The organism is Prauserella salsuginis, from assembly GCF_024648885.1.
Lineage (GTDB): Bacteria > Actinomycetota > Actinomycetes > Mycobacteriales > Pseudonocardiaceae > Prauserella > Prauserella salsuginis.
This window is the reverse complement of sequence record NZ_JANBBF010000013.1, coordinates 402,287-459,957: the sequence shown is the minus strand read 5'-3', so window position 1 is coordinate 459,957 and position 57,671 is coordinate 402,287. Positions and strand designations below refer to the sequence as shown.

Annotated in this window: 47 protein-coding genes and 2 pseudogenes (2 of these 49 running past the window's edge); 15 read left to right on the top strand and 34 right to left on the bottom strand. The window is 70.4% G+C overall.

From position 1 onward, the window contains the following. On the bottom strand, nucleotides 1-2,349 hold the 5' portion of the coding sequence (locus LY40_RS22480) for a DEAD/DEAH box helicase (protein ID WP_258938046.1). The gene continues 171 nt to the left of window position 1, outside the view; 2,349 of the gene's 2,520 nt are visible here — the first part of the coding sequence; it begins with the start codon at nucleotides 2,347-2,349; the stop codon falls past the left edge of the window. Nucleotides 2,350-2,493: 144 nt separating this feature from the next. On the opposite strand from LY40_RS22480, the gene LY40_RS22475 reads away from it, so the two are divergent. Next, nucleotides 2,494-3,756, top strand: coding sequence for a SatS C-terminal domain-containing protein (locus tag LY40_RS22475; RefSeq protein WP_183779401.1), 1,263 nt, complete (start codon nucleotides 2,494-2,496; stop codon nucleotides 3,754-3,756). A gap of 130 nt (nucleotides 3,757-3,886) precedes the next feature. On the opposite strand, the gene LY40_RS22470 is transcribed toward LY40_RS22475, so the two are convergent. The 3 genes from LY40_RS22470 to LY40_RS22460 form a co-directional block, all read right to left on the bottom strand. After that, the gene (locus LY40_RS22470; RefSeq protein ID WP_183779403.1) at nucleotides 3,887-5,167 is read right to left on the bottom strand and encodes an MFS transporter; all 1,281 of its coding nucleotides are present in this window, start codon (nucleotides 5,165-5,167) and stop codon (nucleotides 3,887-3,889) included. A 54-nt stretch (nucleotides 5,168-5,221) separates the two neighbouring features. Next, complete coding sequence (locus LY40_RS22465; protein WP_183779405.1) at nucleotides 5,222-5,851, bottom strand: HAD family hydrolase; 630 nt, start codon at nucleotides 5,849-5,851, stop codon at nucleotides 5,222-5,224. A gap of 189 nt (nucleotides 5,852-6,040) precedes the next feature. Continuing rightward, nucleotides 6,041-7,135 carry an adenosine deaminase gene (locus LY40_RS22460; protein ID WP_183779407.1) on the bottom strand — a complete coding sequence of 365 codons (1,095 nt, stop codon included), beginning with the start codon at nucleotides 7,133-7,135 and terminating at the stop codon, nucleotides 6,041-6,043. A 475-nt stretch (nucleotides 7,136-7,610) separates the two neighbouring features. Here LY40_RS22460 and LY40_RS22455 point away from each other — a divergent pair, with 475 nt between their 5' ends. After that, nucleotides 7,611-8,666, top strand: coding sequence for a PA containing protein (locus tag LY40_RS22455; protein WP_183779409.1), 1,056 nt, complete (start codon nucleotides 7,611-7,613; stop codon nucleotides 8,664-8,666). A 373-nt stretch (nucleotides 8,667-9,039) separates the two neighbouring features. Here the strand turns inward: LY40_RS22455 and LY40_RS22450 are convergent, their stop codons facing one another. The 7 genes from LY40_RS22450 to LY40_RS22420 form a co-directional block, all read right to left on the bottom strand. Beyond that, nucleotides 9,040-10,335, bottom strand: a complete 1,296-nt coding sequence (locus LY40_RS22450; protein ID WP_258938045.1) for a thymidine phosphorylase — start codon at nucleotides 10,333-10,335, stop codon at nucleotides 9,040-9,042. 20 nt (nucleotides 10,336-10,355) lie between these two features. Then, the gene (locus LY40_RS22445) at nucleotides 10,356-11,072 is read right to left on the bottom strand and encodes a VOC family protein (protein WP_258938044.1); all 717 of its coding nucleotides are present in this window, start codon (nucleotides 11,070-11,072) and stop codon (nucleotides 10,356-10,358) included. A 42-nt stretch (nucleotides 11,073-11,114) separates the two neighbouring features. After that, nucleotides 11,115-11,507 carry a cytidine deaminase gene (locus LY40_RS22440; protein ID WP_258938043.1) on the bottom strand — a complete coding sequence of 131 codons (393 nt, stop codon included), beginning with the start codon at nucleotides 11,505-11,507 and terminating at the stop codon, nucleotides 11,115-11,117. After that, entirely contained in the window at nucleotides 11,504-12,763 is a 1,260-nt protein-coding gene (locus LY40_RS22435; RefSeq protein ID WP_372497709.1) for an ABC transporter permease, read from the bottom strand. The genes LY40_RS22440 and LY40_RS22435 overlap by 4 nt, the downstream gene beginning before the upstream one ends. After that, nucleotides 12,760-13,854: an ABC transporter permease gene (locus LY40_RS22430; protein ID WP_183779417.1), complete on the bottom strand. Its 1,095-nt coding sequence runs from the start codon at nucleotides 13,852-13,854 to the stop codon at nucleotides 12,760-12,762. The genes LY40_RS22435 and LY40_RS22430 overlap by 4 nt, the downstream gene beginning before the upstream one ends. Nucleotides 13,855-13,975: 121 nt before the next feature. After that, nucleotides 13,976-15,511, bottom strand: coding sequence for an ABC transporter ATP-binding protein (locus tag LY40_RS22425; protein WP_183779419.1), 1,536 nt, complete (start codon nucleotides 15,509-15,511; stop codon nucleotides 13,976-13,978). A gap of 223 nt (nucleotides 15,512-15,734) precedes the next feature. Next, the gene (locus LY40_RS22420; protein ID WP_183784967.1) at nucleotides 15,735-16,853 is read right to left on the bottom strand and encodes a BMP family lipoprotein; all 1,119 of its coding nucleotides are present in this window, start codon (nucleotides 16,851-16,853) and stop codon (nucleotides 15,735-15,737) included. Between the two features lie 620 nt (nucleotides 16,854-17,473). Here LY40_RS22420 and sdhC point away from each other — a divergent pair. From sdhC to LY40_RS22400, 4 genes are read left to right on the top strand one after another with little or no spacing between them, the layout of a single operon-like run. Beyond that, the gene (gene sdhC / locus LY40_RS22415) at nucleotides 17,474-17,920 is read left to right on the top strand and encodes a succinate dehydrogenase, cytochrome b556 subunit (RefSeq protein WP_183779421.1); all 447 of its coding nucleotides are present in this window, start codon (nucleotides 17,474-17,476) and stop codon (nucleotides 17,918-17,920) included. Then, nucleotides 17,920-18,333: a succinate dehydrogenase hydrophobic membrane anchor subunit gene (locus LY40_RS22410; protein ID WP_183779423.1), complete on the top strand. Its 414-nt coding sequence runs from the start codon at nucleotides 17,920-17,922 to the stop codon at nucleotides 18,331-18,333. Before sdhC ends, LY40_RS22410 begins: the two co-directional genes overlap by 1 nt. Nucleotides 18,334-18,356: 23 nt before the next feature. After that, nucleotides 18,357-20,147: a succinate dehydrogenase flavoprotein subunit gene (gene sdhA, locus LY40_RS22405; protein WP_183779425.1), complete on the top strand. Its 1,791-nt coding sequence runs from the start codon at nucleotides 18,357-18,359 to the stop codon at nucleotides 20,145-20,147. Nucleotides 20,148-20,181: 34 nt separating this feature from the next. Further along, nucleotides 20,182-20,958 (top strand): succinate dehydrogenase iron-sulfur subunit, encoded by a 777-nt coding sequence (locus LY40_RS22400; RefSeq protein WP_183779427.1) that lies wholly within the window; start codon nucleotides 20,182-20,184, stop codon nucleotides 20,956-20,958. A gap of 151 nt (nucleotides 20,959-21,109) precedes the next feature. Here the strand turns inward: LY40_RS22400 and LY40_RS22395 are convergent, their stop codons facing one another. After that, nucleotides 21,110-21,820 carry a hypothetical protein gene (locus LY40_RS22395; RefSeq protein WP_183779429.1) on the bottom strand — a complete coding sequence of 237 codons (711 nt, stop codon included), beginning with the start codon at nucleotides 21,818-21,820 and terminating at the stop codon, nucleotides 21,110-21,112. Nucleotides 21,821-22,109: 289 nt separating this feature from the next. After that, on the bottom strand, nucleotides 22,110-22,364 hold the full coding sequence (locus tag LY40_RS22390) for an SCO4848 family membrane protein (RefSeq protein WP_183779430.1): 255 nt from the start codon (nucleotides 22,362-22,364) through the stop codon (nucleotides 22,110-22,112). Between the two features lie 88 nt (nucleotides 22,365-22,452). Between LY40_RS22390 and LY40_RS22385 the strand changes: the two genes are divergently transcribed. Further along, on the top strand, nucleotides 22,453-23,706 hold the full coding sequence (locus LY40_RS22385) for a D-alanyl-D-alanine carboxypeptidase family protein (RefSeq protein ID WP_258938042.1): 1,254 nt from the start codon (nucleotides 22,453-22,455) through the stop codon (nucleotides 23,704-23,706). 140 nt (nucleotides 23,707-23,846) lie between these two features. Here the strand turns inward: LY40_RS22385 and LY40_RS22380 are convergent, their stop codons facing one another. The 8 genes from LY40_RS22380 to LY40_RS22345 form a co-directional block, all read right to left on the bottom strand. After that, entirely contained in the window at nucleotides 23,847-25,091 is a 1,245-nt protein-coding gene (locus LY40_RS22380) for an MFS transporter (protein ID WP_183784971.1), read from the bottom strand. Between the two features lie 313 nt (nucleotides 25,092-25,404). Beyond that, nucleotides 25,405-26,376, bottom strand: a complete 972-nt coding sequence (gene yhjD, locus LY40_RS22375; RefSeq protein WP_258938063.1) for an inner membrane protein YhjD — start codon at nucleotides 26,374-26,376, stop codon at nucleotides 25,405-25,407. 278 nt (nucleotides 26,377-26,654) lie between these two features. Continuing rightward, the gene (locus LY40_RS22370; protein ID WP_258938041.1) at nucleotides 26,655-29,186 is read right to left on the bottom strand and encodes a bifunctional FO biosynthesis protein CofGH; all 2,532 of its coding nucleotides are present in this window, start codon (nucleotides 29,184-29,186) and stop codon (nucleotides 26,655-26,657) included. Between the two features lie 95 nt (nucleotides 29,187-29,281). Beyond that, nucleotides 29,282-29,728 (bottom strand): hypothetical protein, encoded by a 447-nt coding sequence (locus tag LY40_RS22365; RefSeq protein WP_183785749.1) that lies wholly within the window; start codon nucleotides 29,726-29,728, stop codon nucleotides 29,282-29,284. A gap of 316 nt (nucleotides 29,729-30,044) precedes the next feature. After that, a complete protein-coding gene (locus LY40_RS22360) occupies nucleotides 30,045-30,989 on the bottom strand; it encodes a peptidoglycan-binding protein (RefSeq protein WP_183779434.1) in 945 nt (314 codons plus the stop codon). A 554-nt stretch (nucleotides 30,990-31,543) separates the two neighbouring features. Further along, the gene (locus LY40_RS22355) at nucleotides 31,544-32,353 is read right to left on the bottom strand and encodes an exodeoxyribonuclease III (RefSeq protein ID WP_183779440.1); all 810 of its coding nucleotides are present in this window, start codon (nucleotides 32,351-32,353) and stop codon (nucleotides 31,544-31,546) included. Between the two features lie 225 nt (nucleotides 32,354-32,578). After that, complete coding sequence (locus LY40_RS22350; RefSeq protein WP_258938040.1) at nucleotides 32,579-32,899, bottom strand: SH3 domain-containing protein; 321 nt, start codon at nucleotides 32,897-32,899, stop codon at nucleotides 32,579-32,581. 176 nt (nucleotides 32,900-33,075) lie between these two features. Further along, on the bottom strand, nucleotides 33,076-34,299 hold the full coding sequence (locus LY40_RS22345) for an NADP-dependent isocitrate dehydrogenase (RefSeq protein ID WP_183779442.1): 1,224 nt from the start codon (nucleotides 34,297-34,299) through the stop codon (nucleotides 33,076-33,078). A 318-nt stretch (nucleotides 34,300-34,617) separates the two neighbouring features. On the opposite strand from LY40_RS22345, the gene LY40_RS22340 reads away from it, so the two are divergent. The 3 genes from LY40_RS22340 (at nucleotide 34,618) to LY40_RS22330 (ending at nucleotide 37,420) form a co-directional block, all read left to right on the top strand. Beyond that, nucleotides 34,618-35,481, top strand: a complete 864-nt coding sequence (locus LY40_RS22340; protein WP_258938039.1) for a TIGR03560 family F420-dependent LLM class oxidoreductase — start codon at nucleotides 34,618-34,620, stop codon at nucleotides 35,479-35,481. Between the two features lie 73 nt (nucleotides 35,482-35,554). Beyond that, nucleotides 35,555-35,755 (top strand): DUF1918 domain-containing protein, encoded by a 201-nt coding sequence (locus LY40_RS22335; RefSeq protein WP_183779446.1) that lies wholly within the window; start codon nucleotides 35,555-35,557, stop codon nucleotides 35,753-35,755. Between the two features lie 474 nt (nucleotides 35,756-36,229). Further along, nucleotides 36,230-37,420, top strand: coding sequence for an MFS transporter (locus LY40_RS22330; protein ID WP_258938038.1), 1,191 nt, complete (start codon nucleotides 36,230-36,232; stop codon nucleotides 37,418-37,420). A 46-nt stretch (nucleotides 37,421-37,466) separates the two neighbouring features. Here the strand turns inward: LY40_RS22330 and LY40_RS22325 are convergent, their stop codons facing one another. From LY40_RS22325 to LY40_RS22315, 3 genes are read right to left on the bottom strand one after another with little or no spacing between them, the layout of a single operon-like run. Beyond that, on the bottom strand, nucleotides 37,467-37,724 hold the full coding sequence (locus LY40_RS22325) for a DUF3017 domain-containing protein (RefSeq protein WP_258938061.1): 258 nt from the start codon (nucleotides 37,722-37,724) through the stop codon (nucleotides 37,467-37,469). Nucleotides 37,725-37,784: 60 nt separating this feature from the next. Next, on the bottom strand, nucleotides 37,785-38,636 hold the full coding sequence (locus LY40_RS22320) for a bifunctional methylenetetrahydrofolate dehydrogenase/methenyltetrahydrofolate cyclohydrolase (protein ID WP_258938037.1): 852 nt from the start codon (nucleotides 38,634-38,636) through the stop codon (nucleotides 37,785-37,787). A gap of 22 nt (nucleotides 38,637-38,658) precedes the next feature. Continuing rightward, on the bottom strand, nucleotides 38,659-39,681 hold the full coding sequence (locus tag LY40_RS22315) for a DMT family transporter (protein ID WP_183779454.1): 1,023 nt from the start codon (nucleotides 39,679-39,681) through the stop codon (nucleotides 38,659-38,661). Between the two features lie 173 nt (nucleotides 39,682-39,854). Here LY40_RS22315 and LY40_RS22310 point away from each other — a divergent pair, with 173 nt between their 5' ends. Beyond that, nucleotides 39,855-43,244: a glycohydrolase toxin TNT-related protein gene (locus tag LY40_RS22310; protein ID WP_258938036.1), complete on the top strand. Its 3,390-nt coding sequence runs from the start codon at nucleotides 39,855-39,857 to the stop codon at nucleotides 43,242-43,244. Nucleotides 43,245-43,678: 434 nt separating this feature from the next. Here the strand turns inward: LY40_RS22310 and LY40_RS22305 are convergent, their stop codons facing one another. From LY40_RS22305 to imuA', 5 genes are all read right to left on the bottom strand, one after another. After that, a complete protein-coding gene (locus LY40_RS22305; RefSeq protein ID WP_258938060.1) occupies nucleotides 43,679-44,266 on the bottom strand; it encodes a pentapeptide repeat-containing protein in 588 nt (195 codons plus the stop codon). A gap of 99 nt (nucleotides 44,267-44,365) precedes the next feature. Further along, complete coding sequence (locus LY40_RS22300; protein ID WP_258938035.1) at nucleotides 44,366-47,941, bottom strand: error-prone DNA polymerase; 3,576 nt, start codon at nucleotides 47,939-47,941, stop codon at nucleotides 44,366-44,368. Between the two features lie 21 nt (nucleotides 47,942-47,962). After that, complete coding sequence (locus LY40_RS22295) at nucleotides 47,963-48,100, bottom strand: hypothetical protein (protein ID WP_183779458.1); 138 nt, start codon at nucleotides 48,098-48,100, stop codon at nucleotides 47,963-47,965. Next, entirely contained in the window at nucleotides 48,100-49,779 is a 1,680-nt protein-coding gene (locus LY40_RS22290; RefSeq protein ID WP_443687891.1) for a DNA polymerase Y family protein, read from the bottom strand. Before LY40_RS22290 ends, LY40_RS22295 begins: the two co-directional genes overlap by 1 nt. Then, nucleotides 49,776-50,375: a DnaE2-dependent mutagenesis accessory factor ImuA' gene (gene imuA' / locus LY40_RS22285; RefSeq protein WP_372497710.1), complete on the bottom strand. Its 600-nt coding sequence runs from the start codon at nucleotides 50,373-50,375 to the stop codon at nucleotides 49,776-49,778. Before imuA' ends, LY40_RS22290 begins: the two co-directional genes overlap by 4 nt. Before the next feature lie 223 nt (nucleotides 50,376-50,598). Here imuA' and LY40_RS22280 point away from each other — a divergent pair, with 223 nt between their 5' ends. The 4 genes from LY40_RS22280 to LY40_RS26600 all read left to right on the top strand — a co-directional run bounded on the left by LY40_RS22280 (nucleotide 50,599) and on the right by LY40_RS26600 (nucleotide 53,353). Further along, complete coding sequence (locus tag LY40_RS22280) at nucleotides 50,599-50,904, top strand: hypothetical protein (protein WP_258938033.1); 306 nt, start codon at nucleotides 50,599-50,601, stop codon at nucleotides 50,902-50,904. 171 nt (nucleotides 50,905-51,075) lie between these two features. Next, nucleotides 51,076-51,807 (top strand): GAF and ANTAR domain-containing protein, encoded by a 732-nt coding sequence (locus LY40_RS22275; RefSeq protein WP_183779466.1) that lies wholly within the window; start codon nucleotides 51,076-51,078, stop codon nucleotides 51,805-51,807. A gap of 60 nt (nucleotides 51,808-51,867) precedes the next feature. Next, nucleotides 51,868-52,620 (top strand): GAF and ANTAR domain-containing protein, encoded by a 753-nt coding sequence (locus LY40_RS22270; protein ID WP_258938032.1) that lies wholly within the window; start codon nucleotides 51,868-51,870, stop codon nucleotides 52,618-52,620. After that, a complete protein-coding gene (locus LY40_RS26600) occupies nucleotides 52,577-53,353 on the top strand; it encodes an STAS domain-containing protein (RefSeq protein ID WP_372508611.1) in 777 nt (258 codons plus the stop codon). Before LY40_RS22270 ends, LY40_RS26600 begins: the two co-directional genes overlap by 44 nt. 564 nt (nucleotides 53,354-53,917) lie before the next feature. Here LY40_RS26600 and LY40_RS26595 read toward each other — a convergent pair. The 5 genes and pseudogenes from LY40_RS26595 to LY40_RS22245 form a co-directional block, all read right to left on the bottom strand. After that, nucleotides 53,918-54,394: pseudogene (locus LY40_RS26595) on the bottom strand (heparan-alpha-glucosaminide N-acetyltransferase domain-containing protein); the annotation flags it as partial. Between the two features lie 101 nt (nucleotides 54,395-54,495). Next, nucleotides 54,496-54,852 (bottom strand): annotated as a pseudogene (locus tag LY40_RS22260) (amidinotransferase); the annotation flags it as partial. A gap of 102 nt (nucleotides 54,853-54,954) precedes the next feature. Beyond that, nucleotides 54,955-56,526, bottom strand: a complete 1,572-nt coding sequence (gene purH / locus LY40_RS22255) for a bifunctional phosphoribosylaminoimidazolecarboxamide formyltransferase/IMP cyclohydrolase (protein WP_183779475.1) — start codon at nucleotides 56,524-56,526, stop codon at nucleotides 54,955-54,957. After that, nucleotides 56,523-57,140, bottom strand: coding sequence for a phosphoribosylglycinamide formyltransferase (gene purN, locus LY40_RS22250; RefSeq protein ID WP_183779477.1), 618 nt, complete (start codon nucleotides 57,138-57,140; stop codon nucleotides 56,523-56,525). The genes purH and purN overlap by 4 nt, the downstream gene beginning before the upstream one ends. A 293-nt stretch (nucleotides 57,141-57,433) precedes the next feature. Further along, nucleotides 57,434-57,671, bottom strand: partial view of a cell division protein PerM gene (locus tag LY40_RS22245; protein ID WP_258938029.1) — the 3' portion only. Its footprint extends 1,640 nt past the window's final position; only the last 238 of its 1,878 coding nucleotides appear in the window; the start codon falls outside the window, past its right edge; it ends in the stop codon at nucleotides 57,434-57,436.

Here is a 57,671-nt window from a genome sequence, read left to right as displayed (position 1 = left end):
GGGGCCGCGCGCGTCGGGGCCGGTGCGGAGCTCGTCGTACTCCTCGAAGTACTCGTCGAGCGCGTCGGCCCAGTCGTCGGCGTCCCAGCCGTCGTCCAGTTCGCCGAGTGCGTCGTAGGCCTCGCGCGCGGCGAGTTCGACCCGGCGGAACATCTCGTTGCGCACGAGCACGCGGAAGGCCCGTTCGTTGCGGGTGACCGGCGGCGGTCCCTCGGGCAACGACCGTTCCGGATGGCTCGCGGCGACCTCCTCGTCCGGGTGCCGCAGCGCCTCCCACTCGTCCAGCAGGCTCGAGTCGACCTGGCGCACGAGTTCGCCGAGCCATTCGATGAGGTCGCTCAGCGGTTCGGTCTTCGCATCGTCGGGAACCGTGCGGCGCAGCGTGTCGTAGGCGTCGGCGAGGTAGCGCAGCAGGACGCCTTCGGAGCGGGCGAGGTTGTAGTGCCCGATGTACTCGACGAAGTTCATCGCGCGCTCGTACATGTCGCGCACGACCGACTTCGGCGACAACGCGTAGTCGGCGACCCACGGATGGCCCTGCCGGTACGTGGCGTACGCCGCCTCGAGCAGTTCGGTCAGCGGCTTCGGATAATCGACCTCTTCGAGCAGGTCCATCCGCTCGTCGTACTCGATCCCCTGGGCCTTCATCTCGGCGACGGCCTCACCGCGCGCCTTGAACCGCTGCTGCGACAGGATCTGCTTCGGATCGTCCACCGTGGACTCGATGATGGACACGACGTCGAGCGCGTAGCTGGGCGACTCCTCGTCGAGCAGTTCGATCGCGGCGAGCGCCAGCGGCGACAGCGGCTGGTTGAGCGCGAAGTCGAACTGCAGATCCACGGTCAGCCGCACGCGGCGGCCGTCGGCGTCGGGGGTGTCGAGCCGTTCGACGACCCCCGCGGCCAGCAGTGCGCGGAAGATCGCGATCGCCCGCAGGATGTGCCTGCGCTGCGCGGCCCTGTCCTCGTGATTGTCCTCGAGCAGGTGCCGCATGTGGGCCAGTGCGTCGCCGGGCCTCGAGATGACGTTGAGCAGCATCGAGTGCGTCACCGTGAAGCTCGACGTCAGCGGCTCCGGCTCGGCGGCGATGAGTTTCTCGAACGTCGTCTCCGTCCAGTTGACGAAGCCCTCCGGCGCCTTCTTGCGCGTGATCTTGCGCTTCTTCTTGGCGTCGTCACCCGCCTTCTCCAGGGCCTTGGCGTTCTCGATGACGTGATCGGGGGCCTGTGCGACGACGTAGCCGTCGGTGTCGTAGCCGGCGCGGCCCGCTCTGCCCGCGATCTGGTGGAACTCGCGTGCCTTCAGGTGCCGCTGGCGGGTGCCGTCGAACTTGGTCAGCGCCGACAGCACGACGGTGCGGATGGGCACGTTGATGCCGACGCCGAGGGTGTCCGTGCCGCAGATCAGCTTCAGCAGGCCGGCCTGCGCGAGCTGTTCGACCAGGCGCCGGTACTTGGGCAGCATCCCCGCGTGGTGCACGCCGATGCCCGCACGCACGAGCCGGGACAGCGTCTTGCCGAACCCGGCCGAGAACCGGAAATCGCCGATCGCCTCGGCGATGGCGTCCTTCTCCCCGCGGGTCGTGACGTTGATGCTCACCAGGGCCTGCGCGCTCTCCACGGCCGCGGCCTGCGAGAAGTGCACGATGTAGATCGGCGCCTGCCCGCCGGACAGCAGCTCGGTGACCGTCTCGTGCATCGGCGTCATCGCGTAACGGAACGTCAGCGGCACGGGCCGCTGCGCCGACGTGACCACGGCGGTCGACCGGCCGGTGCGCCGCGTCAGGTCCTTCTCGAAGAACGAGACGTCGCCCAGCGTGGCCGACATGAGCACGAACTGTGCCTGCGGCAGTTCGATCAGCGGCACCTGCCAGGCCCAGCCGCGGTCCGGTTCGGCGTAGAAGTGGAACTCGTCGGCGACGACCTGGCCCACATCGGCGTCGGATCCGTCGCGCAGTGCGATGTTGGCGAGGATCTCCGCGGTGCAGCAGATGATCGGCGCGTCCGGGTTCACCGAGGAGTCACCGGTCACCATGCCGACGTTGTCCGCACCGAAGGTCTCGACGAGCGAGAAGAACTTCTCCGACACCAACGCCTTGATCGGCGCCGTGTAGTAGCTCCGGCGGCCATCTGCCAGCGCCGCGAAGTGCGACCCCACCGCGACCAGGCTCTTACCCGACCCCGTCGGCGTCGAGAGGATGACGTTCGAGCCCGAAACCGCCTCGATGAGCGCTTCCTCCTGCGCCGGATACAGCTCGATACCGCGCTCGAGTGTCCAGTCGGTGAAGGCCTCGAACAGCGTGTCCGGGTCGGAGTCGCCGGGTAGGCGGTCGGCAAGGGAGTCAGTCATCGTGACCTAGATGGTGTCATCGCGACTTTCGGCCGGTGAGGGGTGATCGCGGGAACCGGGCGGAACCCGTACGCTTCGAGGCGCGCCCCGGCGGAGTGAATCCCCCGCCGAGCTGGGCGCATCAGGTGTGTGGCGGAGGAAGTAATGGCACAGGACATCATCCCGATCGAACTCGGGCTGCCGCAGGGCGACCTGGTCACCCTGTGGGCCCCGCGCTGGCGGGAGGACGGCGAGGAGTGGGAAGCCTTCCTCGGCGATGAGGAGGACCTGTACGCCTTCCCCGACGCCGCGCACCTCGCCGCCTACGTGCGCACGGCCGAGCAGCACGACCTGATCGACCACCCGGCATGGCGCACCGTGCCCGCGCTGAACGCGCCCGAGCTGATCCCGGACGACGACCACTCGTACGACCTGGTCGGCGTGCCGGAGATGGTGGCCGAGACGCCCGATTCGTGGACGCTGTCCGAACTCGCGGAGATCGTGGGCATCGTGCGCTCGCTCGCCGACGTGTGCGAGCTCGACGAGGTGCACGAGGTCCTCGACAGCTGCGAGGGCTTCTCGCTGCTCGACCAGGGCACGCTGCCGTTCAGCGGCCGTGAGGGCGGCAAGCTGTGGACCGACCTGTCGGAGACGGTGTCCGAGAAGTGGGACACGATCCTCGACGCGGTCGACGATCTCGTGACCGTGCCGGAGGTCGACGCCGCGACGCTCGAGACCACGGCCGAGGAACTCGCCGCGTTCCACGAGGAGTCCGCCGAGTCCGAGGCGGGAGTGGACTCCGAGGCCGAGGAGATCGACCCGGTGAGCGGTTCCGACACCGACGACGAGGACGGCGACGACGAGGAGGAGCTCGGCTTCTGGGGCGAGGTCGGCATCGACCCGATCAAGATCGTCACCTCGAGCCGTGAGTACTACACGCTGCGGTGCTACCTCGACGACGATCCGGTCTTCCTCGGTTCGAACGGCACCATCGAGGTCTTCACCTCGTCGAAGGCGCTGGCCCGCAAACTCGCCGAGCCGGGCGAGCTCGCCGACAGCGAACTGGCCGACGTGTCCACGTGGGACGACGTGCTGACCGCGGCCACGGGCGGCGAGCTGGAGGTCGAGGTCGAGGCGGCCAACACCTATGTGCTGGCCTCGCTGGACTCCGACCTCGGCGAAGGCCCCGACGCGGTCGACCCCAACCAGCTCGAACTGGCCGTCGAACTGCTCACCGACGCCGCCGACTGGTCCGGTGACGACAGCGTCGGCGAAGCGCTCGCGACGTCGGAGCGACTCGGCTGGCTCGTGTCGTACATCCTCAAGCCCGACCCCACGCGGCTCGCGCCGAGCGGCCCGTTCGACGACGAGCAGAAGACCTGGCGCGGTCTGGTCGACGACTTCGAGGACCGCCTCCACGTGAACTGACCCCGCGGCGCCGTAGTAGCAGCGATGCCCCGAAGGGCACCTTGGGGCACCGAATGCAGCCACACGCAAGAGTGCCCTTCAAGGGCGGTGGTCGCACCAACGACCTCCCGCGGTCACCTCCGGGATGACGTCACCGTTCGCTGCGCACCGGGGTGAGCCAGATCGCCAGCACGGGGAAGATCGCCGCGACGCAGAAGCCCAGCGCGTAGCTGCCGTCGCCGATCACGAGGCCGAGCAGCGGGGGCGTCAGCACGGCGGCGAGGTTCTGCGTCGTGTTCTGGACGCCCATCGCGCGGCCCGCCCAGCTGAGTCCTGCGAGTTCGGCCGACGCGGTGAAGCCGAGGCCGTTGTCGCTCACGGTGACGACGGCTGCCAGCGTGAGCGCGCCGACCGCGAGCCACGACCACGTGGCGTCCCCACCCGCCAGTAGCAGCATCACCATCGCGCTGGCCAGCGCCAGTGTCCGCATCGGACGGAGGCGGCTGTGCACCCGGTCCGACCAGTACCCGGCGACGAGTCTGCCCAGCGCACCGAGGCCCTGGCCGACGGCGAGGAACGCTCCGGCGGCGAGCGCGCTCCAGTCGTGCATCGTCACGAGGTAGACGGGCGCGAACGCCGACACGGCGAACTGCGGTACGACCAGCAGCGCACTGGCGCCGTGCACCCGCCACAGCGTCGGGCCTCGGTACGGCGATCGCGGGCGGTCGGGACGCGTGGGGTCGGATTCTGGCCGCGGCGGGTCGACCACGAGCCATGCGACGAGCATCGCGACGACCAGGGCGAGCACCGCAGGCAGCAACATGGCTCCGCGGTACCCGCCCTGCTCGGCCAGCGCCGGCAGCGACAGCGCGGCGATGCCGACGCCGATCGGCTGCGCGGTCTGCCGGATGCCCATCGCGACGCCGCGCTCGTCGGCGGAGAACCAGCCCATGACGACCCGGCCGCTGGCGGCGTTGACGGAGGCGGTGCAGGCGCCCGCAGCGACCAGTAGCGCGAACAGCACCGGTAGGGACGGGGCCGTGAAGCCCACCGCGAGCAACAGCACGCCGGAGGCGCCGAGGCCGAGCGCCATGACGAGCCGTTCGCCATAACGGTCGGCGGCGGCTCCCCAGAGGATCAGCGTGAGCAGCAGCCCGATGCTCGGGGCGACGACCACCGTGCCGGCCTGGCTGAGCGTGAGGTTCTCGGCCTGCTGCATCGCCGGGACCAGGAACGGGATGCCGAACAGGAAAGCGCAGCTCGCGGTCTGGGCGCTCAGTCCCAGCGCGAGGATCCGCCAGCGGAACCAGCCGGCCCCGCGGCCCGTGGCGGTCGTGGCATCGGTTCCCACGGCACCGGCCTGATCGCCGTGGTTGCCGTCGCCGGCACCGCGGCTGTCGCCGCCATCGGACGGAGGTCCCACCCGCGTCATCGACTCCCACCATTCAAGACGAGCATCCTGAATGATGGACTTTAGTTCGCGTGGCTAACCGTCACAAGCGAGCGAATGGGCCTCGCGGAGATCACGACCCGTGTAGGTGTGGGTGGCGAGGCCGCCGACGTGGTGGTCGGCGTTGACGGCCACCGAGACCGGCACCACACCGAACAGCGCCACGTCCGAGGACGAATCGCCGTAGGCCACGCAGTCGCCACGGGTGACGCCGAACGCCGCACACAGCTCGTCGGCGATCCGCACCTTGGAGTCGGGCGTGTGGATGCGCTCGGGATCGACGGGTTCGCGGAACGGCACCGCGGGCCACGGCGAGCCGTGCGCCGCATGCGCACCCCACGGCAGCAGCCGCTGGACGAAGAAGCTCGGTGAGATCGAGATGACGGCGCAGTGCTCGCCCCGCGCGCGGATGCCCGCCCACGTCTCGCGGATGCCATCCAGCCAGGGCGCACCCTCGAACGCCGCGGAGACGTGCTCCTCGGTCAGCTCACCCCACAGCGCCTGCGCGCGGCGCGCGAACTCGCCGGTGCTCAGCAGCCCGTCGGCGAAGGCCCGTTCCAGCTCAACGATCTCGCGCTCGACACCGATCTGCTTCGACAGCTCGATCGCAGCCGCCGAGTCGTGGATCAGGGTCCCGTCCATGTCGAACAAGTGCAGTCGCGTCATCGCGACGCACTGTAGCCGCAGTAGCCGCGGCGACCCGAACGAGTTTCCGTCGACGGGAGGATCCGGGATCCGGCCGAGAAACTGCGCGGGACGGGCGCGCCGGGGTCGGGTGCCCACCGGCCACCCACGCGACCCCGCCCGTGGGACGGGGCGGCCGCGATACGGGCATCCGGGCCCCGGTCGCGCGGATCAGGCCATCAGCTCGGCGTATCCGGGCTTGATGACGTTGTTGATCACGTCCAGCCGCTGGTCGAAATCCATGAACGCGGATTTCATCGCGTTGATCGTGAACCACTGGAGATCGGCCCAGTCGTAGCCGAACGCATCGACGAGTGCGGCGAACTCCGACGACATGGAGCAGCCACTCATCAACCGGTTGTCGGTGTTGACCGTGACCCGGAAACGCAGCTTCGCGAGCAGGCCGAACGGATGCTCGGCGATCGATGGTGCAGCACCGGTCTGAACGTTGGACGACGGGCACAGCTCCAGCGGAATACGGGTGTCGCGCACGAACGAGGCGAGTCTGCCCAATTGCACCTCACCGTCGGCGGAAATCTTCAGATCGTCGGCGATCCGAACGCCGTGACCGAGCCTTTCCGCCCCGCAATGTTGAATCGCCTCCCAAATGGAGGCGAGCCCGAAAGCCTCACCCGCGTGAATGGTGAAATGGCCGTTGTTGGAACGCATGTACTCGAATGCGTCGAGGTTTCGCGTCGGAGGATATCCGGCTTCCGGTCCGGCGATGTCGAAACCGGCCACGCCGGTGTCGCGGTGCCGGATGGTGAGCTCGGCGATCTCGGAGGCGCGGGCGTGCTGGCGCATCGCACACAGCAGCTGCCGAGCCCGGATGCCGTGGCCCTTGGCCTTCGCCTTCCGCTCACCCTCCGTGACACCGTCCGTGACGGCCTTGACCACCGCATCGAGTGACAGACCGCGTTCGACGAACAGCTCGGGGGCGTAGCGCAGCTCCGCGTAGACCACACCGTCGTCCGCCAGGTCCTCCACCGCTTCGGCGGCGACCCTGGCCAGCGCGTCCTCGGTCTGCATGACGCCGCAGGTGTGGGCGAACGTCTCCAGGTACTTCTCCAGCGAACCGGAGTCCGCGGCATCGGCGAACCAGCGGCCGAGCTCGTCGACGTCGGTGGTCGGAAGCCCGTCGTAACCGGTGCTGTCGGCGAGCTCGACGACGGTGCGCGGGCGCAATCCGCCGTCGAGGTGATCGTGCAGGAGGACCTTGGGGGCTTGCCGTAGTTCTTCCCAATTCGGGGCACTTGTGGTGTCCATGTACTGACACTACTCGCCGGCATCCGGCCACGCCCTGCTCCACGCCGACGAGACCCGGCACGGGATCCCGGCGATTCCACACCATGAGGAGGCGGAGTGTGCCCCAGGCACGCCCCGCCCATCCGGCGCGCGCACTCCCACCGGCGACCGCGCTCCCATCCGACGACCGCACTCCCGCCGACGACCGCGCTCCCACCAGCACCGACCCCCGGACATCTGGCCCACACACCGCAATGCCGAGCGACACGGCAGGCACGGCAGGCACCGGACATCCCGGACACAGTGGCGCGAACGGGCCGTGTCAACTTTCGGGCAATATGTTGACCCGTTCGTTATTCCCGCGGTTGCGCCGCCGTATACCGGCATATGCCACACCGGGTCCGCACAATTTCCCGGGGGCGCTGGCCGCACCATTTCGGGGATGGATAGGCTGCCGATCACGTCCCATCCTTTCCCCGCCGATGAAGGACTCGCAGTGACGACTGACAACCAACTCGCAGCTCCGTCCTTCGACCGGATGCGCAACATGCTCGTGCGCGCGGCCGAAGTCCGAGAGAGCGAACAGCAGCAGATCTTCGACGCGCTGGACGACATCTACGCCCGGCTCGCCCCGATCGACTCCCTCGGCGCGGTGCGCAAGCGGCTGGGTGAGCTGCCCGACCGTACCGAGGTCGGCGTCCTCGCGGAGCGCCTCGACGAGGCGATGACCCGCATGGAGGCGCAGGACAACGCGATCGCCGAGCTGGGCAAGAACATCGAGGCGGTCGTCGACAAGCTCGCCAAGCCGTTCGCGCAGCTGGACGGGCGGCTCGACAGCATGGCCGCGAAGTTCGAGGCGGTCGCGGGCCGGATGGACGGGCTCGAGGACAAGCTCGAGAACATCCACCGCCGTATCGACGAGCTCGGCGGGCACCTCGACAAGCAGGACGACAAGCTCGAGGCCATGCCGACGACGGTCGGCAACCCGGTGCGCGAGCGCATCGACACCCTGGAGACCGGCCTCAAGGAGCGCGTCGAACGGCTCGACGCCGACAACAAGGAGCGGCTGAGCAACTCCACCGACGCGGTGAAGACGTCGGTAACCGAGGCGGCGGAGACGATCGATCCGACGGCGCGGCTCGACAAGGTCACCGACAAGCTCGAACAGGTCACGAGCAAGCTCGACGACCTCGGCACGCGGGTCGACAAGGTCGAGGACGACCTCACCGGGCGGCTGGGCGACCTGGACGGGTCGGTGCGCTCCGGCTTCGCGGGCGTCGAAGGCACGCTGTCGAAGCAGCCCGAGGCCGACGACGTCGAGGCCGTCGTGCAGAAGAACAGCGAGGAGTCGGTGCGGCGCATCGGCGGCCAGCTGGACGAGGCGATGGCCACGTTCGCGGAGCTGATGCTCGGTGGCGGTCCGGCGCAGCAGACGGTGGCGGTGCAGCCGCCCGCGCCGCGGCAGCCGCGTCGCCGCAACGGCGGAAGCCGGCAGAAGGCGGACGCCAAGACCAAGAACAACGGCTCGTCCGACGCCGACGCGGAGGAATGAGCGGCAGCGCCACAGCGTGAGAAGCCCCGGGACACCTGGTCAGGTGCCCGGGGCTTTTCACGTTCCGCACGGTCACACCGGCCACCACGAGTGACCCGGTCGGTGAGGGGAACGGTCGTGAGCGGCGCGGCCGTGAAGGGGTGCGGTCGTGAAGGGGTCCGGTCGCGAGGGTGCGGTCGCGAGGGTGCGGTCGCGAGGGTGGTGCGGTCGCGAGAGGCTTGGCGGTTCCGGGGGGGCTTGGCGGTTCCGGGGGGCTTGGCGGTGCCGAGGTGCCCGGCGATGAGGGGAACATTCGGGGCGTTCAACGCCCCCAAGGTGCCCTTGGGGGCACTGCACTGGAGACACGCGCGACCCGCTCGGGCACGAACCTCCGTTACGAGCGGACGGTGTCGAGGACCGTCGTGGACGGCCACGGCGGACTCTCAGGAGCCGCGTCCGACACCTCGATGCCGCCTTCCAGCACCGCGAGGGCTGCGGGCACCGCGTCGGGCGTATCGGTGTGCAGTTCGAGCAACGGCCTGCCTGCCTCGACCCGCTCCCCCGGTTTGGCGAGGCAGCGCACGCCTGCCGCTGCCTGCACCGGGTCCTCCTTACGCACCCGGCCCGCGCCGAGCCGCCAGGCCGCCAGGCCGACGGCACGGGCATCGAGCGTCGTCAGCACGCCGGACTCGGGTGCTTCGACGACGTGGACGTGCTCGGGTTGCGGCAGCGGCGCCTCCGGGTCGCCGCCCTGGGCGCTGATCATGCGGCACCACGTCTCGTAGGCCTCGCCCGACGCGAGGACCGGGCCGGGGTCGACGTCGCCGTGTCCGGCGAGCGCCAGCATCTCGCGTGCCAGCGCCAGCGTCAGGGCCACGACGTCGTCGGGACCGTCGCCGCGGAGCACGTCGACGGCCTCGGCCACTTCGACGGCGTTGCCGACGGCCGCGCCGAGCGGGGTCGACATGTCGGTCAGCAACGCCCGCGTGGGCAATCCGTGTGCAGTGCCGATGTCGACGAGTGTCTTCGCCAGCACCCGCGCCTCATCGAGTGACGCCATGAACGCCCCCGAGCCGACCTTCACGTCGAGCACCAGGCCGCCCGCGCCTTCGGCGATCTTCTTGCTCATGATCGAGCTGGCGATGAGGGGCACCGATTCGACGGTCGCCGTGACGTCCCGCAGCGCGTACAGCTTCCGGTCCGCGGGGGCGAGCGTGTCGGTCGCGGCGCAGACGACGGCGCCGATGTCCTCCAGCTGCTTTCCGATCGCGTGCGCCGACAGCTGCGCCCGCCAGCCGGGGATCGATTCGAGCTTGTCGAGCGTGCCGCCGGTGTGTCCCAGCCCGCGGCCGGACAACTGCGGCACCGCGGCACCGCACGTGGCGACGAGCGGTGCCAGCGGCAGCGTGATCTTGTCGCCCACGCCGCCGGTGGAGTGCTTGTCGACCGTCGGGCGCGAGACGTGCAGGGCGAGCCGCTCCCCCGAGTCGATCATCGCTCCGGTCCACCGCGCCGTCTCGGCGGTGTCCATGCCGCGCAGGTAGACGGCCATCGCCAGCGCGGCCATCTGCTCCTCGGAGACGACGCCGCGCGTGTAGGCGTCGATCACCCAGTCGATCTGTTCCGGCGTCAGGTTCCGGCCGTCGCGTTTGGCGCGGATGACGTCGACTGCGGCGAACGGTTCGTACATGACGACAACCCTATGTCCGATCAGGTCCGCTCGGCGCGCTCACGCGTCGAGGACGCAGAACTCGTTGCCGGAGGGTCGGCGAACACCAGCCAGGGAAGACCGTCGCCACCGAGCAGGCTCGCGCCCATGCCGAGGAGCCGGTCGGTCACGTCGGCCTCCCCTGCGTCGCGGCGGACGTCGAGATGGAGCCCGTTCTTGCCGCGTTTCGGTTCGGGTTCGGGACACAGTTCGAGCAGCGGCCCCACACCGGCGGGGTGGCGCAGCGACGGCATGTGTCCGCTCCCCTGACACGGCACCCAACCGGTGATCGACGCCCAGAACTCGGCATCGCGGTCGGGGTCCGCGCTGTCCAACGGCAGCGCCGCGATCGGCCCGGAATCGCGGAAGACCTCGCGCTCGTCCATCACGCAGAACGCGTTGTCCTCCGGATCAGCCAGCACGACCCATGACTCGTCACCCTGGCCGATGTCGACATGGGCCGCGCCCAGCTTGAGCAGACGGTCCACGACCTCCTCCTGCCGGACGCCCCGCAGATCCGGGTGGAGCCGCGGGGGCGACGACGACTTCTCCGGCACCTGCGGGAAACACAGGTCCAGAAAGACCTCGTCGGTCAGCTGAACGCGCGCCTCGAACAGGTCCGGCCGATCCGTCAGGGGCTCGGCGTCGAGGGCCGCGGCCCAGAACGCGCCGAGCCGCCGCGGGTCGAGGGCGTCCCACACGATGTTTTCCAGGCGCATGTGCGCGGCCTCCGGGTCACTGGGCCCGCCCTGCGGCGGGTCTCACGTGGGCAGGTCGGTCGGTCCGAACGCGTCCGGCAGCACGGCCGACATCGGCAGGATGCCGCTCGGGGTGTCGAGGAGGCACTCCGGGCCGCCGAGTTCGTACAGGATCTGCCTGCACCGGCCGCACGGCATGAGCAGCTCGCCCGAGCCGCCGCGGCAGGCCACGGCCGTCAGCCGCCCGCCGCCGGACAGGCGCAACTGGCCCGCCATGGTGCATTCGGCGCACAGTCCGACGCCGTAGGAGGCGTTCTCGACGTTGCAGCCGGTCACCACGCGCCCGTCGGTCACCAGTCCGGCCACCCCCACGTGCAGGCCCGAGTACGGTGCGTACGCCAGCGCGGCCGCTGCCTCCGCCTCGGCGCGCAGCGACTCCCAGTCCGGAGCCGTCACGAGTCTTCCCCTCGCCGGTACTGTTTGCCGATCGCCTTGGGCACCCGCAACCGCTGTGCCGCGACGGCCAGCACGATGATCGTCACGAAGTGCGGCGTGTACGGGATCAGGTCGCTCGGCAGCTCGTCGCTGGTCCAGTAGATCCAGTACAGCACCACCGCACCGGCGACGCCGCCCGCAGCGGCCCACCAGTGGCGCCGGATCAGCTGCAGCACCACGATGATCGCCAGCAGCAGCACCGCGCCGTAGCAGAGCGCCAGCACCGCCGCACCGCCACCCGACAGCTGCAGGCCGTCGGCGTAACCGAACAGCGCGGCACCGCCGAGCAGGCCGCTCGGCCGGTAGTTACCGAAGATCATCGCTGCGAGGCCGATGTAGCCGCGGCCGTTGACCTGGTTCTCCAGGTAGTCCGCGCCGCCCTGCAGCAGCACCAGCGACGCACCGCCCATGCCGGCGAATCCGCCGGACGCGGCGACGGCGATGTACTTGTGCAGGTAGACGTTCACGCCGAGCGACTCGGCGGCCACCGGGCTCTCGCCGCACGACCGCAGCCGCAGCCCGAACCGCGTGCGCCACAGGATGAAGTAGCTCGCCGGAACGAGCAGCAGTGCGATCATCGCCAGCGGCGACACGTGCGTCACGAGACCCCGCAGCAGACCGGCCACATCGGACAGCACCACGCGTTGTTCGTCCTCGAGGGCGCCGAGCCAGTCCGAGAGGAACGTCGCCGAGTAGGTGTCGAACTTCTCCACCGACGGCGATTCACGCGGGTTGCCGGAGATCGGTTCGAACACGAGGGTCGCCAGGTACTTCGCGACCCCGAGTCCGAGCAGGTTGATCGCCACACCGGACACGATGTGGTTGACGTTGAACGTCACGACCGCCACCGCGTGCAGCAACCCGCCCAACAGTCCGAACAGGATTCCCGCGGCGAGTCCGACCCAGACGCCGCCGTAGTAGGCGCCCCAGGCCGAACCCCACGTGCCGAGGATCATCATGCCCTCGAGGCCGATGTTCATCACGCCCGCGCGCTCGGCCCACAGCCCGCCGAGCGCGGCGAGCAGGATCGGCAGCCCCAGTCGCAACGCCGTCTGCGAGGTGTCGCTGGAGGTCAGGATCGGCATGTCCGTCAGATACGACGCCGTCGACAGCACGCCGATCGCCACGACCGCCCACAGTGCGCCGCGTGCCCAGCCGGGAAGCCTGCGCCTGGCCGTCGTCGCCGTCGGGTCCGGCCTCTCCATCACCGTGCTCACACCGCACCGCCTTCCGCGACGCCCGCCGGCTGACCGTTCCGCCCGGCGCGGCCGACCCGGCGCTGCTCGGCGGCGAGGTCGGCGCGGCGGACGATCTCGTACGCCACCACGACGGACAGGACGATCGTGCCCTGCATGATCGTGGCGATCTCACTGGGAATGCCGATCGACTCGAGCGAGACCGCCGACCGGTCGAGGAACGCCCACAGCAGCGCACCGAACGCGATGCCCGCCGGGTGGTTCCTGCCGAGCAGCGCGACCGCCAGGCCCGTGAAGCCGTAGCCCTGCGTGGCCGTCATGGCGTACACGTAGTCGCGGCCGAGCAGCTCCGGCATCGCGACCAGACCCGCGACCGCTCCCGAGAGCAGCATCGCGGCCAGCGTCATCTTCCTCGCGCTCACCCCGCCCGCGGCTGCGGCCGTCTTCGACTCGCCGCTGGCCTTGAGTTCGAAGCCGAACCGCGTGCGGGTGAGCATGAACCAGTAGCCGTAGCCAAGCGCGCCCGCGATGACGATGAAGCCGAACAGCGTGCCCGCCTCCCCGAGCGGAATGCCCGGAATCCGGCCCGACGGCGCGATCTCCGCGGTGGAGAGGTTGTTGCCGTGCAGCACGCCGAACTGTTCCGGGTTGATCAGGAAGGCGACGATGCCGAACACGATCGAGTTCAGCATGATCGTCGTGATGACCTCGCTGACGCCGCGGTAGACCTTCAACAACGCAGGCAGCAGGGCATACAGCGCGCCGGAGAACATCGCGACCACCAGGATCGCGATGACGTGCAGCACCGGCGGCAGCTCCATCCACGCACCGACGATCGCCGCGACCACCGCGGCGAACCGGTACTGGCCCTCGACGCCGATGTTGAACACGTTCATCTGGAAACCGATCGCCGCGGCCAGACCCGCCAGGTAGTAGACGATCGCGAGGTTGACCGTCGAGACGGCCGTGTTGCCGTGGAACAGCTGCGCGCCCATCGTCGCGAACGCCTCGAGCGGGTTCGCACCGGAGATCAGCAGCGCCACCGACGACAGCAGCATCGCGAAGATGATCGCGAGCGCAGGCGGCAGCAACGCGGTACGCCAGTTGATCATGCGGCATCCTCCCCTGTCCTGCGGGGCACCCTCCCCTGCTGCGGCGAAAAAGCATGCCGCAGCGGGGGCCCAACCCGGTCGGCCGTCGCGAACGCCGCTCCGCAAGCTCCGCAATTCTCGTTCACGCGGCCTCCTCCCCCGCACCCGTCATGGCGGAACCGAGCTCGGTCGGCGTCACGGTCGCCGGGTCGGCCTCACTCACGAGACGCCCGCGGAGCATCACGCGGATGGTGTCGGACAGTCCGATCAGCTCGTCCAGATCCGCCGAGACGAGCAGCACCGCCAGCCCGTCGTGGCGGGCCGCGCGCATCTGCTCCCAGATCAGCGCCTGCGCCCCGACGTCCACGCCGCGGGTCGGATGCGCCGCGATGAGGAGCACCGGCTCACCCGAGAGCTCCCTGCCCACGATGAGCTTCTGCTGGTTCCCGCCCGACAACGCGCCGGCCAGCACCTCCACGCCCGGCGTGCGGACGTCGTACTCCTCGACGACACGCTCGGTGTCCCGCCGCGCCGCGCCGGGATCGATCAGCCGGCCGTTCGAGACCGGCTTACGGGTCTGATAGCCGAGGATCCGATTGCTCCACAACGGCTGCCGCAACAGCAACCCGTGCCGGTGGCGGTCCTCGGCGATGTAGCCGATCCCCGCCTCCCGCCTGGCGAGCGTGCCCAGGCGCGTGATGTCGCGCAGCTCGCCGTCGCCGGAGGCCAGTTCGACCGTGCCCGCCGACGCCTTGCGCATGCCCATGACGGTCTCGACCAGCTCGGTCTGGCCGTTGCCCTCGACACCCGCGATCCCGAGGATCTCGCCCGCGCGCACGGTCAGCGACACGTCGTCTAGCACCGCCCGCTCGCTGTCGTCGGCGTCGAGCCGCAGCCCGCTGATCCGCAGCACCGGGCGGTCGGTCACCGTCGACTCGCGGGTCTCCGGGCTCGGCAGCTCCGATCCGACCATCATCTCGGCCAGCTCACGCGAGGTGACCGTGGCCGGGTCGACGGTGCCGACGGTCGTGCCGCGCCGGATGACCGTCACCTCGTCGGCGATCGACCGCACCTCGTCGAGCTTGTGGGAGATGAAGATGAACGTGTAGCCGTCGGACCGCATCTCGCGGACCGTCTCGAACAGCGCGTCGACCTCCTGGGGCACCAGCACGGCCGTCGGTTCGTCGAGGATGACGATGCGCGCGCCGCGGTAGAGCACCTTCACGATCTCGACGCGCTGCCGGTCGGCGACGCCGAGGTTCTCCACCAGCGTGTCCGGGTCGGCGTGCAGGCCGGTCCGCTCGGCGAGCTTCGTCAGTTCGGCGCGCGCCTTGCGGCCCATGCCGTGGCGGCCCTCCGCGCCGAGCAGCACGTTCTCCCGCACCGTCAGGTTGTCGGCGAGCATGAAGTGCTGGTGCACCATGCCGATGCCTGCCCTGATCGCGTCCTGCGGGTTGCGCAGCTCCACGACCTGGCCGCCGACGGAAATGGTGCCCTCGTCCGGCTGCTGCATCCCGTAGAGGATCTTCATCAGCGTGGACTTGCCCGCGCCGTTCTCGCCGCACACGGCGTGGACCTCGCCGGCGCGCACGGTCAGGTGCACGTCGGAGTTGGCCACCACGCCGGGGAAGCGTTTGGTGATACCGGTGAGTTCGACCACCGGTTCCGGTTCGGTCATCTGTTCTTTCGCCTCGTTCGAGCGGGCTGGATTGGCAGAGTCGCCGCAGGCGGCGGACCCCGCATGGCGGCGAGCCGGTGGGCTCCATTGCCACGCGGAGCGATCAAAGCAGATACACGCGCTCCGGTGCGGGAAAAGCGCCGGAAAGCAGCGCGTGGGGCTCGCCGACGGCGTCATACCGCCCGCGAGCCCCACGCATGGTCAGACCTGATCCGGCCCGACGTCAGCCTTCAGGGGTTTCGGAAACCTCGACGTCACCGTCCACGATGGCCTTCTTGTAGCCCTCGAGCTCCTCGGTGATGTCCTCGATGTCCGGGTTGGACTTCGAGTAGCCCACGCCGTCCACCGACAGGTCGAACCGCTCCGGCAGATCGTCCGGATTGCCGTCGGCGACGGCGGCGATGTAGTCGTACACCGCGACGTCGACCTTCTTGAGCATCGACGTGACGATGACGTCCTTCACGTCGGCCAGCGTCTTCTGCTTGTACTGGTCGGAGTCGACACCGATGCCCAGTGCGTCGCCTTCGGCGGCCGCCTCGAACACGCCCTGCCCGGACGCACCGGCCGCGTGGAACAGCACGTCGGAGCCCTGGCTGATCATCGACTTCGATTTCACGTTGGCCTTGGCCGGGTCGTTGAAGCCGCTGATGTCACCCGCCGGCGTGAGGTACTCGCTCTTGACCTCGATGTTGTCGCCGCCTGCGGCCTTGACGCCCTGTTCGAAGCCGGCCTGGAACTTCTGGATCAGCGGCGTCTGCACGCCGCCGACGAAGCCGACCTGGCACTCCGACGTCTTGTACGCCGCGGCCACGCCGGCGAGGAAGGAGCCCTCCTCCTCGGCGAACACCAGCGGAGTCACGTTCTTCTCGTCGACGGAGTTGTCGTCGACGAGCGCGAACTCGGTGTCCGGGTACTGCGGCGCGACCTTGCCGACGGCCTCGGCGTAGGCGAACCCGACCGCGATGATCGGGTTGTTGCCCTGCTCGGCCATCTGCCGCAGCCGCTGCTCCTTGGCGGCTTCCGACTCGCTGCCCGCGGCAGGGCTCTCGCTGCCCTTCTCGGCGCCGAAGTCCTCGACCGCCCTGTCGACGCCCGCGGCCGCGGCGTCGTTGAAGGAGGCGTCGCCCCGGCCGCCGACGTCGAAGGCGAGGCCGATCTTGTGGTCGCTCGCATCGATGTCGCCGTGCTCGGTGGTCTGCTCTTCCCCATTGCCCTCGGGCGCGGCGGGAGCCTCGTTGGTGACGCAGCTGCCCGGTTCGCCACCGCCGCCCTCGCCCGCTGCCTGGTTCCCATCGCCCCCGGAATCCTTGGCGCAGCCCGCCATTGCCAGCACGCCGGCCATGGCGATTGCCGCCAGCGCTCCACCACGCTTTCGACGCACGGTGTCACTCCCTTCCCGCCTTGCGGGCGGACGAACTGAAGATGTGCCCGGTTCATCGGGCGGACTGGCGAACCGTACCGCTCCGTGACCTACACGGCAGCCACACGGAACTCCGTGTAATCCAAATGTTTAAGTTCCGGCCAATCCTGCCGTGTAGGGCTCACGCAGTGTTACCCCCGAACGTCGCGAAACCCCGAGGGTCGATGCTGCCCCGAAGGGCACCGTTGGGGCGCCCGCCAGCCCGACCACCTCCCCTCTCGGACACGCTGACGCGTGGCTGTGTTCGAGGCCGAAGGTGCCCTTCGGGGCACGTCGCAACGGCGGCGAAGCTCCGACAACCCGGGCACGCGAGATGCACGCGAAGGTGTGACCAGCACGACCTCACAATCGGCTCGGCCTGCGGTAGGGCGCGCGGGCGCGCTGTCTGGTCGATCACAGCTGGGAACCCGAGGTTGAGCCCGCTATGTCCGGCAGGTCTAGCATTCGGCGCGTATATGACGCTCGGGTCACCATGACCTCGGAAAAAGACGCGGTCCTGCCGGGCGGAGAAGTCCATCAGTGACGTTGGAGGCCGTACACCGATGTCCACCACTGCGAGCACTGCCGCTGAGGCCGGTGCGAGTGATCGGGCGGGCGCCTCACGCCGGAGCGGAACGTTCTACCGCGGCGACCCCGGCATGTGGTCCTGGGTAGCGCATCGCGTTACCGGGGTGCTCACCTTTTTCTTCCTGTTCGTGCACGTGCTCGACACGGCGCTCGTCCGGGTTTCCCCGAACGCCTATGACGAGGTCATCGAGACCTACAAGACGCCCTTCGTCAACCTCCTCGAGGTGGGTCTCGTCGGCGCCGTGCTCTACCACGCGCTGAACGGCATCCGGGTCATCCTGGTCGACTTCTGGGAGAAGGGACCCAAGTACCAGCGCCCGATGTTGTGGACGACCCTCGGCATCTGGGTACTCGTGATGATCCCGGGCACGTACTTCATGCTCGCGCGCACCGTGAGCGAAATGTTCGGAGGCGGCCACTGATGAGCGAATCGCTGACTCTCGACAAGCCGCGTTCCCCGCGGCGCCCCGCGGCCCGCCGGAACAACTTCGAGCTCTACAGCTGGGCGTTCATGCGGATCTCCGGCCTCGCGCTGGTGATCCTGGTGCTGGGCCACCTGTTCATCATGAACATCCTCGACGACGGCGTGCACCGCATCAACTTCGCCTTCGTCGCGGGCCGCTGGGCCTCGCCGTTCTGGCAGTTCTGGGACCTGGCGATGCTCTGGCTGGCTCAGCTGCACGGCGGCAACGGCCTGCGCACGATCATCGACGACTACGCGCGTAAGGACACCACGCGCTTCTGGCTGAAGATGCTGCTGTACGTCGCCATGGCCGTCATCCTCGTGCTCGGCACGCTGGTGATCTTCACGTTCGACCCGAACATCACGGCCTGAACCCCACCACACGGAGACTTCTCATGCAGTTCCACAAGTACGACGTGGTGATCGTCGGGGCTGGTGGCGCCGGCATGCGCGCGGCGATCGAAGCCGGTCAGCGCTCCCGCACGGCCGTGCTCACCAAGCTGTATCCGACGCGGTCCCACACCGGCGCGGCGCAGGGCGGCATGTGTGCCGCGCTGGCGAACGTCGAAGAGGACAACTGGGAGTGGCACACCTTCGACACCGTCAAGGGTGGCGACTACCTGACCGACCAGGACGCCGCGGAGATCATGGCCAAGGAGGCCATCGACGCGGTGCTGGACCTGGAGAAGATGGGCCTTCCGTTCAACCGCACCGAGGAAGGCAAGATCGACCAGCGGCGCTTCGGCGGTCACACGCGTGATCACGGCAAGGCCGCCGTGCGCAGGGCCTGCTACGCGGCCGACCGCACCGGGCACATGATCCTGCAGACGCTGTACCAGAACTGCGTCAAGCACGGCATCGAGTTCTACAACGAGTTCTACGTCCTCGACGTGACGATGTCGACCAACGAGGCCGGCGAGCAGGTCGCCTCCGGTGCGATCGCCTACGAGCTCGCGACCGGTGAGATCCACGTCTTCCAGGCCAAGTCGATCGTGTTCGCCACGGGCGGTTTCGGCAAGGTCTTCAAGACGACGTCGAACGCGCACACCCTGACCGGCGACGGCATGGGCATCTACGCGCGCAAGGGCCTGCCGCTGGAGGACATGGAGTTCTACCAGTTCCACCCGACCGGCCTGGCCGGCCTGGGCATCCTGCTCACCGAGGGCGCCCGGGGTGAGGGCGCGATCCTGCGGAACGAGTCGGGCGAGCGGTTCATGGAGCGCTACGCCCCGACGATCAAGGACCTCGCGCCGCGCGACATCGTCGCCCGTTCGATGGTGCTCGAGGTGCTCGAAGGCCGGGGTGCTGGCCCGCACAAGGACTACGTCTACCTCGACTGCACGCACCTCGGCGAAGAGGTCCTCGAGACCAAGCTGCCGGACATCACCGAGTTCGCCCGCACCTACCTGGGTGTCGACCCGGTGCACGAGCCGGTGCCGGTGTACCCGACGGCGCACTACGCCATGGGCGGCATTCCGACGAACGTCAAGGGCGAGGCGCTCAAGGACAACGACACCGTCATCGGCGGCCTGTACGCGGCCGGCGAGGCGGCGTGCGTGTCCGTCCACGGATCGAACCGGCTGGGCACCAACTCGCTGCTGGACATCAACGTGTTCGGCCGTCGCGCGGGCATCGCCGCGGCGGAGTACGCCAACGGGATCGACCACGTCGAGCTGCCCGAGGACCCGGCCAAGATGGTGCAGGGCATGGTCGACCACCTGCGGACCGCCTCGGGCGGCGAGCGTGTGGCCGACATCCGCAACGAACTGCAGCAGACGATGGACACCAACGCGGCCGTGTACCGCACCGAGGACACGCTGAAGCAGGCGCTGTCCGACGTGCAGGCGCTCAAGGAGCGCTACGGCCGCATCGCCGTCCACGACAAGGGCAAGCGGTACAACACCGACCTGCTCGAAGCCGTCGAGCTGGGCTTCCTGCTGGATCTGGCGGAGATGCTGGTGAACGCGGCGCTCGCGCGCAAGGAGTCCCGCGGCGGTCACGCCCGCGAGGACTACCCGGACCGCGACGACACCAACTTCATGCGGCACTCGATGACGTACAAGATCCTGCCGGAGCAGGAGGACCCGGACGCGCCGCTGGGCCTCACCGGGTTCACGGCCGACCTGCGGCTGGACTACAAGCCGGTCGTCTTCACCCGGTACGAGCCCATGGAGCGGAAGTACTGATGCGTACTGCCGCACCGCACGCGGAGGATGTGAAATGACAGCGGTAGCTGAACCCACCAACGACACGTCGCAGATCCCGGCTCCGGAAGGCTCCGTCACCATCACGGTGAAGATCCTGCGGTTCAACCCGGAGATCGACAACGAGCCGCACTGGGAGTCCTACGACGTCCCGGCGCTGCCGACCGACCGTGTGCTGAACCTGCTGATGAACATCAAGAACTACGCGGACGGCACGTTGTCGTTCCGTCGTAGCTGTGCTCACGGCATCTGCGGGTCGGACGCGATGCAGATCAACGGCATCAACCGGCTGGCCTGCAAGGTCCTGGTCAAGGACCTGCTGGCGAAGGACGGCAAGCAGACCACGGTCACGGTGGCCCCGATCAAGGGCTTGCCGACGATGAAGGACCTCTATGTCGACATGGAGCCGTTCTTCGAGGCGTTCCGTGCGGTCAAGCCGTACCTGATCGCCTACGGCAACGAGCCGACCAACGAGCGCTACCAGTCGGTCGCCGACCGCGAGCGGTTCGACGACACGACCAAGTGCATCCTGTGCGCCTGCTGCACCTCGTCGTGCCCGGTGTACTGGGCGGACGGCTCGTACTTCGGCCCGGCCGCGATCGTCAACGCGCACCGGTTCATCTTCGACTCGCGGGACGAGGCGGCCGAGGAGCGGCTGGACATCCTCAACGACACCGAGGGCGTGTGGCGCTGCCGCACGACGTTCAACTGCACCGACGCCTGCCCGCGTGGCATCCAGGTGACGAAGGCGATCCAGGAGGTCAAGCGCGCGCTGCTGTTCAAGCGCACGTGAACACCTCGATCACGACGAGAAAAAGGGCGTTCCGGCTCGCGACGAGCCGGAACGCCCTTTTTCTCGTCCGCGGGCCCGTGTTGCGGGTTCCGGGGCCCGTGTTGCACGCACCACCTTCGCCGGCCAACACTTCGCCACCGGCCCGGCGCGGTCACAGGTCGTCGCAGGCCGCCCGCATGCCGGTGACCGCTTGTCGGAACTCGGGAGTGTCGTCGGCCATGGTCTGCCGGACGAGCAGATACGGCTTCGCGAACGCCTCGGCGAACTGCTCCAGCGCCGGGTCCTCCTCCGCGGCCGCGTTCGCGAGCTCGACGGCCGCGGCCCACCGGCGATACTCGCCCATGTTCTTCTCCGACGGCACGCCCGGCTCGACCCGCTCGGCGACCGCACAGGCCGCGGCCGCGTCGGCCTCGGCTCCCTCGCCCGGCCCCGACGTCAGCCACCACGTCAGGCCCACACCACCGCCGCCGAGTACGAGTCCGGCCACGACCGCCACCACCAGCGGAACCCGGCGCACGCACCCGTTCTGCTGCGGCTGCCGGAGAACCTGTGGCTCATACGCCTGTCGATGAGGCTCGGCCCGGTAAGGCTGCGCCGGATACGACTGCGCCGGATGCGACTGCCCGCCGGCCTGCGGCACCGCTGGTTGCCCGTGCGGCGGCGTCGCCGCATCCTGCCCTGCGGCATCCTGACCGTTCGGCTGCGACGACGGTCCAGGGCTCTGCAACGCCCCATGGCCTTGTGACGTCTCGGGCGGTTGGGACGCATCAGTGCCCCGCGGCGGCTCCGGCTGCTGCGGCGACTGCTGGGACGACTGCGGCGGCGGACCCGGCTGCCGCGGGTTCCAGGACGATTCGGTCATGTCACTCCGACCGCCTCGGTCGCCCGCGCGTTGCCTCGGACCGGAGTCGTCACCCAACCGTCATCAACGGCGGACGTCGACTGCACTCGACGGGCCCTGCACACCCGGCCACTGCACTCAACGGGCGCTGCACGCCCGGCCGCTGTACTCAGCGAGCCCTGTACTCAACGGGCTCCGTACTCAACGGGCCCTGCAACTCAGCGGGCCCTGCACCACCCGCTTGTGCTCCCCGGCGCCGCGCTCACGCGGCAGAAGCGAACACAGCGGGCGCCGGGAGCGGTGCGGGATCTCATCCGTTGTCCGGCGAATCCCGCCGCGTGCGCAGGGCGCGCAACCCTCGCCAGCCGAGGACACCGATGATCGTGCCCAGTACGAACGAGACGATCGCCAGCACCAGGTGCACCCAGAAGAACGGCGTCGGCGACCCGTCGGCCGCCCACGCGTTGTCGCTGCTCCACAGGTTGCGGGCGAACGTGATCCAGATGACCCACGACCACACGCCGAACGCCAGCAGGAACGCCGAAACACCGCGAGACATGCGCATGGGAACCAGTCTCCTCACATGACGCCCGTCACCCCACATCGGGGGATTCATCTGCTTGGCGCCACCGATCCGTGGCTAACCTTCCCAAGTGCATACAGCTCGGATCCGAGGTCTGGTGGTGGCCGCGCTCGCGGCTCTCGTCGTGACGAGCGCGCCGCTGGTGCCGGCAGCGACGCCCGCGGCACGTGCCCAGTCGAACTGCCCGAACGCGACGTTGCCGCCGCCACCGGTCGACGAGTCGGAGGAACCCGAGCCCGGGCAGCGCGCTCCCGCGCCGTTGCCCGTGCCCGCCGAAACTCCGGGCGGCGGCAGGCTCGGTGAGTGCGGGTTCGTCCTGCCGGAGGGCGCGCCGCAGCCACCGCAGCCGCTGACGGCGAAGAACTGGCTCATCCAGGACCTCGACAGTGGGCAGGTGCTGGCCGCCCGGCACCCCCACGGCAGGCAGCGGCCCGCGTCCCTGATCAAGACGTTGCTCGCGCTGGTGGTGATCGACGAGCTCGCCCCGGAGCGCGTCATCAGGCCGACGAAGGAGGACGCCGACCAGGAATGCTCCTGTGTCGGCATCGAGGCAGGCTCGCCGTACACGGTGCACGACCTGCTGATGGGCGTGATGATGAAGTCCGGCAACGACGCGGCGCACGCGCTGGCCACGGCGCTCGGCGGGCTCCCCACGGCGTTGCGGAAGATGAACCGCCTTGCTCACCGCCTCGGTGCGACCGATACCCGCGCGGCGACGCCGTCGGGGCTCGACGGGCCGGGCATGGTGACGTCCGCCTACGACCAGGCCCTGCTGTACCGGTACGCGATGACGAAGCCGCGCTACGTCGAGGCCGTGAGCACGCGGCGGATCCAGTTCCCCGGTGCGCGGGGCGAGCCGTCGTACCCCGTCACCAACGACGATCGGCTGCACACCGAGTACCCGGGCTTCCTCGGCGGCAAGACGGGCTTCACCAGCGATGCGCGGCACACCTACGTCGGCGGCGCGGCGCGGGGCGGCCGCCGCATCGCGGTCGTGCTGTTGCGCGGTGAACAGCGGCCGATCAAGCTCAGCGAGCAGGCGATGAACATGCTCGACTACGGCTTCCAACTCGCCGCAGCCGGCACGCCCGGCGTCGGCCGGGTCACGACCGCCCCGCCTCCTCCCCCGCCACAACCCCGACGCACGGACGCCCCCGCCGACACGGGTACCGGGAACGAGACCGGCGCCGCGGGCGGCAGCCACAGCGCCGCCGCCGGCGAGAAGGGGTCGTCGGCGGGCGTCGGCTGGATCATCGGGATCGTGATCCTCGTGGCGGTCGCGACGGGCGTCGGTATCGCGCTCACGCGGGACGAACAGCTCTGACGTCGGGCCCGCCCGATGCCGGGCGGGCCCGCACCGGGGGTGTCCTGCCCCGCGCGGGACCGCACGCGCGACGGCGTCGCCCCCGGGCCGCAGCCCTCGCCGCGCCTCAGCCCTCGCCGCGCCGCAGCCGTCGCCGCGCCTCAGTCGTCGCTCGCCGCGCTGTCGGCGGACCGGGTCACGGCGGCACGCTCGGCGGGAGCGTCCTCGGCGGGGCCGACCTTCGACGGCAGCGTCTCCTTGGCCAACAACCACAGCACGAACGCGCCCGCGGCGATGACCCCGGTGACGGCGAACGCGGCGGGGAACGACCACTGCTCGGCGATCGCACCGGCCGCCAGCGGGCCGACCACCGCACCGACGTCGGCGGCCATCTGGAACCCGGCGAGCACCGAACCTCCGCGCGCCTTCGACCCGAGGACGTCGGCCAGGGCCGCGTTGTGCGACGGGTTGAGGAATCCCGCGCCGATACCCGTCACCACGGTGGCGGCCAGGAACAGCCACGTGTTCTCGGACAGTCCCAACGACACGGTGCCGACGGCGAGCAGCGCCAACCCGGCGAGCGCCGGCGGCTTGCGGCCACGGGTGTCGGCGAACCGGCCCGAGCCGAGGAGCACGAGCGCGTTGGCCCCGGCGAACAGGGCGAGCGCGAGCCCGGTGAACGTCTCGTCCTTGCCCAGGACCGCAGCGACGAACAGCGGGATCAGCGACATCCGCACGCCGAGCACGACCCAGCCGTTGGTGAGGTTGGACGTGAGCGCGGCGCGGTAGGTGGGGTGGCGCAGTGCCTCGCGGAACGTCATCGTCGGCGCATCGTCCTCGTCGGCCCGTGAGGCCAGGTCGGAACGGCGCAGCTGCCAGTACACGAGCACGGTCGCGGCCACGAGAGCCACGCCGTAGACGAGGAACGGCGCGCGCAGCGACACCGCGACCAGCCCGCTGCCCAGCACGGGGCCCGCGACGCCGCCGAGAAGGAAGCTCGTGCCCCACAGTCCCGAGGCACGGCCACGCAGTTCCGGTGGCGAGATTCGGATGAGCAGGCCGATCGCCGAGACCGTGAACATCGTCGACCCGACGCCGCCGATGGCGCGGAACAACAGCAGCTGCCAGTACTCGGCGGCGAAGGCGCACAGGATCGTCGAGGCGGCCACGATCGACACGCCCCACAGGTACGTCGGGCGCTCGCCGAACCGCGTCACCAGACGTCCGCTCACGGGCGCGAACAGCAGCCGCACCAGTGCGAACGCGCTGACCACGAACGACGCCGCGGTCAGGCCGACGTCGAAACTGTGGGCGAAGTTCGGCAGGGCGGGCCCGATGATGCCGTAGCCGATCGCGATGAGGAAGCTCGCGCCGACCAGGACGTACACCTCGCGGGGCAGGCGCACCGGAGCCGGGGCGTCGTCGGTTGCTGCGCTGGAGCCGCGGTCGGCGGAGACGTCATCAGGGGTGGCGTCGGATGCGTCGCCGGAACCGGTTCCCGGAGCTGGATTGGTCACTGCACACTCCTTCCGGAGCGAGCCTAATGACCTTCGCGGGGAAACGGCCCGGGGTCCACGGTGCCCGCACCCGCCGCGGTCACGGCAGGCGGCGGTCGGCCGTGGTCGCGGCCCGCGCCACCGTCACGACGTCACGGAGTCACGGAGTCACGGAGTCACGGACCACCGGATGCACAGCCTCAGGAGTCAGTGCCGTCAGGAGTCAGTGTCGTTTGCGGCCGAGCCAGCCGAGCAGCGCGCCGATGCCGAACGCTCCCGCGGCCGTGCCCACGCCGGGGCCGCGGCGGACGGTGACGTTCGGGCGGACGATGGTCGCGGGCGGTGGATCGACGACGCGGACCTGGTTCTCCCGCGCGGTCGCGGTCCAGGCGGTGACGAACAGCAGGAACCGTGACACCAGGTTGGCGAACACGAGCAGACCGATGATCGGACCGAACAGGGCACCGCTGGGCGAACTCGTGACGCTGGCGAGGTAGAACGATCCCACGTTCTTGAGCAGTTCGAACCCGAGCGCTGCCAGCACGGCGCCCTTCACCGCGCTGCGCGGGTTGACCTTGTCCCGCGGGAGTTGGGAGATCACCCAGGTGAACACGAGGACGTTCGCGGCCAGCGACAGCACGACCGTCGCGGCGCGCAGGGCGTACTGGGCCCAGACGAACTCGTCGAGGCCGACGAGTCCGAGCAGCCACGCTCCCGCGGCACCGCCGACCGCGGTGAGGCCGAACGACAACACGAGCGCCGCGCCGAGGCCGACCAGCGCCAGCAGGTCCTTCAGCTTCGTGGACAGGAACGGTTTCTTCGCCGGCTCCTGCGCCCACTGCGCGGTGAGCGCGTCGCGGAGGTTGCCCATCCAGCCGAGCCCGGAGTAGAGCGCACCGAGTAGACCGATCACGCCGAGCCCCGTGCGAGCCCTGGTGACCGAGTCGACGATCTGATCCAGGAACCCCTGCAGCCCCTCGGGAGCCGACGTGACGATGCCCTGCCGGAGTTCGTCCATCAGGTCCTGATTGCCCGCCAGCACGAAACCTGCGACCGAGAACGCGACCATGAGCAGCGGAAACAGTGACAGCACCGAGAAGTAGGTGATCGCGGCTGCGTAGTGGTTACCGTGCCGCTCGGTGAAGGCGTCATTGGCTCTGATCACGTGGTCCAGCCACGGATACTTACGCCGCATCCGCGGCAGGAACCCCTCTTTTTCCGCCTTCTGCTCTGTCACGCGCAGGAAGCTAACGGCGCAGGACTTACGGGTGCAAACCGACGCGCACACCGTCGCCGTGCACCACCCACCCGGGCGGTGCACGGCGACGTCCGGTCGTGACCGGCTCGTTCCCCAGGGACACCCCTGTTACGTCAACCGCAGCCGCCCGCCGATGGAGCGGCGCGAGCACGCCGACGGGCCCCAAGGGCACCTTTGGGGCGCTGAGTGCCCCAAAGGTGCCCTTGGGGGCATTCCTACACGGCGGGCTGCAGGGTGCGGCCGTAGGTCGTGCCGCGCTGCCTGGCCGGACGGCCCGCCAGGTCGGCGAGCTGGCCCAGTTCGTCGGCGGTACGCGACGAGCCGTGCTCCGAACCGGCCATCCGCGAGATGGTCTCCTCCATCAGCGTGCCGCCGATGTCGTTGGCACCGCCCCGGAGAATCTGCGCCGTGCCCTCGTCGCCGAGCTTGACCCAGGAACACTGCACGTTGTCGATCAGCCCGTGCAGGGCCAGCCGCGCGAAGGCGTGCACCGCCCGGTTGTCCCGCATCGTCGGCCCCGGACGTGCCACGCCGGCGAGGTAGATCGGCGCGTTGTGGTGTACGAACGGCAGCGCGACGAACTCGGTGAACCCGCCGGTCTCCCGTGCGATCCCGCCGAGCACCCGCAGGTGGCCGAGCCAGTGGCCGGGGTGGTCGACGTGGCCGTACATCATCGTGCTCGACGACGGGATGCCCACGCGGTGCGCGGTCGTGACGACGTCGATCCACGTCTTCGCGGGCAGTTTGCCCTTGGTGAGAACCCAGCGGACGTCGTCGTCGAGGATCTCGGCGGCCGTGCCGGGGATCGAGTCGAGGCCGGCGTCGCGCAGTTCGGTGAGCCACTCCTGGATGCTCACGCCCGCCTTCGACGCCGCCGAGACGACCTCCATCGGTGAGAACGCGTGGACGTGCATGTCCGGCACCGCCTTCTTGATGGCGCGCACGATGTCGGCGTAGTAGCTGACCGGCAGTTTCGGGTCGATGCCGCCCTGCATGCACACCTCGGTGGCGCCTGCCTCGGACGCCTCGACGGCCCGTGCGGCCACTTCATCGGTGGACAGCCGGAAGGCGTCGGCGTCCCGCTCCCGCTGGGCGAACGCGCAGAACCGGCAGCCGACGTAGCAGACGTTCGAGAAGTTGATGTTGCGGTTGACGACGTAGGTGATGTCGTCGCCCACGACGTCGGCGCGCAGTTCGTCGGCGAGCCGCGTCATGGTCTCCAGTGCCGGACCGTCGGCGGTGAGCAGTGCCATGGCCGCCTCGGCGTTGGACTCGTCGAGCAGCGCGACCGGGTTCTGCTCGGCGAGCCGGAGCCCCTCACGCGCCTCGGTGTCCAGTCGCTGCGGTCCGTTGTGGACGCTGTCGCGGAGGACGTCCCAGTCGCCGTAGACGCTGTCGAAGTCGCCCCGCCGGTCGGACGTCCTGCCCGCGGTGTCGATCGTGGCGTTCAGATCCGAGCGGCCGACCGTGTCGAGTCCGCCGTCGGGCTCCTGCCACTCGCGGCCGATGACGGTTGCGGATTCGTCGGCCAGCCCATCCTCAGTGGACAGTGCACGGACGTGGCCGTGCAGCCGGATGTCGATCCACTTCTCCGCGTCGCGCACGTACTTCGGATATGCGGTCAGCCGCTCCCGCAGGTCGAATCCGCCGTCGGCGGTCCAGCGGGTGAGCTCGTCGACGTGCGGCCACGGCGCCTCGGGGTTGACGTGGTCCGGCGTGACCGGCGAGACGCCGCCCCAGTCGTCGATGCCGGCACGCAGGATCAGCGCATGCTCGTCACCGACGAGGTTCGGCGGTGCCTGCACACTGACCCCCGGCGGCATCAGCAGCCGCGCGACGGCGACGGTGGCGGCGAGCTCGGCCAGGTCCGCGTCCTCGTGGGAACGCATCGCGGTGTCCGGTTTGGACCGGAAGTTCTGGACGATGATCTCCTGCACGTTCCGGTACTGCCGCGCACGCTTGCGAATCTCGTGGAGCGACTCGGCGCGTTCGGTGATCGTCTCGCCGATACCCACGAGGATGCCCGTGGTGAACGGAACTCCGACGCGACCCGCGTCGTCGAGCACCCGCAGCCGAACGGCAGGCTCCTTGTCGGGACTGCCGTAGTGCGGACCGCCCTTCTCCGACCAGAGACGCTGCGCGGTGGTCTCGAGCATCATGCCCATGCTCGGCGCAACGGGCTTCAGGCGCTGCAGCTCCTCCCAGCTCATGACACCGGGGTTCAGGTGCGGCAGCAGCCCCGTCTCCTCGAGTACGGCAATGGCACACGACCGCACGTAGTCCAATGTGGATTCATACCCGCGTTCGTCGAGCCACTGCCGGGCCTGCGGCCAGCGTTCCTCCGGCCGGTCGCCCAGCGTGAACAGTGCCTCCTTGCACCCCGCGGCGGCACCGGCACGGGCGATGTCGAGCACCTCGTCGCGTTCGAGGTACAGCGATTCGGCCTTGCCCGGCACCGTGACGAACGTGCAGTAGTGACACCGGTCCCGACACAGATGGGTGAGCGGGATGAATACCTTGCGACTGTAGGTGACGACGCCGGTTCTGCCCTGGTCCGCCAGGTGGGCTTCGCGGACGCGGCTCGCGATGTCCAGCAGCGCGTTCAGATCGTCACCGCGGGCGTGCAACAGGACGGCCGACTCGGTGACGTCGAGCGAGGAACCGTCGGCGGCCCGTTTCAGGGCCCGGCGCATGGCCGACGACGACGGTGCGGGTTCGGGAGGGGGAAGCGAGATCTGGCGAGCCATGCTCCCGACAGTATTCGCCGGATCACCGTGACGCTAAGACTGAGAACTCACACCCGGCCGGAGCACGAACGGGGGTAGCGTACCCGGCTCGGCGGTCAGTCGACCGTGACGCTCGTCCTGGCGGAGTCCGCAGCGGCACGCGGGCCGGGAGGCCGGACCGGGGCGGGACCGGCGGTGTCACCGGCCACGGTCGGGACCGCTGCGCCGGCAGCGTCGGCCGTTGCCTGCACGGCATCCACCGAGGCGGATTCGGCCCCGGCTGCCACGGTCGCGGTCTCGCGGGCCTTCTTACGACGCTGGCGGATGACACCGGCGACCATGCCGATGACGCCGAGCACGATCGCGGCCAGCCCGACCGGGCCCAGCATGCCCAGGGCCATCGCGTTCGGGGCCGGCTGGGCCACCGTGCGGGCCGCCGGAGCCGCCGCCGCAGGGGCGCTCACGAGGGTCACCACGCCGAACGTCGTCAGTGCGGTCACGACCACGGCCGACACGCGTACCGCGCGCGTCGGATGAGCCGGCTCCCGGTCAGAACTGCCCACCGCACGTCCTCCTGCATCACCACACCGCCCTTCACCCGCAAGGTGAGGTCGGCCACGAAGAGACTACTGACAGTGTCGCCAGTCGCCATCGGCGCCACGACGCGGGTGAGACTAGCGACCCGCTCGGGCCAACGTATGCGCGGGGGCAGTAGCTGTTGTGTAAACCCGGCCCGGTCCCGTCGAACGCCGTCCGGACGGTCGTGGCGCCGATTCCGCCCGGGTCGACCTCACTCCGGAGAGCGCCGACCCATGGTTCGGACGTGTGACGTCCGAACCATGGGTCGGCGGAAACCGGCGAACCGCGCGATCCCGACGATCAACCGACGATGATGCCGCGGTTGTACCTGGCGGCCGCTTCGAGGCGGCTGCGGGAGTAGCTCTTGATGCCGAGGCTGGCGCGCCCGGGGTCCGACACGTAGAAGTCACCGGCCGAGTTGGTGCCCCGCGCGACGACGTAGTGCCCGTAGCTCGGCGCACCGCCCAGCAGGACGCCGTGGTTCACGTTGAGGATCACCGGCTTCCCGTCCGCTGCGGCGGCGAGCGCGCTGGCGTAGTCCACCTTCCGCGCGTTCGTGTCGTACGCGCCCAGCCCACGGATGAGGTGGCTGACGTCGGAACCCCACGTCCCTGCCGGGATCTGGCAGGCCTCACGCATGTTGATCACCGCCTGCTTGTGCGTGCCCGACGGCGGCCGGTCCAGGGCGTACAGCGTGATGACCGCTGCGGTCGGACCGCAGTTCTCGTCGCTCTTCGGACCGGTGTCCATCTGGTTGATGACGACCAGCTCGCCCGAACCACCGGGGTCGGGGTCCGAGCCCGAGCCCTTCTTGCGCTGGACGCCGAGCGCGGCCATCGTCTTCGCGCCCGCGTAGCCGTCGACGGCGAGCCCCTTCGAGCTCTGGAACTTCTTCACCGCCGAGATGGTGACGGAGCCGTAGTCACCGTCGGCGACCACACCGACGGCGGACTGCACGGCCTTGACGACCTTCGCGAGCTCGCCCTGGGTGATCGGACCCGGGTCACCGTCGACCACGAGGCCGCGGTCGGACTGGAACGCCTTGACCGAGCTGATCGTCATCGGGCCGAGGTCGCCGTCGACCACGCCGCGGTAGTAGTAGAGCCCCTTGAGCGACTTCTGGGTGTCGGCCGTCGACGCGGCGTTCGCGGAGGTCGGAATCAGGAGGCCTGCGGCAGCGGCCATCCCGGCCACGGCGGTTCCCCTGAGCATGGAACGGCGGGTGACGGTCCTGAGATTCTTCACGGTGCTTCCTTCGTTCGTCGTGCCAGAACGCGCCGGAGACACCGAGCAGCGGTATCACCCGTTCGCAGCATGAGTGAACCAGCGGAAGAACACGGACAGTACCGACGGAAGTCGCCGTAGCGTCAGTGACCTCCGTTCGTCGGGAAGAGACACATCGCCCCTATCAGGGCGCCCGGGCACATGTTTCCGTCAACAGCTCGGTCAGCAGCTCGGCATTCGCGTCGAGTGCCACACGCGCATTCGCCGAGTCCGGTGCGTCGGGCAACCATCGATCACGGTTCGCCCGACCGTCGCGGTACCGACCGTTTCGACAGAGACCGGATGTGCACTGGCGGTGTTGACGGTGGTCACACCGGTGAGCTCGAGGTCGGGATGGAGTGCCGCGAACATGAGCGGGACGGAATCGTCCGCTCCCGTGTCCACGTCCATGATCAGCTGCGCGCCATCGAACCTCCAGAACCGCCGGACAACCGCGCTGGCCCCAGCCGCCACGCTCAGGGACGGAAACAGGAACGATCACGACGCCGCGACGCGGCTTGTGGGAGCGACTGCACTCAGGAGTCGGGCGCCCAGTCGAACGTCGCCGTCACCGGGGCGTGGTCGGACCAGCGCTGGTCATACGACGGCGCCCGCTCGACCACCACCGAGCTGCACGTCTCCGCCAGACCCGGCGTGGCGGCGATGTAGTCGATCCGCCAGCCGGAGTCGTTGTCGAAGGCCTTCCCGCGGTACGACCACCACGTGTACGGGCCAGGGCCCTCCGGGTCGAGGCTGCGCTGCACGTCGACGTAGCCCGCCTCGCCGAACACGCGGCTCATCCACTCGCGTTCCTCCGGCAGGAAACCCGAGTTCTTCTTGTTGCCCTTCCAGTTCTTCAGGTCGATCTCGGCGTGGGCGATGTTCCAATCGCCCATCACGACGACCTCGCGCCCGTCGGCGGCCGCCTTCTCGCGCAGTTCGACCAGGTACGGCAGGAAGGCGTCGAGGAAGCGCTCCTTCTCGTCCTGCCGCGGCGTGCCGACCTCACCGCTTGGCAGGTACAGGCTCGCCACGACGACGCCCGGCAGCTCCATCTCGACGTACCGCCCGCTCGCCTCGAACTCGGCCTCGCCGAACCCGATGCGCGTGGCCTCCGGTTCGGACCGGCTGTACAGCGTCGCGCCGTTGCGGCCCTTCACCTCGGACACGGCGTGGGCGGCGTGCCAGCCGTCGGGCTCGACGAGCGCCTTCGGGATGGCGTCGAGGTCGGCGCGCACCTCCTGGCAGGCCACGACGTCGGCGGGCGTCTGCCCGAACCACTCGGTGAAGCCCTTCTTCGCGGCCGCGCGGATGCCGTTGACGTTGACGGTGGAGACGGTGAACACGCGCCCCAGGCTATCCGGCCGCCCCGACGATCCCGCGGCCGGAACGCGGCGCCGCGAGGGAAACCGGTGGGGCGCCCACCCGCCTCCCACCACCACCCGAACGGACACGCTGCGCGCGGCGGTGCCGACACACATGCCCGGAACGGCGGCGCCGCAGGGGGAGAGATTCGGGGCGCCCAGTGCCACCAAGGTGCCCTTTGGGGCATGGGCGCGCCCCGGAGTGGGTCAGCAGGAGGCGCCGTCGGCGGGTTCGAGGAAGTCGTCCGCGGCCCACTCGCCGTCGGCGAGTTTGCGGAACCCGTCGCGGACCTCGGTGGTGGCGTCGGTTTCGGCGTCCTGTTCGAGCTTGTCGACGATCTCGTCCCCGGTGGAAGGTCCGGAGCGCACGTTCAGCGCGTCCGCCTCGACCGTCATACTGCAGCCGCCGTCGCCGTCCGAGCCCTCGGCCTCCGAGCTCAGCTCACCCCCGGTCATCGCGTACAGCACGATCACGGCGATCAGCGCGACGAGGATGAGCAGTGTCCGCTTCGGAATCCCGAGTATCACGAGTGCTCCTTATCCGTTCCCGACCTGCACTCAGCCCGCAGGGTACGGCCCGCGTTTCCCCGTCCGTAAGACCCGGACGTCGCAACCACTCGGCTCGGCGAACACCGACCACACACAGCGACGGGCCCCGGCAGGAGGTCGTCCTGCCGGGGCCCGTGGGAGCGAAACGGCCGCTCTCAGCCCTGAGCCATCTTCTTCTGGAGGTTCTCGTCCAGGGTCGCCAGGAACTCCTCGGTGGTCTGGAACGGCGTGTCACCACCGACCAGCAACGCGAGGTCCTTGGTCATCTTGCCACTCTCGACGGACTCGATGACGACCTGCTCGAGCTTGTTGGCGAAGCCGATCAGCTCGGAGTTGCCGTCCAGCTGGCCGCGGTGCTCGAGGCCACGGGTCCAGGCGAAGATCGACGCGATCGGGTTCGTCGACGTGGCCTTGCCCTGCTGGTGCTGACGGTAGTGCCGGGTCACCGTGCCGTGCGCGGCCTCGGCCTCGACGGTGCGGCCGTCCGGGCTGCGCAGCACCGACGTCATCAGGCCGAGCGAGCCGTAGCCCTGCGCGACCGTGTCGGACTGCACGTCACCGTCGTAGTTCTTGCAGGCCCAGACGTAGCCGCCGTCCCACTTGAGCGACGCGGCGACCATGTCGTCGATCAGCCGGTGCTCGTAGGTCAGGCCCTTCGCCTCGAAGTCGGCCTTGAACTCCTTCTCGTAGATCTCCTCGAAGGTGTCCTTGAACATGCCGTCGTAGGCCTTGAGGATGGTGTTCTTGGTCGACATGTAGACCGGGTAACCGCGGTCGAGGCCGTACTGCAGCGAGGCACGCGCGAAGTCTTCGATGGACTTGCGGTAGTTGTACATGCCCATCGCGACGCCGCCGCCCTCGGGGAAGTTCGCCACCTCGAACTCCATCGGCTCGGAGCCGTCCGCGGGCGTGTAGGTCATCGTGACCGTGCCGGGGCCGGGGACCTTGAAGTCCGTGGCCTTGTACTGGTCGCCGTGGGCGTGACGGCCGACGATGACCGGCTTCGTCCAGCCCGGCACCAGCCGCGGGACGTTCTGGATGACGATCGGCTCGCGGAAGATGACGCCGCCGAGGATGTTGCGGATCGTGCCGTTCGGGCTCCGCCACATCTTCTTCAGGCCGAATTCCTCGACGCGGGCCTCGTCCGGCGTGATGGTGGCGCACTTGACGCCGACGCCGTGCTTGTTGATGGCATTCGCCGCGTCGACCGTGATCTGGTCGTCGGTCCGGTCGCGCTCCTCGATCCCCAGGTCGTAGTACTCGAGGTTCACATCGAGGTACGGGTGGATCAGTTTGTCCTTGATGAACTGCCAGATAATGCGGGTCATCTCGTCGCCGTCGAGTTCGACGACGGTGCCCTCGACCTTGATCTTGGCCATGAGCTGGCGGCGCTCCTCTCGCTTTCGCGTCGCGGATCTCGCGTTCGTCTTCGCCTGATACCGCTGCGCATTAGCCGTTGCGTAGCGGTACAAGCGTACTGCTGAATGGACACCGGCCCGGCGCCCCCTGGTTACTGGCGAGTACGCCCTCCGGACCACAGTGACGCCGACAAATCGCAGCTCACCACGCAATCTACGTGCCCGAAGCACCCGAGTGGAGACATCGCGGCAGAATCGATCACGTGGGATCAACCACGCTCCACAGCGCCCCGCTGCCCACGGCGACGGACGCGACAGGACTGGCTAGGACTGGCATCCATGCGACTGGGAATCAAAACCAAGCCCGAGCACACGTCGTGGCAGGAATTGCTCGACACCTGGCGGACCGCCGACGACATCGAGCTGTTCGAATCGGCGTGGAACTGGGACCACTTCTACCCGCTCTCCGGTGACCTGACCGCACCGAACTACGAGGCGTGGACGATGCTCGCCGCCATGGCGCAAGCCACTCGCCGGATCCGCATCGGCTGCCAGGTCAGCGGCATGATCTACCGCCACCCCGCGGTGCTGGCCAACATGGCCGCCACCACCGACGTCATCTCCGGCGGCAGGCTCGAGATCGGCCTCGGCGCCGGGTGGATGCGCCAGGAGTGCGACGCCTACGGCATCGAACTGCCGCCCCTGCGCGAGCGCTTCGACCTGTTCGACGAGGGCGTGCAGGCGATCATCGGCCTGCTGTCGCAGGAGGTCACCGACTTCGCGGGCACGCACGTGCGCCTGACCGGGGCGCGCTGCGAACCGAAACCCGTGCAGCGGCCGCACCCGCCGATCGTCATCGGCGGCACCGGTCCGAAACGCACGCTGCGAGCGGCCGCGCGGTGGGCGCAGCAGTGGCACGCGGGCGCCCGGTCGCCGCAGCACTGGCGTGAGCTCGACGACGTGCTGCGCGCTCACTGCGCCGACGTCGGCCGGGACCCGGCCGAGATCACCCGGTCGGTGAACGTTCGCGTCCACGCCGAGACCGGCATCGGACCGGCCGTCGAGGAGGCCGCCGCCTACCGCGACACGGGCCTCGACCTGGTGGTGTTCAATCTGCCCCACCACGTGCCTGCGGGGTATCTCGAGCAGCTGGCCGAAGCCGCCGAACCACTGACCACCCGGCCGTCCGGCGACCCGGCGTGATCGATTCGCCCGGCGATGCCACCGCTCCTACGCTGGGCTGCACCGGCAACCGCACTCAGCGGAGGTGAACGTCATGCAGGCAGTAGTCGGCGACCGGATCCGCGTGCACGGCCGGGTCGTGGGCGAGCCCGAACGGCTCGGCGAGATCGTCGAGGTTCGCGGCGATTCGGGCGGCCCGCCCTATCTGGTGCGCTTCACCGACGGTCACGAACGGCTCGTCTTCCCCGGCCCGGACTGCGAGGTCGAGGACACCCACACGCAGCAGTCGTCGTAACCCTGCACGCCTCGCGCGACGAGGCGGGGCGCGCACCGACGCACACCCGTGAGGCCCTGGTCACGGGCCTGCTCCGGGCCCGAGCGCGAGCCCTGACCAGCAGGCCCCGGCGCACCGGCACGGAACTCCCGGACGAGGCCGCCGGCAGGGCCCGCGCGTTACCGCCCGGCGTCGTGGCGATCGTCACCGGCCGTGGGCACGGCGCCGGGATGACAGCCGGACACCGATACGTTCACACTTGAGTAGAGAGCAGTTATCCGCGACGGCCCGCGGTCGACTGTTCTTTTTTTGCGACGTCACTTGAACGATCCAGTCGAGTCGACCCCCTGAACCGTCGAGCCGACCGAACAAGTCCGTCACCCCGCCCCGCCCGCGCGCCCGTGCACGTCACCGCGCGGACGCAAGCCCGGCCCCGATCAGCGACGACCACCACCGGGCTGCCCCGACCCGACCCGCTCCCCCGAGAGGAGAACCGTGCCCGTCGCGCTGCTCGCGCTGGCCATCGGTGCCTTCGGCATCGGAACGACCGAATTCGTCATGATGGGCGTGCTGCCGCAGGCCGCCGCCGATTTCGGGGTCTCGATCCCCGCAGCAGGCCACCTGATCTCCGCGTACGCACTCGGCGTCGTCGTGGGTGCTCCGCTGCTCACCGCCGTCGCCGTGCGACTGCCCCGCAAGACGATGCTCATGGCGATGATGGGCCTGTTCATCGCCGGCAACACCCTGTTCGTCCTGTCCCCCAACCACGACCTGGGCGTGCTGTTCCGGTTCGTCGCAGGCCTGCCGCACGGCGCCTTCTTCGGAGCGGGCGCCGTCGTCGCCGCGAGCCTCGTCGACCGCGGCGCCAAGGCCAAGGCCGTGTCGATGATGTTCATGGGTCTGACGCTCGCCAACGTCGTCGGCGTGCCGCTGGGAACGCTGCTCGGCCAGCAATTCGGCTGGCGTGCGACGTTCGCCGTCGTCGCGCTGATCGGCGTCGTCGCACTGGTCGCCGTGATGCGCCTGGTGCCGTACCAGGGAGCGCCCGCGGGCGCCTCGCTGCGCGGCGAGGTGGCCGCCTTCCGCAAGCCGCAGGTGTGGCTGGCGCTGGCGATCGTCACGTTCGGCATGGGCGGCGGCTTCGCCTGCCTCAGCTACGTGACGCCGATGATGACCGACGTCGCCGGGTTCGACCCCGCGACCGTGACGCTGCTGCTGTCGCTGGCCGGTGTCGGCATGACACTGGGCAACTTCCTCGGCGGACGGCTCGCCGACCGCAACCCGACGCCCGCGCTGTGCGGCGCGCTGGGCAGCCTGGCCGTCGTGCTGGCGATGTTCACCGTCACCGCGGGCAGCAAGATCGGCGCGACGGTCACGATCTTCCTGGTGGGCGTCACGTCGTTCATGGTCGGCCCGATCCTGCAGGCCCGCGTGATGGAGAAGGCGGGCGGCAGCCCGTCGCTGGTGTCGGCGGCGATCCAGTCGGCGTTCAACATCGCCAACTCGATCGGCGCCTACCTGGGCGGCCTCGTCATCGCCGGCGGACTCGGCCTGGTCTCCCCCAACTGGGTGGGAGCACTGCTGGCCGCGCTGGGACTGAGCCTGGCCGCCGTGGCTGCGGTCACCGAACGCCGGGAGCGGGCGGCCACCGTCGCCGCCCGCGCCGAGGAACCGGCACTGGTGTGACCCCGGCTCGCGGGGTACGCGACGCGCCGGTCGCGTACCCCGCGGGTCAGCCGAACGGGCCGCCCGTGATCGTCAGCGCGTCGAAGACGATCAGCCCGCCGAGGGTGCCGTAACAGAGCACGTCGACCACCCGGCTGCGGATCGCGAGCAGACCGGCCTGCGCGTCCGAGAGCACCACCCGCAGCACGGCGGAGACCAGCAGGGCCCCGCCGATCAGCGCGGTGCCCTGGCGCCAGTGATACATGCCGATCCGGACCCCGCCGATGGCCACGAGCAACAGCACCGCGGCCAGCGGCGCGTGCACGAGCCACGCCCGACGGCCGGCGCCGTCGCCGCGCTCGGAGTGGTCGGGGGCGGTCACGCCTCAGCCCGCCGCGCGCTCGGCGGCCTCGACGACGTTGGAGACGAGCATCGCGCGGGTCATCGGGCCCACCCCGCCGGGGTTGGGCGACAGGTATCCGGCGACCTCCTCGACACCCGGTGCGACGTCGCCCGCGAGCTTGCCGTCGACCCGCGAGACGCCCACGTCGAGCACCGCGGCACCCGGCTTGACCATGTCCGGCGTGATCAGGCCCGGCGACCCGGCCGCCGCGACGACGACGTCCGCACGCCCGACCTCGCTCGCCAGGTCACGGGTGCCCGTGTGGCACAGCGTGACGGTGGCGTTCTCGCTGCGGCGCGTCAGCAGCAACCCGATGGTGCGGCCCACGGTGATCCCGCGGCCCACGACGGTGACGTTGGCGCCCTTGAGCGGCACGTCGTATCGGCGCAGCAGCTCGATGATGCCGAGCGGCGTGCACGGCAGCGCGCCCTGCTTGCCCAGCACGAGCCGGCCGAGGCTGGTCGGCGCGAGCCCGTCGGCGTCCTTCTCCGGCGGGATGCGTTCGAGGATCGCGTTCTCGTCGAGGTGCGCCGGCAGCGGCAGCTGGACGATGTAGCCCGTGCACGCCGGATCGGCGTTCAGCTCGTCGATGACCTTCTCGAGCTCGACCTGCGTCGTGTCCTCCGGCAGGTCCCTGCGGATGGAGTTGACACCGACCTTCGCGCTGTCGGCGTGCTTGGCCTTCACATACGAGTGCGAACCCGGGTCGTCGCCCACCAGCACCGTCCCGAGGCCGGGCGTGATGCCCCGCTCGGCGAGCGCGGCGACCCGAGGGGTCAGTTCCGCGAAAATGGCGTCCTTGGTGGCCTTGCCGTCGAGAATCGTCGCCGTCACGTCGTTCAGTCTCCCAATCCCGCTAACCGTGTTTCCGCCCGCCCGGCCGTTTCCGCCCACCGAGCGATGCGACGCCGATGGCGAGCAACGCCACACCGCACGCGACGACCGTCGACGTCGTCAGCCCGTTCCCGCCTGCGGGCAGAAACGCGTCGAGCAGCATCGACCCGACGAGCTGCCCTGCCACCGTGCTCAGCCCGAGCAGCAGCACGCCGATCCACGACACGACGAACGAGGCGACCGCGATGAACACGATGCCGACGAGCCCGCCGAGGTACAACACCGGGTTGCCGGGCAGCCCGTCCGGCAGGCCGTGCAGTGCGAGCGACACCAGCCACGCGAGCACCAGCATCGCGGTACCGGTGGTGAAGTTGACGAGCGCCGCGGTGAGCGAGCTGCCCGAGGCCGCCCCCACGTGCCCGTTGAACGCCTGCTGCACCGCCATGCCCGCACCGGCGGCGAACGGCAGGATCAGCAGGGCGATGCGCCCGGGACCGGCCGCGCCCGCGACGTCCCCGGCCACGGCACCCGCGACGGCGGCCATGGTCATCACCGCACCGGCCACCCGCAGCAGCGTGGTGGGCTCCTTGCCCGACGGCCCCAGTCCGAGCCGGTCGACGAACAGGCCGCTGACGGTCTGTCCCGCAACGACGCCCACGGTGAACAGCGCGACGCCGATGAGCGAGACGGTGAGCGACTGCCCCAGCACATAGGTACCGCCGGCGATGCCGCCCAGGAAATGCCAGGGGCGCAGCCTGCCACTGCGCAGCGCGGCCACGGCGGCACGCGTCCCGTCACGCATCGGCCGTGACACGGCGAGCCAGCACAGCAACAGCAGCAGGCCACCGCCGAAGGAGATGACGGCAGCGAGCGCGGAGTCCCCGAGTTCGAGGCCGAGCTGACCGTTGACGCGGGACTGCAAGGACATACCGAGCCCTGCGGATACGGCGAGCACCACGCCCCACAGCTGCCGGTTACCGGAGGTGGGCGTGGGCGCGGTCGACGTGGCGGGATCCGGTGCCGGACCCGCACTGGCGGTGGCCATCGCCCGCCATTGTGCGCGCACCGGTGATCCCCGCTGCGGGTGTCACCGCCGGAGTGTGTCCGCCCCCACTCCGGACTCGTCGCAGCCGCTGACAGCCGCGCCACAGGGTGAGACGCACAGCTCATGTACCCGGTGGCCGTGCATTCGCGAAACGTATTAGCCAAGATGTGGGCGTGGCACTTCCGACCCAGCTGAACGCGACCGAGCAGGACACGCTGGTCAAGCAGATCGGCCTCTCGCTGCTGCGGGCCGCCCCGCGGGACTGGCGCAGGGTGACCGCGGTGTACCGCGCTGTGGGGAGGTATCACGAGCTGACCGGCGAGGTCGTGACCGCCGACGGCACAGCGCAGGAGTGGGTGGCGACCCATGACATCGCGACGCTGTTCGGCAAGCTCCGCGCCGGCATGTACCGCGAGGGCCGCGGCACGTGGTTCAACGCGCGCTACCAGCTCGACCACCCGTCGAGCTACAACCTCGAGTACGACCGTGACGAACCCTCCTGGGACCTCGCACCGCCGTCGCAGGCCTACGCCGACGAACTGCGCATGTTCCCCCGCTCCGAGGAGAACGTGCCCGACTGGCTGATGCGCCGCATGGCGGGCCTCGGCCCGGAGCGTTCCGGGCCGCGGTTCCGCATGGCCCGGATTTTCGACGGCGCAGGCCCGAACGGCCCCGTCATCACCCGGCCGGAGCTCGATCCGGACGAACGGGACCGCGTGCTCGCCTATCTCGACGGCGCCCCGACGGTCGGGCCCGCCCGCGGTTACGACGTCGACCGGCTCGACCCCGACCAGTCCGCCGAGGTGCCGATCGCGTTCCACAGCGACGGATCCTGGATCTGGCCCGCCGCCGTGCCCTACTACCTGCGTACCCACGGGGTCGCACCGGAGGCGGATCTGCTGCAGCACATCCGCGCTGCCGGGTTCACGGTTCCCGAGGTGCCCGACGAGACCCGCCAGGCCGCGGCCGCCCACGTGGCGCACGGTCAGGGCCCGCAACAGGGTCCGCCCCAGGTGCCCGGTGCCGAAACGGCACAGCCGACGACCCAGACCCCGCCGGTCGCCCCCGAACAGCCCCAGCCGCAGGAGCAGCCCGGCCGCGCCGCCGACGTGCCGGCGGAACCGGTGTCGGGCTCGGACAGCTCCGGCGCGGCGGCAGCGGGTGCCGCGGGCATTGCGGGAGCTGCAGGCGCCGCGGGTGCGATGGGTGCGGGTGCGATGGGTGCGATGGCCGCCCGGAACGGCACGGAGATCGGGGACGAACCCGTCCAGCCGGACCCGGCCGACCCCGACGCCCCCGAACTGCCGGTGCGCCGGCCCGGCAAGGCCGCCCAGGAACTCGACGAGCAGTTCAACGGCATCAACGGCACGGACCACGCCAGCAGGATGAGTCCGGTGTCGCCGTTCACACCGGCCGACCGCGACGAGACGCCGGCCGCTCCCGGCTCCGGTGAGGACATCGCCGCCGGCGGCTTCGCTGCCCAGGCCAGTGGCAGGATGCCGGGCGGCGACACCGACACGGCTTTCGAGCCTGCAGGCTTCGACACCGCGCCCGCCGACACCGCGCCCTCCGACACCGCGCCCTCCGACACCGCGCCCTCCGACACCGCGCCCGCCGACACCGCATCCTCAGACACCGCGCCCGCCGACACCGCATCCTCAGACACCGCGCCGTCCGACACCGCGCCGTCGCAGCCCGGTGCCGACGACTTCGTCGACCCGGAGGCCGAGACCGCGGCCTACACGCTGCCCGGCCGCGGCGGCGACTCCGGCCCGTCGGACCACGACGAGACGTGGTCCGACGACGCGCCGACGACCGCATTGGGAGGCGGGTACGACATCGACGGGTACGGCGCGTCCGCACCCGATCGCGACTTCGGCGACGAGCCGTTCGGCGACGCCTCCCCCGGCGAACCGCTGCACGAGCAGGGCACGGCCTTCACCCCGATCCCCACGTTCGGCGACGGTCCGCGGTCCGGCCACGCGGCGGACGACGACCCGGCCGTCGACAGTGATGCGGCGGCACCGAACGGTTCCGACCCCGACTTCGACTCGGGGCCGCCGACGACGATCACCTCGCCGGTGCAGGGGGACGGTCCGCCGCCTGCGGACGCGAACCAGGACATGGCGACTCCGCCGATGGACCGGCCCACCGGCGGACCCGGCCAAACCGGCCCGCACCAGGCCCGGCATCCGGACCAGGAGCCGCCGACCGAACTGGACGAGGAACGGACCGCCCCGACACCGCGGCAGGACTTCGACCAGCCGGCACCCCCCACGGCATCCGGGGTGGCCGGCGCCGTCGGTACGGCCGGGGCACTCAGCGCGGCCGGTGCCGTCGCGAGCGGCTTCGCGGGCCGTGACGACGCAGGCGAGTACGACGACCGCGCCGCCCCCAGGGACCGCGGAGGCTACGAGGACCGCGGCGGCTACGACCCCCAGGGTTACGACGACCGGAACTACGCGGAACCGCCCTACGAGGACCGGCGGGACTTCGACGATCCTCGCGGCTACGGCGACCGCACGGAGTACGGCGATCAGCGCGACGTCGACGACCGGGGTGGCCGCGGCTCCGCCGTCGAGCCGGATCCCGGCCCGCCGACGCAGATCGGCAACATGCCGCCGCAGGACCCGGAGCTCGACGACCTGCAGGACAAGCTCGACGAGCTCGAGGTGCCGGACGAGTACTACGCGCTGGGCATGCCGTCCGACTACGGATGGAGCCTCGAACGGGTCAGCGACGGCTGGCGGGTCGGCTGGTACGACGGCGAGCTGAAGAGCACGGCCGTGTTCGGCGACGCCGCGGACGCGAAGGCGTTCATGTTGGGCAAGGTCCTGCTCTCCCCCGACGGCGTCGACGAGGTTCCCGGGCAGCCCGACCACGGCGACCCGGAGTTCGAGCAGGCCGCGCCGGAGCCGTCGGACGCGGGGGCGTCCCGCCCGCTGCTGGCGACCCTCACGCCCGAGATCGCCACCGGAACTCGTCAGGTCCCGGAGGAACCGGTCGCCCAGACGCGGACGGTCTCGCCCGCCGACGATCCCGCAGGCCGCGGCGGCCCGGTGCCGCAGGCGGCACCCGCACCACCGCGGGAACCGGTGGCCCAGCAGGCCGCGGCGACCCAGCACCGGCCCGCCGCGGCTGAGCCGCAGCAGGCAGCGCGCCCGCAGGCCGGACAGGGCGGACAGGCGGGACAGCCGTCGGGTGGCCAGCAGTGGCCCATCCAGCCGTTGCCCGGCGAGCCACCGCTGACACTGTTCCGCGGCAAAGAGATGCGCACCCTGCCCGTGGGCAGCGAGCTCGACCGGTTCGGCGGGGCGAACGGCAACCTGACCTACGCAGCCGGCACACCGTTCGAGGAACGGTCGCTGGTGCCGGAGTGGGTCAACCGCCCGTACCACGTGTACCGCGTCCAACGGCCGCTCGAAACGCTCGCGGGCGTCGCCATCCCGTGGTTCAACCAGCCCGGCGGTGGTGCGGCGTACATGCTGCCGGCCTCCATCGAGGAGTTGTTGGCCGACGGCGACATCATCGAGCTCGAGCCCGGCGAACCGCCGGTCGACTGAGCCCCGCCGGCCGGCGGGCCCCGTCGGTCGGCCGGGCCCCGCCGGCCGACCGGGCCCCGTCGGTCGGCACCAAGGCCGCAGCCCCGCTCGAAGCCGCGGCATCGACGGGGAACGCGCCCGCGTGGACGTGCCACGCGGGCGCGTTCCTGTCCGGGCCGCTTTCCCGCGTAGCCGTTCAGCCGTGTTCCTGTGCAGGGCCGTGTTCCCGTGACTGCGCACCCGTGCCCCTGCGCGGGGCCATGCCCGTGCAGGGGCACGGGTATAGAACCTTCCCTTGCATCCGCCCCTGTGCCGCCGTGCCGACGTGCAGAGCGCGTCCCTGCGCGGGGCCGTGACCCTGCGGATGGACGTTCCCTGTGCAGGGCCGTGTCCCGGTGCGGAAATCCGCGGGCCCGGCACAGCGCCGGGCTGGTGGTCCGGCTCGCGCCGGGTGTTCAGCTCACGACCAGGCCGTGGGCCGCGGCGAACAGGACCGCCGTGTCGACGTCGACCCGCGTGCCCGACATGTCGGCCGCTGCCAGGGCGGGCGCATCCAGCCGCGCACCCCGCAGGTCCGCGTCGGTCAGTTTCGTTTCGGTCAGCCTGGCGCCGGTCAGGTCGGCCTGCCGCAGGTTCGCCCTGCGGAGATCGGCACCGGTCAGGTTGGCCTCGCGCAGACGCAGCCCCGACAGGTCCATACCGCGCAGCACGGCGCCGGACAGGGACACGAGCGTCAGGTCGCAGTCGGTCAGCGTGATCGTGCGGAGGCCGCAGTCGACGAACACGCTGCCGAGCAGTGAACACCCGGTCCATGCGGAATCGCCGAGCATGGTGCGGTCGAACGTGCACGTGCGGAACGCCGAGCTGCGGTGCACCGACTCGCCGAAATCGGCACGGGTGAAGTCGCAGTGGTCGAATGTGCACCCGGACGTCGTCAGTTCGCGCAGGTCGGCATCGGTGAAATCGCAGCGGACGAACCGTCTGCCCTGCCACCGCTGCCCGGAGAGCACGGCATCGCGGTAGTCCTCGCCGGACTCCGCCACGGTGCCGGGACCGGCGGGATCGGGACGGGTCGGATCGGAATCGGCGGAGTCGGAGGAGCGCACCCCGCCAGAATCGCACACCTTCTCGCCGCGGCCCGGTCACCGGAAATCCCTCGACTTCGCGGTGATCCGCATCGGCAGATGCTGCAACCGGTCGGCGCGCAGACTGACCACTCCGTCGGCACGTTCGACGACACCGCGCACCAGCATCGCCGAACTCGACCGCGCCACCCGGTGATAGCGCTCCCACAGCCCCTGTGTGCAGACCACGTTGACCATGCCCGTCTCGTCCTCGAGGTTGATGAACGTGATGCCGCCCGCCGTTGCGGGGCGCTGGCGATGGGTGACGGCTCCTCCGACGAGCACGCGCGTGCCGTCGGCAACCCGCTGCAGCCCCTGCGCAGGGACCACCCCGAGTGCGTCGAGCCGGGGGCGGATGAACTGGGTCGGGAAACTGTCCGGGGACAGTCCCGTCGCCCAGACGTCCGCGGCCGCCAGATCGACCTCGTCCATACCGGGCAGCGCCGGGGCCTCGGTCGCCGGCGTGGTGCCGGGCAGATTCTCCGGCCGCTCCTGCGCCGCGGCACCCGCGGACCAGAGCGCCTTGCGCCGGTCTCCCCGCACCTCGTCGAAACAGCCGAAGGCACCGGCCGTGGCGAGTGCCTCCCACTGCGGAGTGGTGAGCCGGACCCGCCTGGCGACGTCGGCCATGTCGCGGTACGGACCGTGAGCCTCCCGTTCGGCCACGAGTTTCTCCGCCACGGCTGTGGGAATCGTGCGCACCGCACCGAGTCCTATTCGGACGGCGTGGGTGGCCGCGGCCGTACCACCGGAGCCGGTTTCGGAATCGGCCGCGGCGGCGGCCGTGGAATCGGCCGGAGCGGAAGATCCGGCCGTGGCTGTCGCTGTGGCCGTGGCTGTCGCTGTCGCTGCGGCTGTCACTGTGGACCGGACCGCGGATCCGATCGCTGCGCCGTCATCCCCCGGCGACGTTCCGGATTGGCCATTTCCTTGCCACGACAGTGGTTCCAGGCGGGCGAGGGAGTCACTGGCGTTGATGTCCGGGCCGCGGACCTCGACCCCGTGCCTGCGAGCATCCGCCGTCAACGACTGCGGCGAGTAGAACCCCATCGGCTGCGCCCGCAACAGCCCCGCGCAGAAGGCGTCCGGGTGGTAGTACTTGAAGTACGCACTGGCGAACACCACGTACGCGAAGCTCAGCGCATGACTCTCCGGGAATCCGAAATGGGAGAACGCGCGCATCCGCTCGAAGATGTGGGCGGCCATGTCGCGATCGACCCCACGTGCTGCCGCACCGTCGTAGAACCGCTGCCGGAGGCGTTCCATCTTCCGCTCGGACCGCTTCGACCCCATGGCGTGGCGTAGCGTGTCCGCCTCGGCCGCGGTGAATCCGGCGACGTCGACGGCGAGCTGCATCATCTGTTCCTGGAACAGCGGCACCCCGTAGGTCTTGCCGAGCGCGTTCGCCAGCAGTGGATGGTCGTGCTCCCATTCCTCGTCCTCGTTGGCGCGCCGGATGTACGGGTGCACCGAACCGCCCTGGATCGGGCCGGGGCGGATCAGCGCGACCTCGATGGCCAGGTCGTAGAACTTCTTCGGCTTGAGCCGGGGCAGGGTCGCCAGTTGCGCCCTGCTCTCCACCTGGAACACGCCGATGGCGTCCGCACGCTGCAGCATCGCGTAGACGTTCGCGTCGTCGAGCGGCAGGTCGCTGAGGTCGACGTCGATTCCCTTGTCCTCGTGCACCATGTCGCGCATGTAGTGCAGGGCCGACAGCATCCCCAGGCCGAGCAGGTCGAACTTGACCAGCCCGCCCCACGCACAGTCGTCCTTCTCCCACTGCAGGACGCTCCGGTCCTCCATGCGGGCCCATTCGACCGGGCACACCTCACTCACCGGGCGATCGCAGATGACCATGCCGCCGGGATGGATGCCGAGATGCCGCGGCGCGTGCTCCAACGCGCCCGCCACGTCGAGCACTCCCTCCGGGATGTCGTGATCGGACTGCTGCCGGAGCCTGCGGAGCGGACCCCAGTGGTCGATCTGCTTGCTCCACGCGTCCTGCTGTCCCGGCGAATACCCCAGTGCTTTCGCCGCGTCGCGGACCGCCGACCGGGGACGGTAGGTGATCACGTTCGCGACCAGCGCGGTGCACAACCTGCCGTACTTACGGTAGACGTACTGGATCACCTCTTCCCGACGGTCGGACTCGATGTCCAGATCGATGTCCGGATAACCGTCGCGATCCGGAGCGAGGAACCGTTCGAAGAGCAGTTTCCACTTCACCGGGTCGACCCTCGTGATGCCGAGCGCGTAGCAGACCGCGGAGTTCGCCGCCGATCCTCTGCCCTGGCAGAGGATGTCGCTGCTGCGGCAGAACTCCACGATGTTCCAGACGATCAGGAAGTACCCGGGGAAACCGAGGCGTTCGATGACGTCGAGTTCGTGGTCGAGTTGGGCGTACGCCTTCGGGTTCCGCTCCCGCGGGCCGTAGCGCTGCTCCGCTCCCGCGAGGGTCACCGCGCGCAGGTGGCTCGCTTCGTCGTGGCCGTCCGGAACGTCGAACGGCGGCAGCTTCGGCGCGAGGATCTCCAGCGGGAAGGCGTACCGTTCGGCGAGCAGCGCGGCGCGCTGAACCGCTCCGGGATACCGGGCCAACCGGGTCTGCATCTCGGCACCGGACCGCAGGTGCGCCGCCCCGGATGCGGCGAGCCAGCCCTCCATCTCGTCGAGGCTGCGCCGCGCCCTGATCGCCGACACCGCCTGCGCGACGTGGGCCTGTTGCGGCCGTGCGTAGTGGACGGCACCCGTCGCGACGGTCTGCACCCCCAGGTCGGCAGCGATCTCAGCGAGGCGGTCGTTGTGGGCGCTGTCGAGCGGCCCGCCGTGGTCGACCAGTTCGACGTACACGTCGTCGCGGCCGAACCGGTCGATCAGCCCGCGCAGGGCCTCGGCCGCGGCATCCGGCCCGCCTTCGGCGAGACCGCGCCGGACGGAGCCCTTGCGGCACCCGGTGAGCACGAGGCACCGGCCCACGACCTCCTCGGTGATCTCGTCCAGGTCGTAGACCGGCCTCCCCTTCTCCGCCCGCTGCCCCGGAGGCGGCTCGTGGTCGTGGCCCCGCAGCTGGCCGGACGTGATGGCACGGCACAGGCTCGTGTATCCGCCTGCGCCCTTCGCGAGCAGCAGCAGGTGTTCCCCGCCGGGGTCGGCGGCCCCGGCCGGGGGTTCGGAAAGGCCGAGGCTCAGCTCCGCCCCGAACACGGTGCGCATGCCGACTTCCTTGGCCGCTTCGGCGAAGCGTGCGGCGCCGTACAGGCCGTCGTGGTCGGTGAGCGCGATGGCGTCGAGTTCCAGCCGCGCGGCCTCCTCGACCAGGTTCTCCGGATCACTGGTGCCGTCGAGGAAGCTGAAGTTCGAGTGGCAGTGCAGTTCGGCGTACGGCACACGGCCCGCGGCTCCGGTGTCGTCGTGGCCTGGCGGGGGCAGGTTCGCGGGCTTGGCGTACTTGTCCCGTCTGCGCCCCCATGCCGGGCTGTCGTTCCCGTCGCCTGCCTGGTCCTGCCGGCCGTCGGTGCCTCCGGGCAGTGGACCGCGTCCCGAAAGGGTGCGTTCCAGGTTCCGCCACGGGACGGGCGGGTTGTTCCACCCCATGATTCAGTTCCACCCCATGGCTCATTCGCCTTCCGGGGACCGTCTCGGTTCGGGAATCAGCTGCCGCAGCAGGGTCGCCGAATCCAGCAGGGCCGCCGGGTCCCGATATTCCTCGCCGGGCCAGGGATCGGCGGCACCCCGCAGCGACTCGTCGTACATCAGTCGTACACCCCTTCCACAGTCCATTTCGGATTCCCTTGTTCCTGCCACCGCAACAGCACGGCGACCGGCTGCGAACCACTGCCGGATTCGAGGACGACCTGCAGCCGGACACAGCGGCCCCGGTCACCGGGCACCCACCAGCGCGCCGTGACCGGCCACGGACCCGCCCAGTTCTGCACTCGGCGCGGCCTGCCGTCGCCGAACGCGACGGTCCACGGCCATGCAGTGAGCCGGTGCCGGTCGGTGACGTCGAGCTGCCGCCCGTCCTCCCCCGCGACCACGGCGGGACACGGCGCCTCGAACACGGTCGCCGGCGAGGGGCTCGGCAGCCGCTGCGGCCACGGCGCGTCGTGACCGTCCGCCGGGGTGCGGCGGTCTCCCCACGGCACGAGCCGTACCTGCTCGGCGGGGCCGCGGCCGCCGTCGAACACGGCGGTGCAGACTCCCTCGGGACCGATCAGTCCCTGGACGTGCACCAGCGCCCGGGCCGCCTTGTCCGCTTCCGGCGTGTGCTCGGCGCCGGAGCCGCCCGCCCACAGGCCCAACTGCAGCGCGCTGCCCTCGACCGTCTCCTCCGGTTCGAGCCGCAGCACGGTCACCCCGGACGTCGGCGTGTCCCCTCGGCCGCGGGTCAGCCAGCCCTCGAACTGCCACCGCACCCGGTCCGCGATGCCGTCCGGGGTGAGCGGTTCGCCGCAGCGCCAGCTGCGGCCGAGCTCCTCCCCGTGTTCGGTGGTGGCGTGGATACCCAGCCTGGTGCAGGCGAGGCCACGGGCCGCCAGCCCCGCGTGGAAGCGGCTCGCCAAGGTGCGGGCCAGGAACGCGGCGGCATCGACCCGTTCCAGCGGCGGGTCACAGGTTTCCGTCACGGCGAGATCGGGCGCCGGGCGGCGCCTGCCGGGAGGTCGTTCGTCCCGGCCGCTCGCCAGTCGGTGCGCCAGCACCCCGTCGGCCCCGAACCGAGCGAGTACGTCCCGTTCCGCCAGCTGCGCGAACGCACCGAGTGTGCGGATTCCCAGGCGCCGCAACAGATCCACCAGATCCCCGCGGCCGCTGCCCGGCTGGTCGAGTTCCTGCACTCCGAGCGGGGCCAGGAACTCCGCGGCCGCACCCGCGGGCACCGGCCGTGCACGGTGCGCGGCCAAGGTCGCGGCGAACAGCCCTTCGGAGACGCCGACCTGGCATTCGGCCCCCGTCCGCGCCGACACGTGGTCGACGAGCCGTTCCAGCAGCGTGCGTTCGCCGCCGAAATAGCGGGCCGCCCCCGCGACCGGCACGGCCACCACACCGGGGCGCACCACCTCCACCCCGACGATCAGCTCCTCGGTCGCCGTCGCCACGGTCTCGAAAAGCCGGGCGTCACGGTCGGCATAGTCGGCGAACACGGCCAGTTCGGGGCACCGGGCCTGGGCCTCGCGGCGCCGCATGCCGCGCCGGATCCCGGCCGCACGCGCCACCGCCGAACACGCCACGACCCGGTTCGCAGCCAGTACCGCGGCGGGTTCCGCCGCGGAGATACCCGACTCCGCAGCAGCTGCCACCACCGGCCAGTCCGGGCACCACAACACCAACAACCGCGGCGGCGATGACTGCCGGCGCTGCGACTGCTGGCGCTGTGGTCGCCGGTGCTGTGGTTGCCGGTGCTCCGAGGTCGGACTCTCCGGGAAGGTCCTCATCCTGCGCGCACCTCCCTCAGTGGCTGTGTTCCGGCGGGTTCGGCCCGCGCGATCGTTCCGTCCGGCCCCGGCAGCAGCAGGGGAACTCGTTTCGTCCGCGCAGCACCCCGCCTGCCCGTCGCCTCGACGAGGATCTCGCGCTGTGCGAGATACCCGTAGCCATCGTCCACTCCGGACCAGTTCGCCGCCGCACAGCGCAGTTCGACTTCCGTACCCGGCCACGAACCGGCCGTCAGCAGCACCGCACCGCGGTTCCTCGCCCGCGCCGACAGTCGCCGGGCGAGGTTCGGATCCCGGGTCCCGACCGCTCCATCCGCGGGAACGACCACCAGGTCGATCCCATCCAGCAGGGCCGCTGTCACCTGGGGAAGTTCCGCGCCGGGACGGGGAATCAGCGCGAGCCGGTGCACCGCCACCCCGAGTTCCCGCGCCGCGAGCACACCGAGTTCCGGCATCCCCACGACCGCCGCCCACGATCCGCGGGTGGTCGCCTCGGCCAGGAACGCCAGCAGCAACGACGTCGACCCGCTGACCGAGACCGTGCTGCCACGGCGCAAGCCGCCCCACGGCACCAGCTCCGCCAGCGCGGAAGCCACGGGAAGCACCCTGTCGCCGGCATCCGCCACCCCGGCACCCGTTGCTCCGGACCCCGTTGCCCCGGAACCCGTTGCTGTCCCTGCGGCGAATTCCGTATCCGCGCCACCGTCGATCGCCCCGCTGCGCCCACGGCCGGGACCACGGCCCGTAGGCGCAGCCACCTCGGACTCCGGCGGCTCCGCATCGGACACCGACCGCGCCGCCGCCGCGAAATCTCCCGCCGTGCCCACACCGGGCAACGACGCCAGCCTGGCCACGGTGTCGGCGACACTCCCACCGCCCGCGGGCGCCGATCCCCCTGGCGACCGCGACTCCGCCGCAGCCCCCGCAGCCCCGTCCGCCGCAGCCCCGTCCCCCGTGCCCGCAGCAGGACCATACGCAGCAGGGTCGTCCACAGCAGGTGTGCCGATCGCGGCAGGCGCCGAGACGGACATCGTGCTCACCCCCTCACGCCCGGAGACCCGCCCGTACGACCGCGGGGACGTACGCGCCGACGGCCTCGGGCCCGTCTACCCCCGAACCACCTGACTAGAACTCTTGTTCGACAACCGCTATAGAACACGAGTTCGAAGAACGTGTCAAGCAGGCCCTGTCACGGCGCTTCCGGCGCGCCTCCGACCGTGCTGGCGACCCGCAGGTCGGGTACAAAACACCGTGGGCACCGTCGGTGTCGTCACGGTTTCGGGACAGGATGGATAGATGGGCGAGCGAACGGCACGGGTGTTCTCGTGGATCGCTGCGGCCGCCACCGACGGTGAAGGCGACGGCCGCATCTCGGTGGCGGCGTTGTGCCGTGCCGCCCACCTGCGATTGGGTGTCGACGGGGCGAGCGTGACGGCGATGAGCGGGAACGGCACGCACACCCCGGTGGCCGCCTCGGGCGAGCTGGCCGCCGAGCTGGAGGAACTACAGGTCACCCTCGGCGAGGGCCCGTGCCTCGCGGCGTTCAGGTTCGCCGCTCCGATGTTGGTGCCGGACCTGGCCGAGGCCACGGCCCGCTGGCCCGGGTTCGCCGGGGCCGCCAGGCAGCGCGGCGTCGGTGCGGTGTTCGCGTTCCCGCTGCACGCCGGCACGATCCAGCTGGGCGTATTCGAACTTCACCGCGCCGCCGCGGGACCACTGCCGACCGAAGCCCTCGGAGACGCGTTGATCTTCGCCGACCTCGCGTTGCAACTGCTGCTCGACGACGCGTCCGGCACGGTCCGGCCGCTCGACCGTCATCCGATCGACGACACCTCTCGCGGCCGGAACGCGGTACATCAGGCGACCGGCATGATCGCCGTGCAGCTGGGGGTCGACATGGCCGAGGCACTGTCGCGGCTGCGAGCCCACGCCTTCACCGGGGACACCCCGCTGAGCGAGGTCGCCGCCGACGTGGTGGCCCGCCGACTACGGTTCCGGCCCGAGGTCGAACCGGACGAGACGCTGTAGGTCCGCAGGCGCAGGGCAACCCGGATGTGCCAGGCAGAGTTAGGCCGTAAGGTGGAGGGAATGGCAATGCGGGAACAGCGAGTGGCCGACACGTTCGTGGAGCTGGCGGATACCTTGGTCGCCGGCTTCGACGCGGTCGAGTTCCTGCACACGTTGACCGAACGGTGTGTGGAGCTGCTCGACGCCGACACGGCGGGTCTGCTGCTCGCCGACGAGCGCGGCTCGCTGCGGCTGGTCGCCGCTTCCACCGGCCAGACCCAACTCCTGGAGCTGTTCCAGTTGCAGGAGGAAGAGGGCCCGTGCCTGGATTGCTACCACAGCGGCCAGGTCGTGACCCTGCCAGACGTCAGCCAGGTGGCGGGGCGCTGGCCCCGGTTCTCGGCGATGGCGACCGAGCTGGGGTTCGCGGGGGTGCACGCCATCCCGATGCAGCTCCGAACGCAGATCATCGGCACCCTGAACCTGTTCCGGATGCATCCGAACGGGCTCGACGAGACCGACGCGAAGCTGGGCAAGGCACTGGTCGACGTGGCCACCATCGGCCTGCTCTCCGAACGGGCGGTACGCCACCAGGAGATGGTCACCGAACAGCTGCAGACCGCGCTGAACAGCCGCGTGACCATCGAACAGGCCAAAGGGATCCTCGCCGAACGCCATTCCGTGGACCCCGACCAGGCTTTCACCGCGATGCGCCGCCACGCTCGCAGTCACAACCGGCGCCTGGGCGAGGTGGCCGGCGAGATCATCGCGGGCACGGTCAACGTCACCGATGCCGTCGCCGACGTCCGTGCCGGGAACAGCGCCCGCCCGTGACCGCCGCCCGGGGAGCCCCACGATCCGGCAAACCCACGGCCCGGCAAACCCACGGTCCGGGAGCCTCGCAGCCCGGCGAGCCTCCCGCCCCGGCACGCAGTGGCGGGAATCGCGCTCATACCGTAGAGCGGCCATTTCTGTTAGATTCACTCCGGGTGCACAACCGGCCATCGCACCGCTGCACCTGCCACCTCACCACCCCGGACCCCGGTGGTATCGCACCTCCCCGAAGGGTTCCGGCATGTGCGCTTCATTTCCGTTCACCCAGCGTGCCCTTAGCCGTTCACCGCACCCGTCCCGATCCGGTGCCGGTGAGGCCGCGGGGGATTCGTTGCTGCGATGGGACATCCGTTCCCACGGTCACCTCGTGGTGGCGACCGTCGACGGGGAACTCGACCTCGCCACCGCGCCCTCGCTCGCCGACGGGCTCTCACCGGGCGTCACGGCGGGCAGTCACGTTGTCCTCGACGTCGCACGATTGACCTTTTGCGGAGCCGCCGGGCTGAACTTGTTCGTGACGCTGCACCATCACGCCGAGCTCACGGGCGGCTCGCTGCGGCTGGCAGGCCCGACCGCCGCGTTGCGGCGGGTGCTCGTCCAGGTCGGACTGGACGACGTCCTGTTGACGGCGCCGGACGTCACCAGCGCCACCACTTTGGCGGGAGGCAGGCGGAATCCCGCTAGCCTCGGGGCCTCGATGCGAGCGCACTCGCGTGGCGGGCCAACCAGGTGACGGCCCATTCGAGCGGGCCCCGGCCCACGAACCGTCGCCACGCCATGGCGAACGCGACGGCGACGGCGACCTGCACGAGATAGCCGCGACGGCGCCGAACCGGTCGAGCGGGGAGTTCAGGAACACGATGTGCGCCGAGTACACCGTCAGAGTAAGCGCACCGACGGCTGCCAGCGGAGCGACCAGGATGCGGGCGACGGCGGTCAGCCTCGAGGCGTTCGTGAGCAACAGCAGCGCGCCGAGCAGTGTCGCCGCGAATCCGGTGGTGTGCAGCAGGTCCAGGGGCGTGCTCGAGTGGCGCGCGTCGACGGCCAGCCACCACCAGCTCGTCGTGGGGGTCGTGCCCGGCTCGCCGAACTGCAGCGCGCCCTCGACGACGGCACGCTCGTCGACGGCGACGAGACGGTCGAAACCGCCGAGCGGACCGAGCAACAGCCCGGACAGGGCGGAGGCCGCCGCGGCGAGTGCGGCCCCTCCCGCGAGCAGCCACGCATCGACGGTCGTCGACGACAGCCGGAGCCTGCCGATGGCGAGCCCGGCGCAGAGGTAGGTCACCCAGGGCAATGCGGGGTAAACGCCGGTGACCGCGAGCTCGGACAGCATGCCGAGCGGGTCGTCGAGCAGGTAGCCGTACGAGGTGGCGAAGCGTGGTTCGGGCAGCGCGTCCCGGAACAGGTGGCTGAGCACGGGAACGAGCAACGCCACCGCGGCGCCCGTGATCACCAGCAGCCGCGTGCTCAGGAACACGAGCGGGATCGCGAGCAGGAACAGGACGGCGTAGAACGGCAGGATCACCGCGGCGATGTCGCTGTCGGTGTAGCCGAGCGCAAGGCCCAGCACACCGACCGCGAGCGCACGCGCGGCCAGCGACGCCGTGACCGGCCGCCACCGCGCCCGCGGGACCCGCTCGCGGCGCGTGGTGAAGGCGATGCCGACGCCCGCCAGCACGGCGAAGGTCGCAGCCGACCGGCCGGACACGATCGAGTACCACCAGGTCGGGTCGCCGTCGCTGCCCACGATGTACAACGCGTGCACGGCCATCATGCCCAGCACGGCGATGCCCCTGGTCGCGTCGACACCGATCAGCCGCGACGTCGCCGACGCCGTGGGAGCGGATCTCGTTTTGGCGCGCATCGACGGTGTCACCTCTGGTCGAGCGTGAGCGCCGTGCAGCGAACCCCGCCGCCGCCCTTGGCCAGTTCGGTGGTCGACAGCTCGACGACGTGCAATCCGCGGGACCGGAGTTCGGCGGCGAGACGCGGCGCGCTGCGGGTCATCGTGACCGTGTCGCCGTCGCTGATGAGGTTGAGGGCGAAGTGCTCGGCCTCGCCGCGCGAGACCTCGATGAGGTCGAGCCCCAGGTTCTCGATGCGGTCGCGGCTCGGGCGGTCCAGTGCCTCGGGACACCAGGCGAGGGTGTGCGGATTGCCGATGACCGCCACGGCCAGGTCGAGGTCGTACCAGCGCCGGTCGACCGTGTGCAGCGGCACGACGTCGTAGCCGAGGCTCCGCCGCCCGACACGTCAGGACTCCGACACGTCGGGACTCCGGGATTCCGCGTCGCCTGGCGCCCGCGCGGCCGGGGCAGAGCAGAAAACGGCTCAGTGAGCGAAGTGGCGCGTGCCCGTGAGATACAGCGTGACGCCCGCGGCCTCGGCCGCAGCGATGACCTCGGCATCCCGCACCGACCCACCGGGCTGCACGACCGCGCGCACGCCGGCGTCCAGCAGCACCTGCAGGCCGTCGGGGAACGGGAAGAACGCATCCGACGCGGCGACCGAGCCCTGCGCCCGCTCCCCTGCGCGCTGCACCGCCAGCCGCGACGAGTCGACCCGGTTGACCTGTCCCATGCCGACACCGACGGTCGCGCGGTCGTGGGCCAGCAGGATCGCGTTCGACTTCACCGCCCGGATCGCCCGCCACGCGAACCTCAGGTCGGCGAGGGTGCGTTCGTCCGCGGGCGTACCGGTCGCGAGGGTCCAGTCGGCAGGATCGTCACCCTCGGCGTCGATCCGGTCCGCGCTCTGCATCAACATGCCGCCCGAGATGGGCCGCAACTCAACCGGGCTCGCCTCCGGGGCGGGCAGCGTCAGCAGGCGGACGTTCTTCTTGCGGGTCAGCACCTCGAGGGCGTCGTCGTCGAACGCCGGGGCGAGCACGACCTCGGTGAACACGTCCGCGATCTGTTCGGCCATCGCGAGCGACACCGGACGGTTCGCCGCGATCACCCCGCCGAACGCCGACACCGGGTCGCACGCGTGCGCGTTGCGGTGCGCCTCGGCGATGTCGTCACCGAGCGCGATGCCGCACGGGTTGGCGTGCTTGATGATCGCCACGGCGGGTTCGTCGAAGTCGGCCGCGGCGCGGCGGGCGGCGTCGGTGTCGACGTAGTTGTTGTACGACATGGCCTTGCCGTGCAGCTGCTCGGCGTGAGCGATGCCGGGTTCACCGGCGCGGCGGTACATCGCGGCCGTCTGGTGCGGGTTCTCGCCGTACCGCAGCACGTCGCCGCGCTCCCACGTGGCGCCCACGAAGTCGGCGTACCCGGAATCGTCCGCCTGCGCGTACGAACTCGCGAACCACGACGCCACCGCCGTGTCGTACGACGCGGTGTGGGCGTACGCCCGCGCGGCCAGCCGCTTGCGCTCCGCCAGCGTGAACCCGCCCGCGCGCACGCGCTCGAGCACCCACTCGTAGTTCGACGGGTCGACGACGACACCCACACTGCCGTGGTTCTTCGCCGCGGCGCGCACCATCGCGGGGCCGCCGATGTCGATGTTCTCGACGCAGTCCTCCGGGCTCGCACCCGAGGCGACCGTCTGCTCGAACGGGTACAGGTTCACCACGAGCAGGTCGAACGGCGCGATGTCCAGCGATTCCAGCTGCGACTCGTGTTCGGCGCTGGTCCGGTCGGCCAGCAGGCCCGCGTGGACCCGCGGGTGCAGCGTCTTGACCCGGCCGTCGAACGACTCGGGGAACCCGGTGACCTCCTCGACCTTCGTCACCGGCACGCCCGCGTCGGCCAGCACCCGCGCCGTGCCGCCCGTCGACACGATCTCCACCCCGGCGGCATGCAGACCGGTGCCGAGTTCGAGCAGGCCCGCCTTGTCCGACACCCCGATCAGCGCACGCCGAATCCGGCGCTGTCCGGCTCCAGGAGTCTGCTCGCTCACGACAACCTCACCTTTCGTCCGTCCACCGTGCACCCCGCACGGGCCAGCTTCGCGATCACCTCCACGAGCAGGCGACGCTCGGTCACCTTGATGCGCTCGTGCAGGCTCGACTCGTCGTCGTCGGGCTCCACGACCACCGGGTCCTGCGCGATGATCGGCCCCGTGTCGACGCCGGTGTCGACGAAATGCACCGTCGACCCCGTGACCTTGACCCCCAGTGCGAGCGCATCGGCGACCGCGTGCATGCCCGGGAACGCGGGCAGCAGCGCCGGATGCGTGTTGATGACCCGGTTCGGGAACGCTTCCAGGAATGCCGGTCCGAGCAGCTTCATGAACCCGGCCGACACCACCAGATCGGGCTCGTGCACCGACACCGCTTCGGTCAGCGCCGCGTCCCACGCGGCGCGATCGGGGTGGTCGCCGGTACGGACCGTGAACTGCGGAATCCCGGCCCGTTCGGCTCGGGTGAGCGCTTCGACATCCCCGCGATCGGTACCCACGGCCACGACGGTGGCCGGGAACGATGGCTCGGCGGTCGCATCGAGGACGGCCTGCAACAGGCTGCCGGCCCCCGAGGCGAGAACGACCAGTTTCGCCGGTGCCGGCAACTCCAACCTGGTAACCAGAACGCTTCTCCTCGCCGGTGGTGCACGACCGCGCACATCGCATGACCTGGTGACCCCACCCTAACGCCGGGGTTTCGGCCGGCTCGGCGAGGGCACGGACGAGGGGCGCCCGTCACACCTTTCGCTCTCCCCCACCGTTCGAGCCGCCCGAATCACCGGGCTGGTCCGAACCGTCCGCGTCGTCGCCGTCAACACCGTCGCCGGCAGCACCGTCGTCGGCAGCACCATCGCCGGCAGGACCGTCGCCGGCAGCGCCGGTTCGATCACGGGCCCGGTCACGGCTACGAGCGTCGGCCCGGGGTGTCGTCGTTGTCGGCGTTGTCGGCCCGGTCGTCGTTGTCGACCCGGTCGGCGTTGTCGGCGGCGGAGTCGTCGGGCAGGTCCAGTTCGTCGTCGAACTCGTCGGGCTCGTCGAACTCGTCGGGCTCGGCCGGCTTGCGCCCGGCTGCCGCGTCGCCACTGTCCGCGCGGACCGCGGCACCGTCGGCACCACCCGGCTCGTCGTCGACATCCGCCTCG

What these genes read in the sequence shown, in the direction of transcription:
- LY40_RS22475 (WP_183779401.1), top strand. Translation starts at nt 2,494, where the DNA reads ATGGCACAGGACATCATCCCGATCGAACTCGGGCTGCCGCAGGGCGAC.
- LY40_RS22470 (WP_183779403.1), bottom strand. Translation starts at nt 5,167, where the DNA reads ATGACGCGGGTGGGACCTCCGTCCGATGGCGGCGACAGCCGCGGTGCC.
- LY40_RS22465 (WP_183779405.1), bottom strand. Translation starts at nt 5,851, where the DNA reads ATGACGCGACTGCACTTGTTCGACATGGACGGGACCCTGATCCACGAC.
- LY40_RS22460 (WP_183779407.1), bottom strand. Translation starts at nt 7,135, where the DNA reads ATGGACACCACAAGTGCCCCGAATTGGGAAGAACTACGGCAAGCCCCC.
- LY40_RS22450 (WP_258938045.1), bottom strand. Translation starts at nt 10,335, where the DNA reads ATGTACGAACCGTTCGCCGCAGTCGACGTCATCCGCGCCAAACGCGAC.
- LY40_RS22445 (WP_258938044.1), bottom strand. Translation starts at nt 11,072, where the DNA reads ATGCGCCTGGAAAACATCGTGTGGGACGCCCTCGACCCGCGGCGGCTC.
- LY40_RS22430 (WP_183779417.1), bottom strand. Translation starts at nt 13,854, where the DNA reads ATGATCAACTGGCGTACCGCGTTGCTGCCGCCTGCGCTCGCGATCATC.
- LY40_RS22425 (WP_183779419.1), bottom strand. Translation starts at nt 15,511, where the DNA reads ATGACCGAACCGGAACCGGTGGTCGAACTCACCGGTATCACCAAACGC.
- LY40_RS22420 (WP_183784967.1), bottom strand. Translation starts at nt 16,853, where the DNA reads ATGGCCGGCGTGCTGGCAATGGCGGGCTGCGCCAAGGATTCCGGGGGC.
- sdhC (WP_183779421.1), top strand. Translation starts at nt 17,474, where the DNA reads ATGTCCACCACTGCGAGCACTGCCGCTGAGGCCGGTGCGAGTGATCGG.
- LY40_RS22410 (WP_183779423.1), top strand. Translation starts at nt 17,920, where the DNA reads ATGAGCGAATCGCTGACTCTCGACAAGCCGCGTTCCCCGCGGCGCCCC.
- sdhA (WP_183779425.1), top strand. Translation starts at nt 18,357, where the DNA reads ATGCAGTTCCACAAGTACGACGTGGTGATCGTCGGGGCTGGTGGCGCC.
- LY40_RS22400 (WP_183779427.1), top strand. Translation starts at nt 20,182, where the DNA reads ATGACAGCGGTAGCTGAACCCACCAACGACACGTCGCAGATCCCGGCT.
- LY40_RS22395 (WP_183779429.1), bottom strand. Translation starts at nt 21,820, where the DNA reads ATGACCGAATCGTCCTGGAACCCGCGGCAGCCGGGTCCGCCGCCGCAG.
- LY40_RS22390 (WP_183779430.1), bottom strand. Translation starts at nt 22,364, where the DNA reads ATGCGCATGTCTCGCGGTGTTTCGGCGTTCCTGCTGGCGTTCGGCGTG.
- yhjD (WP_258938063.1), bottom strand. Translation starts at nt 26,376, where the DNA reads ATGCGGCGTAAGTATCCGTGGCTGGACCACGTGATCAGAGCCAATGAC.
- LY40_RS22370 (WP_258938041.1), bottom strand. Translation starts at nt 29,186, where the DNA reads ATGGCTCGCCAGATCTCGCTTCCCCCTCCCGAACCCGCACCGTCGTCG.
- LY40_RS22345 (WP_183779442.1), bottom strand. Translation starts at nt 34,299, where the DNA reads ATGGCCAAGATCAAGGTCGAGGGCACCGTCGTCGAACTCGACGGCGAC.
- LY40_RS22340 (WP_258938039.1), top strand. Translation starts at nt 34,618, where the DNA reads ATGCGACTGGGAATCAAAACCAAGCCCGAGCACACGTCGTGGCAGGAA.
- LY40_RS22335 (WP_183779446.1), top strand. Translation starts at nt 35,555, where the DNA reads ATGCAGGCAGTAGTCGGCGACCGGATCCGCGTGCACGGCCGGGTCGTG.
- LY40_RS22315 (WP_183779454.1), bottom strand. Translation starts at nt 39,681, where the DNA reads ATGGCCACCGCCAGTGCGGGTCCGGCACCGGATCCCGCCACGTCGACC.
- LY40_RS22300 (WP_258938035.1), bottom strand. Translation starts at nt 47,941, where the DNA reads ATGGGGTGGAACAACCCGCCCGTCCCGTGGCGGAACCTGGAACGCACC.
- LY40_RS22295 (WP_183779458.1), bottom strand. Translation starts at nt 48,100, where the DNA reads ATGTACGACGAGTCGCTGCGGGGTGCCGCCGATCCCTGGCCCGGCGAG.
- LY40_RS22290 (WP_443687891.1), bottom strand. Translation starts at nt 49,779, where the DNA reads ATGAGGACCTTCCCGGAGAGTCCGACCTCGGAGCACCGGCAACCACAG.
- LY40_RS22275 (WP_183779466.1), top strand. Translation starts at nt 51,076, where the DNA reads ATGGGCGAGCGAACGGCACGGGTGTTCTCGTGGATCGCTGCGGCCGCC.
- LY40_RS22270 (WP_258938032.1), top strand. Translation starts at nt 51,868, where the DNA reads ATGGCAATGCGGGAACAGCGAGTGGCCGACACGTTCGTGGAGCTGGCG.
- LY40_RS26600 (WP_372508611.1), top strand. Translation starts at nt 52,577, where the DNA reads ATGCCGTCGCCGACGTCCGTGCCGGGAACAGCGCCCGCCCGTGACCGC.